Source organism: Streptomyces sp. NPDC096048, assembly GCF_044763415.1.
Taxonomy (GTDB): Bacteria; Actinomycetota; Actinomycetes; order Streptomycetales; family Streptomycetaceae; genus Streptomyces.
This window is the reverse complement of sequence record NZ_JBIWGG010000008.1, coordinates 56,258-112,420: the sequence shown is the minus strand read 5'-3', so window position 1 is coordinate 112,420 and position 56,163 is coordinate 56,258. Positions and strand designations below refer to the sequence as shown.

Sequence of the window (56,163 nt, the reverse complement as noted above, 5' to 3'; positions counted from 1 at the left end):
CTCGGTGTCCGGCGGCAGCGGGCGCGGATCCCCGGTCACCCGCAACTCCACGTGCAGTACCGCCGATTCGTCCACCTGCCGGACCAGGCCGGGCAGCGCGGCCACACCCGGCTGCGGCAGGCGTTGCGGTGCGACCGCCGACTGCTCCTGCTTGAGTACACCGAGAATGCGCCGGAGCTGGGTCATCGCGTCCCGGCCGGCGGTCGCGATCGCCTCGAACGCGGCCTCCGCGCGCGCCGGATCACTGCGCACGACGACCGGTCCCGCCTCGGCCTGCACCACCATCAGGCTGACCGCGTGCGCCAGGATGTCGTGCATGTCGCGGGCGATGCGGGAGCGTTCCTGCGCCATGGCCCGCGCGGTGTCGGCGGCCCGCTCACGCTCCAGCCGCCGGGCCCGGTCCTCCAGTTCGGCGGTGTAGGCGCGCTGGGTCCGGGCGAGCGCGCCGAGGGCGTACGCGCACACGATGCTCAGCAGCTGGAAGGCGTACTCGAAGGGCTCGGCGTCCTCCCGGTGCCGGATGGTGACGGCGACCCCGATCAGCCAACCCGCCAGCATCAGGCGCCGCTGCCAGGGCCGGGCCAGCGCGGCCATGGTGTAGAGGACGACGAACCCGCCGTACATCAGGTCGGGCGGCGGCGCGTGGTGCAGCGCCTGCGTGGGGGTGGCCACCGACACGGCACAGGCGGTCGCGAAGGGCGCCGCGCGCCGCCACACCAGCGGCAGCGCCGTGGCGGCCCCCAGCAGCCAGCCCCGCCAGGTCAGCGGATCGTCGCCCTCGTCCGGGAACAACCACTGCAGGGAGACGGCGAACAGCACCAGCGCGGCGACGGCCGCGTCGACGGCGTACGGATTCGTCGTACGCAGCCGTGCGACGACGGAGGCGAGCGGGGACCGGGCGGACATGGGCGGCTCCTCGGGGCAAGGGCCGTCCCAGTATCACGAGGCCCCCGGCGTCGCGTCCTCACCGGTGAGAGGGAGATCCGGTGCCCCGGCGGCAGGACCCCGCCCCTCACCGGCCGGACGGACGCCCGGCGCCGGCCCGCGCCGCTTCCTCCGGCCGCCACCCCAGCGCCCGCGAGATCCCGCGCGCCGCCAGCCGCACCGCGGGGACCAGCGTCGGCACCTGTGCCCCGGCGTGCGGTACGACGACCGAGACGGCCGCGGCCACCGTGCCGTCCGGGCCGTACACCGGAGCGGCCACCGACAGGGCGTCGTCGGTGACCTGACGGTCGCTCACCGCCGCGCCGGTGCGCCGCACCTCGGCCAGCACCCGGCGCAGCCGCTCCGGATCGGTGATCGTGCGGGGGGTGAAGGAGGCGAGCGGACCCACGCGGTACGCCTCCTGGAACTCCAACTCGCCATGGGCGAGCAGGGCGAGCCCCACCCCGGTGGCGTGCAGCGGCCAGCGGGCGCCGACGCGGATGTGCACGCCGACCGAGGAACGCCCCGCCAGCCACTCGATGTAGACGACCTCGCCACCGTCCCGCACCGCCAACTGCACGTTCTCGTGCGTCGCCTCGTACAGGTCCTCCAGGTACGGCAGCGCGACCTGCCGCAGCGGCAGACCGCGCGGGGCGAGCGCGGCGACCTCCCACAACCGCAGCCCGATGTGGTAGGTCCCCGACTCGTCCCGCTCCAGCGCGCCCCACTCGGTCAGGGACCGCACCAGCCGGTGCGCGGTGGTCAGGCTCAGCCCGGCCCGGCGGCTGATGTCCGTCAGGCACAGCGCCGGGTGCTCGTGGTCGAACGCGGCGAGTACCGACAGCAGGCGGTCGGGGGCGGTGGGGGCGGTCACCGGGCCGAGGGTAGGGTGCCCGCCCCGGCCCTGGACAGGGGGAGGGCGGGAGCACGCGAGTGGGTACCCGGCCGTGCCATGATCGGCGCCAGGCGGAGAGCGCGGCTCGGTGACGGAAGGGTGCGGGCGTGAGGCTGACGATTCTGGGCGGCGGCGGATTCCGGGTGCCGCTCGTGTACGGGGCGCTCCTCGGGGACCGCTCCGAGGGACGCGTGACGGATGTCGTGCTGCACGACCTGGACGCGGCCCGGCTGTCGGCGGTGACCCGGGTGCTGGCCGAGCAGGCCGCCGGGGTGCCGGACGCGCCGGAGGTGACCGCGACGACGGATTTGGACGAGGCGCTGCGCGGCGCCGACTTCGTCTTCTCCGCGATCCGCGTCGGCGGTCTGCAGGGGCGGGCCGACGACGAACGGGTGGCGCTGGCCGAGGGCGTCCTCGGGCAGGAGACGGTCGGCGCGGGCGGCATCGCGTACGGACTGCGCACCGTCCCGGTCGCCGTCGACATCGCGCGCCGCGTGGCCCGGCTGGCGCCGGACGCCTGGGTCATCAACTTCACCAACCCGGCCGGCCTGGTCACCGAGGCCATGTCGCGGCACCTCGGCGACCGCGTCATCGGCATCTGCGACTCGCCGGTCGGCCTCGGCCGCCGCGTCGCCCGCGTGCTGGGCGCCGATCCGGACCGGGCGTGGATCGACTACGTCGGCCTCAACCACCTCGGCTGGGTGCGCGGCCTGCGCGTCGCGGGCCGGGACGAACTCCCGCGGCTGCTCGCCGAACCGGCGCTGCTCGGCTCCTTCGAGGAGGGGCGGCTGTTCGGCCCCGAGTGGCTGCGCTCGCTGGGCGCGATCCCCAACGAGTACCTGCACTACTACTACTTCAACCGGGAGACCGTCCGCGCCTACCAGGAGGCCGACCGCACCCGCGGCGCGTTCCTGCGCGACCAGCAGGCCCGCTTCTACGACGAGATGCGCCGCACCGACGCACCCGCCCTCGCGGCCTGGGACCGCACCCGCGCCGAGCGCGAGGCCACCTACATGGCCGAGAACCGCGAAGCGGCGGGCGCGGGCGAGCGCGAGGCCGACGACCTGTCCGGCGGCTACGAGAAGGTGGCGCTGGCGCTGATGCGGGCCGTCGCCCGCGACGAGCGCGCCACCCTGATCCTCAACGTCCGCAACCGCGGCACGCTGTCGGTCCTCGACGCCGACGCCGTCATCGAGGTCCCGTGCCTGGTCGACGCGAACGGCGCCCACCCGGTGGCCGTGGACCCGCTGCCGGGCCACGCCACCGGCCTGGTCTGCGCGGTCAAGGCGGTCGAGCGCGAGATCCTGGCGGCGGCCGGGTCGGGCTCCCGCACGGCAGCGGTACGCGCCTTCGCCCTGCACCCGCTCGTCGACTCGGTCAACGTCGCCCACCGCCTCGTCGACGGCTACACGGCCGCCCATCCGGGTCTGGCGTACCTGAGGTAGGTCGGCCGGCCTCTCGGCCGCGCACTACGCGGGCGCGCCGGCGGCCGGGTCCGGCGCGGGGGCGGTGACCGGGCCGGCGGCCGGGGCGGCGACCGCCGGATACTTCACCGGAGCCGGAGCCGGAGCCGGAGCCGGAGCCGGAGCCGGAACGGCGGGGAGGTCCGTGCGCTGATGCGGCAGGGAGACGGGCCGCAGCGGGCGGGGCCCGGACACCACCGTGTAGTCCTGGCCCAGGAACGGCGGCGTCAGCTCGCCCGGGTCGTCACCGAGGGCCAGCCGGACCGCCGCCCAGGGCACGTTGATCCCGCACAGCGCCAGCTGGTGCAGGCCCCCGGCCGGCCGGGTGTTGACGTCCATCAGGACGGGCCGGTCGCCGTACATCCGGAACTGCACGTTGGACAGGTGGTGCAGCCCGAACGCCTCGGCGATCCGCCGGGCCGGCGCCAGCCACCGCTCGTGGAGCGTGAAGCCCCGGCGGCGGCCGTCCTTGGTACGGCCCACGGCCAGCCGCACCCGGTTGTCGGGCCCGGTGAGGCAGTCCACCGAGACCTCCGGCTGCTCCAGCCGCGGCATCACCAGCCAGTCGACCGGCTCCTCGGCCGCCCGCAGCGCCTCGACGACCAGGTGCAGCGGCACGGACGGACTCGGGAAGCCGTTCAGGTGTGCGAGGGAGAAGGGATCCCGGGTGACCGTCCGGAAGCCCACGCCGCCCGCGCCGGACGCCGGTTTGAAGCACGCCCGGTGCCCGTGCGCCTCCAGCTCCTCGACGGCCGAGACGAGTTCGTCGGCGGTGCGGACCCGCCACCACGGCGGCACCGGAACGCCGATCGCCCTGACCGCCTCGTAGGCGATCACCTTGTCGTGGAAGACGGCCACCGCCTCCGGCGGCGGCGCCAGCAGCGCCGTACCGGCCGCCTCGAACTCGGCACGGTGGGCCACGATCGCGGACTGGTACAGCCGGGGCACGAACACGTCGATGCCGCGCCGTACGCACTGGTCCAGGGCGTACTCGACGTAACCGGCCGGGGACAGGTCCTCCGGCTCCAGGTCGGCGGTGTCCGCGGCGGCCAGCACGGGGGAGTCCGGATCGCCGTGCGTGGCATGGATCTCGACGGCCCGGTCGGCGGGATTTCTCCGCAGCTGATCCATGAAGAAGACGTTCTCCGCGTACGTGCGGTTGAGCCAGACGCGTACGGGAGAAACCATGCAGGCCGCCTTTCACGGTTCGCGGGCAGGGCGAAGCTGGGCCGTGCCCGGCCGGGGGGTTCGGAGGGACACCAAGCCGCCCTGCGCGGAGGGAATCGTGGCGGTGGTGTTGGGCCGATCATAGGGGGTTCCCCGCCTCCCGGCGCAAAGCGCGTCACACGGATGCGCGGGCGGTGCCGAGGGGTGCGCGGGACGTCCCAGGTCCGGCGTGTGCGAGCCGCCCTTGTGACCGGGGGCCGCGATGTGATCTCGTGGCGTCGAACGCGCGTCCGGAAGGGGTGGGGGATGACGGCGACGGACGGAGGTCCGGGGCAGCTTTGGGCCATCAGCGACCTGCACATCGGTTATGCGGAGAATCGCGCCCTGGTCGAGAAGATGCGCCCCGAGTCCGACGACGACTGGATCCTGGTGGCCGGCGACGTGGCGGAGACCGTCGCCGACATCCGCTGGGCCCTGGGCACCCTCGCGGACCGCTTCCGCCGGGTCGTCTGGGCCCCCGGCAACCACGAACTGTGGACGCATCCCAAGGACACCGTCACCCTTCGCGGCGTCGCCCGCTACGAGTACCTCGTCGAGGTGTGCCGCGAACTGGGCGTGACGACACCCGAGGACCCGTACCCCGTGTGGGAGGGAACCGGCGGCCCGGCCGTCGTCGCGCCGCTGTTCCTGCTCTACGACTACTCGTTCCTGCCCGCCGGATCAGCGACCAAGGACGAGGGACTGGCGTACGCCCACGGCACCGGCGTCGTGTGCAGCGACGAGTTCCTGCTGCACCCCGATCCCTACCCGAGCCGTGACGCCTGGTGCCGGGCGCGGGTCGCCGAGACCGAGCGCAGGCTCGCCGCGCTCCCCGCCGGGCTGCCGACGATCCTCGTCAACCACTATCCGCTGGACCGGCACCCCACCGACGTCCTGTGGCACCCCGAGTTCGCCATGTGGTGCGGCACCAGCCTGACCGCCGACTGGCATCGCAGGTTCCGGGTCGACACCATGGTCTACGGGCATCTGCACATCCCGCGGACCACCTGGCACGAGGGCGTCCGGTTCGAGGAGGTGTCGGTGGGCTACCCCCGGGAATGGCGCAAGCGGACCGGGCCACCGGGAGCGCTGCGCCGCATCCTGCCGTCGCCGACACGAGAAGAGGTGGCCCGGTGATCGAGGAGCTGCTGCCCGACACGGTCGTCGCCGTGGAGGCCCACGGCCAGGACGACGTGGGGCACCATCCCCTCTACCCGGAGGAGGAGGCGCTCGTGGCCCGGGCGGTCGCCAAGCGCCGCCGGGAGTTCACCCTCGTGCGGTCCTGCGCCCGCCGGGCCATGGAGAAGCTCGGTGTGCCCGCGCAGCCCGTGCTGAGCGGCGAACGCGGTGCGCCGCGCTGGCCCGCCGGGCTGGTCGGCAGCATGACCCACTGCGACGGCTACTGCGCCGCCGCCCTGGTCCGCGCCACCGACCTCGCCTCCCTCGGCATCGACGCCGAACCCGACGGGCCGCTCCCGGACGGCGTCCTGCCCACCGTGTCCCTGCCCGTGGAGGCGGAGCGGCTGCGTCGGCTGGCCGAGGAGCGTCCGGGCGTCCACTGGGACCGGCTGCTGTTCAGTGCGAAGGAGTCCGTCTACAAGGCGTGGTTCCCCCTCACCGGGCAGTGGCTGGACTTCATGGAGGCCGACATCGAGATCTCGGTGAGCCCCGGCGACCCGCGCCGCGGTACCCTGCGCGCCGCGCTGCTGGTGCCGGGACCGACGGTGGGCGGCCGGCGGCTGACCCACTTCGACGGCCGCTGGACCGCCGGGCACGGACTGGTCGCCACGGCGGTCACGGTCCCGCACACCTGAGCCCTCCGGCACGCCGCCCAGGCTGCCGGCGGTCCGCCCCGCCCGGCGGCAGCGTGGGTACGGCACGGTGCGTGGCCGGCACCGGTGAACGAGCGGGGCACGGCGGGCCGCACGACGAGGAAGGGCGTGCCCGTCCGCGCGCGGCTCGTGCGTCGCCGGTACGGCCCCCGCGTGCGGCGGCCCCGGTTCGGCCCGGCGTCAGGGCCGCGGGCACCAGCTCCGCAGCAGCCGGAAGAACTCCTCCTCGTTACCGGCCAGACCCGCGGCCTCCAGCGCCTGTTCCGCCTCGGCCAGCACGGAGGGCGGGACGACGGGCGGACGAGGGGCGTCGGCCGGTCCCGCCGCGGTGTCGAAACCGGCGCGCACCGTGTGCAGGAGCCGCAGGTAGGCCTGAACGGCGGTGCGCTCGTGGTCGGTCAGTACGGCGGTGGTGGTGGTCATCGGTCGGCTCTCCCCACAACGACGTCAGCGGTCACGCGCCCCCGCACAGCGGCGGCGCACTCCCAGCTTGCCGCCCACCACTGACAATCCCGCAGAGCCGCGCCCCGTACGCCGCTCGCCATGGGCCGATCGAGCCATCAGCCCAGAGCCTTCAGCCCAAGTCATCAGTCCAAGTCATCAGCCCAGAGCTTTCAGCCCAAGTCATCAGCCCGGATAGCCCAGCGACGCGCCGATCCGTCCGGCCAGATGGTCCCGCTGCACCGGCCCGCGCAGTGCCGAACCGTCCAGCCAGGTACGGCACTTGCTGGCCAGCAGCAGCCCGAAGGCCTCCGCCTCCTTCTCCTCGGCGAGATCGAAGCGGGAACGCGCGGCGACCGTGCGCACGGTGGCGCGCAGTACCTCCTCGTCCCGGTCCGCGCCGTCGGCGTCCAGCAGCCGCGCCGCGACCGTGGCCCCCTCGACGTGGTGCCCGCAGTGCCCGGCCTTCATGTGCCACAGTTCGTGGCCCAGGATGACCAACTGGTGGTCGGGCGCGGTGCGTTCCTCGACGACGACCAGGTCCTGTTCGGCCATGTCGAGCCACAGGCCGCTGGCCGTCCCGGGTGGGAAGGCGGCCATGCGGAACAGCACCGGACGGCCCCGCCGTCTGCTCATCGCCTCGCACAGCGCCGCGTACAGCTCGGCGGGCCGCGCCGGGGCGGGGAGCGCCAGCTCCTCGACCAACTCGCCGCACAGGCGGCGCATCTCCCTACCGATGCCCACGTCTCTCCCCAGGCTCACGACTCGGGCCGCTTGACACTCTCCAGGAGCATGTCCAGCCATTCGGCGACCTTGTCGCGGTGCTGGTCGGTGGGCAGTTGAGCGGCCCGCCAGGCGATGCCGCGGACGCCGTGGTCCTGGAGCAGCCGCTCCAGCGGGTCGCCGGCGGCGGCCGCCGCCTTCCGCTCCCGGTCGGCGAGCTGCTGCAGCAGTTCCTGCTCGGTGTGCTGGAGGGCGCCGGCGAGCGCCTCGGGGTCCTCGGCGGTGAGGAATCCGGCGTGCACCCGGAAGAAGCGCTGGATGGCGTCGCAGTGCTCCATGGTGGGCCGCCGGTCGCCGTTGATGAGGGCGCCCGCCTGCTGCCGTGACATGCCGGCGCCGTCGGCGATCTCCTGCTGGGTGTACTTGCGTCCGTTCGGCTTCAGCCGGGTGCGGCGCAGCAGGTCGAGCCGCTGCACGAAGCGGGCCTGCACATCGGGCTCACCCGCGGGCCGGCCGCTCAGCAGGGCGCCCGCCACGGACTCGGGGACGCCGGAGGCGGCGGACAGGCGGCCGACGTCGAAGACCTCGGCGGCGGGCACGCCGAGCCGGTCCGCGAGTGCGGTGACGCGGGCGACGACGGCGGCCAGCACGGCCGTCGGCATGGCACCCGGACCCTCGAAGCCACCCGTCACCGACAGCTCTCCTACGTCTCTCACAGGCCTCACAGGCTTCTCACAAGCGGTTGCCGTGAACTTCCCGGAGAGTAACCTGCCGCTCGAACCCACATCCAGGTCTCGCCACAACTGTGGCCTATTTCAGCCGTCAACAGGCACGAAATGCCACGATAGTTGACACGCCTCGCGTCGGGGCACCAGGATCGGGACGCCGCGAGAAGGCCGCATAGGCAAGAGGGGTGACCTCCCGATGGCATTTCAGGCAGGAGGGCAGCGGCCGGCGCCGCGGCCCGTCCCCACGACCCCCGACGCCCAGGCGTATCTCCAGGACTACACCGCGCTCCTGGAGGCCGTGTCCTTCCCCTCCCTCGTCATCGACCACCGCTGGGACGTCGTGCTGTCCAACGGCGCCTTCCGGACACTCTTCCGGGGGGCCGGACCGCATCCGACGGCCATGCCGGGCGACAACTTCCTCAGATTCGTCCTGTTCCACCCCGACGCCGCCTCGGTCCTCGGGGAGCACGAGTCGAGCTGGTGCCTGCCCATGCTGGCGCACCTGGCCGGCGCCCTGGAGCGGTACGGTCACGACAACGGCCTGCAGGCCGTCCGCCGCGACATCGCCCAGGACCCGATCATGGAGGCCGCCTACCGCCAGGGCCTGCCGCACTGGATCCGGGCCGTCGGCGCGGAAGCCGTCGAACTCGGCGGTGCCGTACGGCCGCTGCACCACCCCGACCCGCGCTGGGGTGCCACCGAGTGCCGGGTGGTGGTCGAAACGCCGAGGGCCCTGGAGGAGTTGGGCTACACCCGGTTGACACTGGTCCTGCGTGAACCCCGCCGCAGCACGCACCGCCCGACCCGCCCCCGCCGCACCGCCGCCCACCTGAGGGTGGTCCCCGCCCCCGAGTGATCCACCGCGCGAGCGGACTCCGACCCGTTCCCAGCGAGTGTGTTGTGTGACATAGTACTGACGTGAGCGAGCCGCTGACCTGCGATGTCGTAGTGGTCGGGGCCGGAATGGTGGGCGCGGCCTGTGCGCTGTACGCCGCCCGCGCCGGGCTCGACGTGACCGTGGTGGACCGTGGCCCGGTGGCCGGCGGCACCACCGGAGCGGGGGAGGGGAACCTCCTCGTCTCCGACAAGGAACCCGGACCCGAACTGGAACTCGCCCTGCTGTCCGCCCGCTTGTGGACCGCGCTGGCCGGCGAACTGGGCCGCGCCGTCGAGTACGAGGCCAAGGGTGGTGTCGTCGTCGCCGAGACCCCCGAGGCCCTGGTCGGCCTGGACGCCTTCGCCGCCGGCCAGCGGACGGCCGGGGTGGAGGCGGTGGGCGTCCCGGCGGACCGGCTGCACGATCTCGAACCCCGTCTCGCCCCCGGCCTGGCGGGCGCCGTGCACTATCCGCAGGACGCCCAGGTCATGCCCGCCCTGGCCGCCGCCCACCTGCTGCGGGCGTCGCGGGCCCGGCTGCACACCGGCCGGACGGTGACCGGCGTCCTGCGCGGCCCCGACGGCGCCGTGCGCGGCGTACGCACGGACCGCGGTGACCTGCACGCCCCGGCCGTCGTCAACGCGGCCGGACCGTGGGGCGGCGAACTGGCCGCCCTGGCCGGCGTCCGGCTGCCGGTCCTGCCCCGGCGCGGCTACGTCCTCGTCACCGAGCCGCTGCCGCCCCGCGTACGCCACAAGGTGTACGCCGCGGACTACGTCGCCGACGTCGCCAGCGACTCGGCCGCCCTGCAGACCTCCCCGGTCGTGGAGGGCACCGCCGCGGGGCCGGTCCTCATCGGCGCCAGCCGCGAACGGGTCGGCTTCGACCGGTCGGTGTCCCTTCCCGCGCTGCGGGCGCTGGCGGCGGGCGCGACCCGGCTGTTCCCCTTCCTCACGCGGGTACGGGCCCTGCGGGCGTACGCCGGATTCCGGCCGTACCTGCCCGACCACCTGCCGGCGATCGGTCCCGACCCGAGGGCGCCCGGTCTCTTCCACGCCTGCGGGCACGAGGGCGCGGGCATCGGCCTGTCCACCGGCACCGGACACCTGCTCGCCCAACTGCTGAGCGGCCGGCGGCCCGCCCTCGATCTCACCGCGTTCCGTCCCGACCGCTTTCCCGAGGAGGACCGGTGAACCCGCTGCGGCTGGTCCGGGCCCGGCCGGCGCCCGCCTTCGCGGTCACCGTCGACGGCCGGACGATCGAGGCGGTGCCCGGCCGGACGGTCGCCGCCGCGCTGTGGGCGGCCGGCGTCACCTCCTGGCGCACCACCCGCGGGACGGGCCGGCCGCGCGGGGTGTTCTGCGGGATCGGCGTGTGCTTCGACTGCCTCGTCACCGTCAACGACCGCCCCAACCAGCGCGCCTGCCTGGTCCCGGTACACCCGGGCGACGTGATCCGCACCCAGGAGGGGACCGGCCATGAGGACTGACCTCGCGGTGATCGGGGCCGGACCGGCCGGGCTCGCGGCGGCGCTGGCGGCGGCCGCGGGCGGGGTGCGGGTCACGGTCGTGGACGCGGCGGACCGGCCGGGCGGGCAGTTCTTCCGGCAGCCCGCCGCCGAGCTGGGCGCCCGGCGGCCACGTGCGCTGCACCACCGGTGGCGTACCTGGGAGCGGCTGCGGGACGGGCTGTCCGCCAGTGACGTACGCGTCCTGACGGGCCATCACGTGTGGTTCGTCGAGGAGCGGTCCGGCGCCTTCACCGTGCACGCGCTGCACGGGCCCGAACAGGACGAGCCGGTCGCCGTGCACGCCGACGCGGTGCTGCTCGCCACCGGCGGTTACGAGCACGTCCTGCCCTTCCCCGGCTGGACCCTGCCCGGCGTACTCACCGCCGGGGGAGCCCAGGCCATGCTCAAGGGCGGGCTGGTGGTGCCCGGACGGACCGTCGTCGTCGCCGGCACCGGGCCGCTGCTGCTGCCCGTGGCGACCGGGCTCGCGGCGGCCGGGGCGCGGGTGGCGGCGCTCGTCGAGTCGGCCGACCCGAGGCAGGTCGCCCGCCACGCCCACGCCCTGGCCGGCAAGCTCCCCGAGGGTGCCGGGTACGCCGCCCGGCTCCTGCGCCACCGCGTCCGCCCCCTCACCCGGCACACCGTCGTCCGCGCCCACGGAGGCGACCGGCTCACCGGCGTCACCGTCGCCGCCCTCGACGCCGACGGACGCGTCCGGCGCGGCACCGGGCGGTACCTCTCCTGCGACACCCTGGCCGTCGGCCACGGCATGCTCCCGCACACCGACCTCGCCGACGGCCTCGGCTGCCGCCTGGACGGACCGGCCGTGGCCGTCGACGCCGAGCAGCGCACGAGCGTCCCCGGCGTCTGGGCGGCCGGGGAGTCCACCGGCATCGGCGGCGCCGCCCTCGCGCTCGCCGAGGGGCACATCGCCGGTCGCTCGGTCGCCGCACGGCTGCGGGGCGCCGGGGCCGGACCGGTCGGACGGGCGCCGGCCGCGCGGACCCGCGAGACGCTGCGGACCTCCGCCGAGGCCCTCGCCGCCGCCTTCGCCCCGCCCGCCCACTGGACCGACCAGGTCACCGACGACACCCTCGTCTGCCGCTGCGAGGAGGTCCCCGCCGGTGCCGTCCGGGAGGCCGTCGACGCACTCGGCGCGGGCGACGCGCGCACCGTGAAACTGCTGACCCGGGCCGGGATGGGCTGGTGCCAGGGGCGGATGTGCGCCACCGCCGTCGCGGGCCTCACCGGATGCGAAGCCACCCCTCCCCGACGGCCGTTCGCCCACCCGGTACCTCTCGGCGTCCTCGCCCAGCCAGAGCCGGACCCGCGGGCCCAGCCGAGTCTGCCGGACCAGCCGGACCAGCCGGCCCAGCCGCCCCTGCGGGACCAGCCCGACCCGCCCGTCCCGCCAGGCCGGCCCGACCAGCCGCAACAGCCGTAGCAGCCGCAACAGCCGCGACAGCCCGAGAGAGGACCCTCATGACCGACCACCGCCCCTGGCGCGGCGTCCTCGTCGCCACCGCACTCCCGCTGAACGACGATCTCTCCGTCGACCACGACGCCTACGCGGACCACTGCGCCTGGCTGGTGGCGAACGGCTGCGACGGTGTCGTACCCAACGGCTCCCTCGGCGAGTACCAGGTACTCACCCCGGAGGAACGCGCCCGGGTCGTCGAGACCGCCGTCTCCGCCGTCGGCGGGGCACGGGTCATGCCCGGCGTCGCGGCCTACGGGTCCGCCGAGGCCCGACGCTGGGCCGAGCAGGCACGGGAGGCCGGCTGCGGCGCGGTGATGCTGCTGCCGCCCAACGCCTACCGCGCCGACGAACGTTCCGTCCTCGCCCACTACGCCGAGGTCGCGCGGGCGGGCCTGCCGGTCGTCGCGTACAACAACCCCATCGACACCAAGGTCGACCTGGTGCCCGAGCTGCTCGCCCGGCTGCACGGCGAGGGGCACATCCAGGGCGTGAAGGAGTTCTCCGGCGACGTCCGCCGCGCCTACCGCATCGCGGAACTCGCCCCGGACCTGGACCTGCTGGCCGGCGCCGACGACGTCCTGCTGGAGCTGGCACTCGCGGGGGCGAAGGGCTGGATCGCCGGATACCCCAACGCGCTGCCCGCCGCCTGCGTCGAGCTGTACCGCGCCGCCGTCGCCGGTGACCTGTCCACGGCCGACCGGCTGTACCGGCAGCTGCACCCGCTGTTGCGCTGGGACTCGAAGGTCGAGTTCGTGCAGGCCATCAAGTTCTCCATGGACCTCGCCGGGCGGCACGGCGGGCCCTGCCGCCCACCGCGTGTGCCGCTGCTGCCGGAACAGGAGGCCGCCGTCCGCGCCGCCACCGAGAAGGCCCTCGCGGCCGGACTGGCGTAGGGGGCACGGCCGTGCGCAGCAGACTCGTCCTGCACGCCGTCGACTCCCACACCGAGGGCATGCCCACCCGCGTGGTCACCGGAGGCATCGGCGCCATCCCCGGCGCGACCATGAACGAGCGGCGGCTGTACTTCCGCGAACACCGCGACGACGTCAAGCGGTTGCTGATGAACGAGCCGCGCGGCCACGCCGCCATGAGCGGCGCTATCCTCCAGCCGCCCACCCGCCCCGACTGCGACTGGGGCGTCGTCTACATCGAGGTCTCCGGCTACCTCCCCATGTGCGGACACGGCACGATCGGCGTGGCGACCGTCCTCGTCGAGACCGGCATGGTCGAGGTGGTCGAACCCGTCACCACCATCCGCCTCGACACCCCCGCCGGAGTCGTCGTCGCCGAGGTGGCGGTGGAGGGCGGCGCGGCCAGGGCGGTGACCCTGCGCAACGTGCCCTCCTTCGCCGTCGGCCTCGACCGCGAGGTGACCCTGCCCGACGGCCGGACGGTGACGTACGACCTCGCCTACGGCGGCAACTTCTACGCGATTCTGCCGCTGGAGCGGCTCGGACTCCCCTTCGACCGGTCCCGCAAGGACGACATCCTCGCCGCCGGCCTCTCCCTGATGGCGGCCATCAACAAGGACGAGGAGCCGGTCCACCCCCAGGACGCGTCCATCCGCGGCTGCCACCATGTCCAGGTGACCGCACCCGACGCCACCGCCCGCCACTCCCGGCACGCCATGGTGATCCACCCCGGCTGGTTCGACCGCTCGCCCTGCGGCACCGGCACCAGCGCCCGCATGGCCCAGCTGCACGCCCGGGGCGAACTCCCCCCGCACACCGAGTTCGTCAACGAGTCCTTCATCGGCACCCGGTTCACCGGCCGGCTGCTCGGCACGACCGAGGTCGGGGGCTTGCCCGCGGTGCTGCCCAGTTTCACCGGCCGCGCCTGGATCACCGGCACCGCGCAGTACCTTCTCGATCCCGAGGACCCCTTCCCCGCGGGGTTCGTGCTGTGAGTGCGGTGAACGCGAAGGCCACCGGCCCCGTCCTGCCCGTCCTCGGCAGCAGGAAGCCCAGCCACCGCGAGCGGGTCGCCGAGGCGCTGCGCGCCGCCCTGATCGCGGGCGAACTGCGCCCCGGCGAGGTCTACTCGGCCCCCGGTCTCGCCGCCCGCTTCGGCGTCTCCGCCACCCCCGTGCGCGAGGCGATGCTCGACCTCGCCAAGGAGGGGCTGGTCGACACCGTCCCCAACAAGGGGTTCCGGGTCACCGCCGTCTCCGACAGGCAACTCGACGAGTACACCCACATCCGGTCGCTCATCGAGATCCCGACCACCGCCGGGCTCGCCACCACCGCCGACGCCGTCGCGCTGGAGGCCCTGCGCCCGGTGGCCGAGGAGATCGTCACCTCGGCCGCGGCCGGTGACCTCATCGCCTACGTCGAGGCCGACCTGCGCTTCCACCTGGGGCTGCTGGCGCTGGCCGGCAACGCCCACCTGGTGGAGGTCGTACGCGACCTGCGCCGGCGCTCCCGGCTGTACGGCCTGACGGCGCTGGTGGAACAGGGGCGGCTGCGGGCGTCGGCCGAGGAGCACCTGGAGATCCTCGACGCGCTGCTCGCCCGCGACGAGGAGGCGGTGCGCGGGGTGATGACGCGGCACCTGGGACACGTCCGCGGGATGTGGGCGGCCCGGGTCAGTGAGACGGCGGCGCGTCCGTCCTGACCGGCCGTCCCGCCCCGCGCTTCGCCGCCTGGATCCGCTCGTACACATGGCTCCGCAGCTCGGCGAAGCGCGGGGCACCCGCGTGTGCACCTGGTCCCGCTCGCCCGGCAGGTCGATCTTGAGCCGCTCCCGCACGACCGTGGGGGAGGCGGACAGCACGACCACGCGTTCGCCCAGGCAGACGGCCTCGTCGATGTCGCGGGTGACGAACAGGACGGTGATCCCGCGCTCCCGCCACAGCCGCCGTACCGGGTCCTCCAGATCGGCGCGGGTCTGCGCGTCCACGGCCGCGAACGGCTCGACCATCAGCAGCACTTCGGGCTCGTACGCCGGCGCCTGCGCGATGGCGACCCGCTGCTGCATGCCTCCGGAAACCTGCCAGGGGTACGCCCCGGCGGCGTCCGCGAGCCCGACCGAGCCGAGGGCGTCCGCGACCGGCTCCCGGCGCCGCGCCTTGCTCAGGTCCTTCTGTCTCAGAGGCGGTTCGACGTTCCCGCCGACCCGCATCCAGGGGAAGAGGCCGCGCCCGTACTCCTGGAAGACGAACGCCATCCCGGGCGGCGGACCGGCCACCTTCCGCCCGGCCAGGAACACCTCGCCGGCCGTCGGTTCGAGCAGCCCGCCCACGCACTCAAGCAGCGTCGTGTTGCCGCAGCCCGACGGGCCGACCAGGCGGACGCCTCGGCTACGTCCACACCGACGGCCGGCTCTTCCGGCCGGCGTGAACATCGCGGTGCACGCCGGCCGCGACTCCGTGGAGTCCGTACGCCGGGACCTGTTGCCGCACCTGCTGGCGACCGTCGCCCGGATCGACGCCGACCTCCGGATCACCGGTCAGGCGCTCACAGGTCCAGCACGAGCCGCCGGCCACGACAGCGGGACACGCAGATGAGCATCGTCTCCCCGGTGGCCCGCTCCTCGTCGGTGAGTACCGAGTCCCGGTGGTCCGGCTCGCCCTCGACGACATCGGTCTCGCAGGTGCCGCAGGTGCCCTCCGTGCAGGAGAAGAGCACCTCGACGCCGGCGGCACGGATGGCGTCCAGTACGGAGACGCCCGCGGGGACGGCGACCGTGCGCCCGCTGCGCGCGAGCACGACCTCGAACTCCGTCTCCGGGCCGGTCGTCGCCGCCTCCTTCGGGCGGAACCGCTCCAGGCGCAGCACCCCGGCCGGGCAGCGCGCCTCGACCGCGTCCAGCAGCGGCGCGGGTCCGCAGCAGTAGACGAGGGTGCCCTCGGGCACGTCGTCGAGCACGGAGGCGAGGTCCAGCAGTCCCGACTCCTCCTCGGGGGCGATCGTGACCCGGTCGCCGTACCGCCCCAACTCCCGGGTGAACGCCATGGTCCCCCGGGTCCGTCCGCCGTAGAGCAGGGTCCACTCGGCGCCCGCCACCTCGGCGGCGGCCACCATCGGCAGGATCGGGGTGATGCCGATGCCGCCCGCGACGAAGCGGTACCGGGAGGCCGGCTCCAGCGGGAAGTGGTTGCGGGGCCCGCGTACCCGGACCTTGTCGCCGGACCTCAACTCGCCGTGCACGTGGGCGGACCCTCCCCGGCCCCCGGCCTCGCGGAGGACGGCGATCCGCCACACCTGCCGGTCGGCCGGGTCGCCGCACAGCGAGTACTGCCGTTCCAGGCCCGGGCCGAGGACGACGTCGATGTGGGCGCCGGGCTCCCAGACGGGCAGCGGTTCGCCCAGCGGATGGCGCAGGGTGAGGGCGAGCACGCCGTCGGCCGCGGTCTCCCGGCGGTCGACGACGAGTTCGGCTTCGTACGGGGTCATGAGCCGCTTCCCCTCGGGTGGTGTCCTTGTGGGTGGGCGAGCATCCAGTCCCACATCGTCACCGGGTCCTCGGCGGTGTGCTCGGCGCCGCAGTGGCAGGTGCCGTGCAGGACGTCGGTGCCCGGCAGCCAGTCGACGCGGTAGACCTCGCCGGTGCGCCCGCTCATCGGGCCGCCCGATCGACGGGCTTGTCGCCCTCCTCGACCAGCCGGGCGAGGATGCGGCGGGCGGCCAGGCCGCCGGTGTCGATGTTGATGCTCAGCTCCTGGTAGCCGGTGCGCTCGGTGCCGAGCGTGCGCTGGAGCAGGTTGAGCGCGTCGACGTCCTGCATGACGACCGTGCGGTTGTTCTTCCGCAGGAACTCGGTGACCTCGGCGTCGTCCGTCGCCCAGTCCCGCGAGACCGCCCAGAAGTCGTACACCCTGCCGTCGCCGGACGGCGTGATGGCATAGGTGATCTCGGTGTGGAAGCCGTTCGGATCGCTGCCGTCCGCCTCGGGCACCACACCGGTCGGGGCGACCCGGCTGTGCAGCAGGTACAGACAGGGCGCGTGGTACTCGATGTCCTGCCACCGGTCGATGCGCCCCCTGACGCCGGTGGACCGGGCGTAGAACGGCGGGCACTCGGCGTCGTCCATGTGCCGGCTCACCCGGACGATCCCGGCGCCCTCGTCGACCTCCGTGGTGATCGGCGTCTCGGCGACCTCGGGTGTGCCGATGTAGCCGCCGTGCAGGTATGTCTCGTGGGAGAGGTCGAGGAGGTTGTCGACCAGCAGCCCGTAGTCGGCGTCGATCGGCTCCATGCCCCGGACCGTGACCCAGCCGGGGGAGTCCAGGTGGCGGGCGCGCGGAACACCCTCGGGGTCGGCCAGGGCCGGGTCCCCGATCCACACCCACACCAGGGAGTCCTGCTCGACCACCGGGTAGGAGGCGACGCGGGCGGTGCGAGGGACGCGTTTCTGGCCCGGCACGTACACGCAGGTGCCGGTCGTGTCGTAGGTGAACCCGTGGTACCCGCACACGATCCGGTCGCCGTCCAGCCGCGTCGGTGCCTCGGACAGGGGGTAGCGGCGGTGCACGCAGCGGTCGTGCAGGACGACCGGCGTCCCGTCCTCCTCGGTGCGGTAGAGGACGAGCGGCTCACCGAGCAGCGTGCGTCCCAGCAACTCGCGGCCGACCTCGTGGCTGTAGGCGGCGACGTACCACTGGTTCCTGGCGAAGGCGGTCATGTGCGGCATCGTTGCGGCTCCCGTCCGTCGTGGGTGCTGGCATCGTCCGGGAGGGCGTCGCGGGGTGGCAACGCTTCTTCCGCCCCACGGAAGGGCGGAGCCGGGGGCGCTGTCGGTGGGTGCCCCTAGTCTTTCGCCAACGTCACAGCGGGGCGCGCCGATCGGGGCCGCCGGACACGCCGTGCCGGATCCCGGATGTGGAAGAGGCGAGGAAGCAATGGGCTGGGTGGCAGCGGGCGACACCTATGAAGTCGCTCTGGTGGACGGCCGGGTGGTGGCGAGGTCCGCGTCGGGACCGTCCCCCGCCGGACAGGAGGAGAAGCGAGAGCGAGCCCTGCCGGCGGAGATACGGGACCGCCCCGAAGTCGTCGAACTCCAGCGCTTCGCCGAGTGGCTGGACCGGCACGCGGCGGAGTGCGCGGCACAGGTCGACAACTGGATGGTGTCCTCGCTGCCGGTGCCGACCGGCCTGCTGGCACGGGTCTGGCCCGACGCGGCGTGGCAGGCGGCGCTCCGTGACATCGTTATCGTCGGTGACGGTCCCGACGAGGTCGGCTTCCTGCGGGACGCGGACCACTCGGGCGAGCTGCGGGTGGTGAACCTGGCCGGCGACACCGTCCGCGTGGCAGCCCGGGCGGTGACGATGCCCCACCCGGTCCTCCTCCCCGAACTGGAGCAACTCCGTGCCTTCGCGGCCGAGTCGGGTGTGGTTCAGGGGGTCGAGCAGATCCACCGGGCCACCTGGCGCAAACCCGCCGGGACACACGACGGGGCCCACGCGGTCACCGAGTTCGCCCACGCCGAGTACCGCTCCTGGTTCCACCTCTCCTCCCGAGCCACGTCCCTCGGCTACCGGATCTCCGGCAGCAGCGTCGTCGACCGGATCCGGGACGCCGGACGGATCATCACCGCCACGGTCGGCATGAGCGATCCCTACACCGAGGAGAAGGCCTGGACCGGCAACCTGACCTGGAGCGACGAGGACGGGCACCGCCGCCTCCCGCTGACCGAGGTCGGTCCCGTGGCCTGGTCCGAGGGCATGCGCATGGCCGCGGCCCTGCACGCCGGCCGCACCGCGACCACGGACGGCGCCGAGTGAACGCCGGCGGTACGCACACCCACGAGAGGCACGCGAGCATGAGCGACGGGACGACACGGGACGGGGCGACGGCAGAGGTGGAGGAGCTGCTGCGCGCCGGTGCGGTACTGCCGCCGGGCACCACCGGGGGAGGCGACCGGGCCGTGCCGGTGTTCGCCCGGGCCTACCGGCATCCGGGGCTGGACGGCCGGACCGTGGTGCGCCTGATCGCCGAGGACGGCACCGGGGACCCGGACACGGGCTTCCTCGGACTCGAACCGGCCGGCGAGCCGGTGGAGGTCGGGGTCGGGCAGCACCGGGCCATGGGCTTCCCCGAATGGGTGCTCGTCCGTCATCCCTCGGACGGCCACCTGGCCATGTCCCTGGTCGAGGAGATGAACAAGGTCGCGCGGACGGTCAGATCCCGGGCGAAGAAGGCCCGCGCCACCTACGAGTCGATCGGCGCACGGCTCGCGGGCTCCGTACCGCACTTCCTGCCGACCTTCTACGAGCAGGCCGGGCGGGTGTTCCTGGGCGCCGAGCAGACCGCGTACGCGTCCCAGATGTTCGTCAACGCGCGCAAGGCCGAGACGGCACACGCGCTGCCGTTCGACGAGGCACGCATGGACGCGGTGTTCCTCGAGTTCGCCCTGGCCGGTGCCGTGCCGACGAAGATCCTCTCCGGTTACGCCAAGGGGCTGTCGTCCCGCGTACCGGCCGCGACGGCCTTCCGGCACCTGCGCGGGCTCTTCGTCCGGCTCGCCGCGCACGGCGTGCCGCCGTCGAGTCCGGGCGCGGCCGACCTGCGCAGACTGGCCAAGGCGGTCGCGGGCAGGAACGCGCTCGCCGAGGAGATGGCCTACCTGCGCGAGATGCTGCCGCTGCCCGGCACGGTCAAGGCACCGCCCGGCTGGTGGAAGGCCCACCGGGCCGCCCTGCTGGAACTGGCCCGGCGGGAGCCCGCCGTCCGCGGCACGCTGCTGGGGCTGCTGCCCGCGGGGTGGGAGCGGGACGAGCTGCCCCAGTGGCTGGCCCTGCTGGAGGACTCCGGGGCCACCGCCGGGCTGTGCGACACCACGCTGCCGGCCGAAGTCCGTTCCCCCGACGGCGCGGTCGGCTGGACGCGCAGGGTCGTCGCGCTGTGCGGTGCCGACGGCCATCACGCCGCGCCGGCGGAGCTGTATCCGCTCGTCGACCGCATGGCCGACGCGCTGCGCGCCGAACTCCGGGCCCGGACAGACACCCTCCAGCCCCCGGTCGGCGACGTGGACCTGCTCGACCAGCTGCTGTCCCTGGACATACCGGTGGCGGAACCCGGAGACGGCCAGCGGCTCGCGCTGAGTACGTGGGCGGCCCGCGAACACCGGCGGGACCTGCTGGCGCTGGCGGCCGACGCCCGTTTCCTTCCGGCGTTCCGGCGCGGCTGTCCCGACGGGCGCTGGGGCAACAGTGAGGAGACCGCCGTCAACCTGGCCAGGTCCCCCGGCGGGCGACCGATGCTCGCCCCATGGGTGGCGGAGGCCGCCCGGAAGTACCTCACCAGCGAACTGGCCGAATTCTCGAGCTACTCCGGCCCCTTGCGCACGCTGTCCTGGCTGCCGGGAGAGGTGCTGGCCCTCGCCGCCGACGAGGTACGGGAAGCGCTGGCCACCGGCGTCGCACCCGCGCTGGCCCGCACCCTGCGCACCGGCGTCCTCGACGAGCTGGGCTGGCCCGCCTGGGAGGAAGCCCTGCGATCCGCCGCCTCGCGGAACGAGAACCGGGGCATCAGGGTGATCGACGGCTGGCCGTACCTCATCGTCATGTCCGGCGAAGAGGTCCGCGTGATCGGGGCGGAGGGCACGGTTCTCGTCTGCGAGCCGCGCCTCCCGGACGGCTCGGACCGGCTCTGGTCGTTCACCTGTCAGTACGTCGACGGCGGGCTGTTCGTCTGGTGGCGTTCGTACTCCGCCTCCGTCTGGCAGGGGTACTGGCACGGCACCACCGACTCGCCGCACATGACGGTGGAGGGGAACCAGCACTCCTGGTGGCCCTGCGAGACGGACGGGAGCGGAGGAGTCAACGGGGGCATGGCGCCCGCGTCCCCGCCCCTGCCCGGGGGCGGCCGGGTCACCGGTCGCGGGGTGCTGCGCAGAGGGGACGCCTACGTACCGGGGACGCGGCCGGTGATGAGTGACGGTGCGTCGTACTGGGTGCGGGCCGACGAGCACGGCGGGGACGGGGAGGGCGGGAAATACGCCTGGCGCGCCTACGACCCGGTGGGCGACACGCTGGGCGAACCCGGAGCACCGGAGTGGATCGACGAGGCGCTGCGCACCGCTCCGGAGGGAAGCATCCTCGGGAGCGCCTGGCTGCTGCCCGCCCCCTCCGCCGTACCGGGCCCGATGTGCGCTCCGGTGGGCGGGGTGCTCGGCTGGCGTGTGGTGACCCTGCCCGACGGTTCGCGGCGGGGCGAGGACCTGGCCGGACGCTCGGTCGTCGTGCCGCCCGAGGTGAACGCGGACCCGGTGCACGCGCTGGTGTTCCCCGGTGCCGACCGGCCGGTCACCGTGATCGAGAAGTCGCGCACGGTCCGGTTGCTCGACACCGACGGCGCGCTGGTCGCCGAGACCGGGTACGGCTACAAGGCGGGACCTTTCAACGCGGGTACGGCCCTGCTTCCGCACCTGCGCTACTGGCACCTCCTCCAGCCGCGCGACCCTGAGGGGTCCCTCGCGCTCCGCCGGGTCGGCGAGGGCACCGCGGCGGCGCTGCTGACCGGGGCCGTCGCGGCGCTGGACGCCGAGAAGGACGACGAGCAGGGCAAGGAACGGGCGGATCCGGACGACCGGGACGTGGTGGGCGGCCTGGTCCGCACGCTCCTGCCGGAGGTCGGCCACGAGGCGCTGCGCGCGGGCATCGCCGGGGTGGTGCGGTTCGCCGCCGAGCAACAGCGCACCCTGGACGCGGCGCGCGCCCGGCTCGACCTGGCGGTCGAGGGTGCCGCTCCGCGGGAGCCACGCCCCGCGCTCGGCGACCAACTGCTCGCCTCGGCGCTGAACGGTGTCGGCCTGACCCAACGCGACAAACGCGGGTACTACGACTTCCAGCACCACCTCTTCGAGCTGCCGGGACTTCTGGCCCGGTCGCTGAAGGGCCTGGCCGAGCCGCCCGCCGCGGGCAGCGTGCACCACTCCCAGGACCGGCAGGGGCCGTTGGAGCACCTGAACGGGCTCGCCCTGCCCGAACTGCCGGCCGTCCTGGCACTGCGGGCCGCCTCGGAGGCCACTGTGGAGGAGCACCGGCAGGCGCTGGACACCTTCCTGCGGGAACTGGACGCGCGGGATCTGACGGAGCTGAACCCCCGCCACTGGCGCCGGGTCCGGCTGTGTCTGGACCCGAGCCTGTTCGAGGGGCCCGACGCCGTGAAGGGTTACACGAACGGGACCGTGCTCGACCTGGGAGCGGGCGCGTTCCTCGTCTTCCCCGAAGCCTGGTACCGGTTCGTCCACGAGTACGAACCCCACGAGATCAGGGGCAGGCACTACGGCGCGGCCTACCACGACCCGTCCGGCCGGTTCGAGACGCCCGCTCCCTACACGCCGGTGTCCGACGGACCGTTCGTCCCGGAGCCGACCCGGGCGCCCGGCTGGGTCGCCGCCTTCCGGGCCGAGCTCGCCCGGCGCGGCCCGGCACCCTGGCGCCCCGAGGCCGCCGAGGAGTTCGCCCGGCTCACGGGCCTCACCCCGACCACGGCCCGGCTGGTGCTCGCCGGGATGCCGCAGATCGACGACAAGCGCGAGGCCGTCCCCTCCGCGACCCTGAAGGCGATCGGTGTGAAGTCGGCCGACGCCCGAGTGGCCAAGGACGAGTTGAGATCCCTCGACATCGGTGCCCTGCGGGCCGTCGTGGCGGCGCTGCTGCCCACCGAGCCGTCCCGGCTGTGGACCGACGGCCCCGACGTGGTCGCGGCGGCCGAGGTCTGGAACGAGCGGCTGGGCCGGCGTGCTCCCGTCCCCGAGGACGTGCTCCACGACGCCGTCCGCACCGTGGAGCCCAGGGGATGGGCACCCGCCGAGGCGCTGCGCGGCTTCCTCGACGTGCGCGCCGAACCCCGGTTGAGCGAGGACCTGACCTGGGCGGCAGGCCGCTACCGTCCCGAATCAGCCGAGGGCACACCCGGCTTCGACGGGCGCGTCCTGACGGGCGCGGTGCCCCTGGCCGCCTGGCTCGCCCACCGCCTCCCGGCCGGCGATCCGATCCGCGCCGTCCTGCCCGGCGTGCTGACCGCGATCCGCGACCGGCTGGCCCATCCGGGACTGCTCCTCGAACTCGGCGGCGGAATCGACCTGGAGGCGTACCGCCTGGCCGTCGGTGACCCCACGGAGACCGGCGTCGACTTCGAGCGCTACGGCGCGGTCGTGCTCGGCGGCGCGAGCTCCATGCCCTACGCCGCCCTGCGCACCGCGCTGCTCGATCCGGCCGGGAACGACCCCCACCTGGCCGCGCTGTACCCCGGCCGACGGCCGACCGCCGTGGAGACCGCCCTGCGCCTGGTCCACGACGGGCCGTTCACCGAACTGCTCGCCGACCCCGGCGACCCGGTGGCGGGCGAGCGCGACGAGGACGGCCTGTGGTGGCCGCAGGACCCCGCCCGGTCCGTGCCCGGCCTGGTAGGCGAGGTGGCCGAGCGGTACGGCATCGGCGAGGACGCCGCCGCCCTCTACCTGATGCTGCTCGCCATGCCGGACCCCACCGACCGCAACACCGCGCGCTGGACCGGCTGGGGCAAGCAGCGCGGTGGAACGGCGCGGCTCCGCGCCGCCCGCGCCGAACTCGCCGCCACCGACCTCGTGGTCGAAGGCAGCCGCTCCAAGGCCGGACGTTCGCTGTTCCTGCCCGGCGGCTGGACCCGGCTCGCCAATCCGCACCTGCCGCTGGAGCGGTGGAAGCTGCCGATGTACGACCTGCTCGACGGCGAGAACGCCGTACTGGGCGTCGTCGTGCCCACCCGGCCCGTCGCCGGTCTGTACCGCGAGGCCTGGCGGCGGGTCCAGGACGGGGACGGGCCGCGACTGGAGGCACTGGAGGTCCCGCGACCGCGCAAGCGCCGCCGCTGAGTACGGCTCCGGAGGGGGCGGTCGCCGCGTGCGGCCGCCCCCTCGCCGGTACGCAAGCGGCACTCGCCCGCCGTACCCGGCGCGGACGGACCCGGCCCGCGCGGGGCGTCAGCGCTCCAGCTCCTTGTGTGCCGTCTCCGGCAGCCGCAGGTACACCAGCGAGGACAGCAGGCACAGGACGGCGACGTACCAGGGGAAGAGCCCGGAGTGGCCGAGGTCCTTGAACAGCGTGCCGACGTACGGCGCCGTGCCGCCGAACAGGGCGACCGTCAGCGAGTAGGGGAAGCCGATGCCCGCCGCCCGCACCCGGGGCGGGAAGATCTCGGCGTTGACGGCGGCGCTGATCGAGGTGAAGCCGGTCAGCAGGACCATGCCCGCGCACTGCACGAGCAGCAGGACGGTGAACGAGTCGCGCAGGGCGTGCAGCAGGGGCACGCTCAGCAGGGCGAACCCCACGCCGAAGAGGAGCAGCGGCGGACGGCGGCCGAAACGGTCGGAGAGCAGCCCGCCCAGCGGCTGGAGGAGCGCGAAGAAGGCGAGCGAGATGGTGCCCGCGAGCAGTGCGTCCGCCTTGTCCAGCCCGGTGTTGAGCTCGGCGTACGTCGGCAGGTACGAAGTCCAGGTGTAGTAGGCGATGGTGCCGCCCGCCGTGATGCCGCAGATCAGCAGGGACTCGCGCGGAGGGCGGCGCAGCGCCTCGAACAGGCCGGGGCGCGGGGCCTGCTGCTGCTCGGCGCTACGGGTCTCCTGGGCGCCCTGCCGGATCCAGAAGCCGACCAGGCTGAGGACGGCCCCGAGGACGAACGGCACCCGCCACCCCCAGCCGTTCATCTGCCCCTTGCCCAGTGTGTTCACCAGCAGCGTCGCGATCCCGGACGCGACGAGCTGCCCGGCCGTCGTCGAGACGTACTGGAAACTGGAGAACAGGCCGCGTCGGCCGGGCCCCGCCGACTCCACCAGGAAGGTCGTCGAGGCCGCGAACTCGCCGCCCACCGAGAGACCCTGGAGCAGCCGGGCCACGACCAGGACCACCGGAGCCAGCACACCGGCCGCCGCGTACGTCGGGGTCAGGCCGACCAGCAGGCTGCTGCCGCCCATCAGCAGGATGGTGACCGTCAGCGCGGCACGCCGCCCGCGCCGGTCGGCGATCGCGCCCATCAGCAGTCCGCCGACCGGCCGCATGAAGAAGCCCACCGCGAACACCGCGAACGTCGACAGCAGCGGCACCAGCGAGTTGTCCGCGCTCTCGGGGAAGACCCGGTCGGCGATGTAGGTGGCCAGGAAGGTGTAGGCGTACCAGTCGTACCACTCCACGGCGTTGCCCACCGAGGCGGCGAGGAGCTGGCGTACGGGCCGTCGGGTCGGGGGCGCTTCCGTGTGCGTGCCTGTCATGATCGCGACCATCCCCGGGTGGCGGGCCCGGCACACCTCACGTACCGACGACTTTCACACCAGCGCCACCGGACCCTTCCCTGACGTTTGCTGCTCCTGGAACACTCCTTTCGCGCGCATTCCGTCATCATCCGGCACCGTCCGGCCGGGTGAGTCCCCCCAAGGCGAGAGGCTCCTCCACCCCATGGCCGAAGTGAACCGACGTCGATTCCTCCAACTCGCGGGCGCCACCACAGCGTTCAGCGCCCTATCGGCGAGCATCGAGCGGGCCGCCGCGCTCCCGGCGAACCACCGCTCGGGGACGATCGAGGACGTCGAGCACATCGTCGTCCTGATGCAGGAGAACCGTTCGTTCGACCACTACTTCGGCAGGCTGCGCGGCGTGCGGGGCTTCGGCGACCCGCACCCGGTGTCCCTGGACGGCGGCAGGTCGGTCTGGCACCAGACCAAGAGCGACGGCACCGAGGTGCTGCCCTTCCACCCCGAGGCCGACGACCTCGGCATGCAGTTCCTGGAGGGGCTTCCGCACGGCTGGTCCGACGGCCAGGACGCCTACCACAACGGCAAGTACGACCGGTGGCTGCCCGCGAAGGGCACCACCACCATGGCGTACCTGACCCGTGAGGACATCCCCTTCCACTACGCGCTCGCCGACACCTTCACCGTCTGCGACGCCTACCACTGCTCCTTCATCGGCTCCACCGACCCCAACCGCTACTACATGTGGTCGGGTCACACGGGCAACGACGGCCAGGGCGGCGGCCCGGTCCTCGGCAACGACGAACTGGGCTACGACTGGACGACCTACCCCGAGCGTCTTGAGGAGGCCGGCGTCTCCTGGAAGATCTACCAGGACATCGGCGACGGCCTGGACGCGGCCGGCCACTGGGGCTGGATCGACGACGCCTACCGCGGCAACTACGGGGACAACTCCCTGCTGTACTTCAACAAGTACCGGAACGCGAAGCCCGGCGACCCCTGGTACGACAAGGCCCGCACCGGCACCGACGTGAAGAACGGCGACGGCTACTTCGACCGGCTCCGCGCCGACGTCAAGGCGGGCCGGCTGCCGAAGATCTCCTGGATAGCCGCCCCGGAGGCCTTCTCCGAGCATTCCAACTGGCCGTCCAACTACGGCGCCTGGTACATCTCCCAGGTTCTGGACGCGCTCACCTCCAACCCGGCGGTGTGGGCGAAGACCGCCCTGTTCATCACGTACGACGAGAACGACGGCTTCTTCGACCACCTGGTTCCGCCGCTGCCGCCGAAGTCCGCCGCGCAGGGCCGGTCCACCGTGGACGTCTCCCTGGACGTCTTCGAGGGCAGCGCCAAGCACCGGGAGGGCTTCTACGGGCTCGGCCCGCGCGTGCCCATGCTGGTCGTCTCGCCCTGGAGCAAGGGCGGTTACGTCTGCTCCGAGACCTTCGACCACACCTCCGTCATCCGGTTCATGGAGCGCCGCTTCGGCGTGCGCGAGCCGGGCATCTCGCCGTGGCGGCGCGCGATCTGCGGCGACCTGACCTCCGCCTTCGACTTCTCCCGCGAGGACAGCCGCCCGGCCGACCTGCCGGACACCGACGCCTACGAGCCGCCGGACCGCGAACGCCACCCGGACTACCGCCCGACGCCGCCCGCCGACCCGGACATGCCCCGGCAGGAACGCGGTCTGCGCCCCGCCCGCCCACTGCGCTATGCCCCGCACGTGGACGGCGCCGTGGACACGGCGGCCGGGAAGTTCACGCTGGCCTTCGCCTCCGGCGCCAAGGCCGGTGCCGCCTTCCTCGTCACCTCGGGCAACCGCACCGACGGCCCCTGGACCTACACCACCGAGGCCGGCAAGACCCTCGCGGACACCTGGAACTCGGCGTACTCGGACGGCGCCTACGACCTGACCGTGCACGGCCCCAACGGCTTCCTGCGCGCCTTCCGGGGCCCCAACAGGACCGCCGGGCCCGAGATCACCGCCCGGCACAGCGGCGACGACGTCCGGCTGACCCTCACCAACACCGGGTCCGGCACGGTCCGTCTCCGGGTCGAGAACGCCTACGGCGGCCGCGACAGGACCGTCACCGTGCGTCCCGGCGCCACCGTGCACCACACCGTCGACCTCACGCGCAGCCGGCGCTGGTACGACGTGACGGTCACCTCCGAGGCCGACCCCGCGTTCCTGCGGCGCTTCGCCGGACACGTGGAGAACGGGCGGCCGGGGGTGAGCGACCCGGCGATGGTCACGGACTGACGGCACGGCCGGACCGGCCCTACAGCCGCGTGAGGTGCCCCGGCCCCACCTGCCGGGGCACCAGCACGGGCCCGACCTGCCTCGGGCCCACCGCTTCCGGGGCCGCCTGCCTGGGGGCCGGGGCTTCCGGGGCCGCCTGCCTCGGGCCCACCGCCTCGGGGGCCACGGCTTCCGGGCCGGCCGGTCCCGGGCCTACCGCTTCCGCGCCCACGGCTTCCGCGCCCACGGCCCCCGCGCCCACGGCCCCCGCGCCCACCGGAGCCGCCGGTGCCGGTACGGCAGCCGGCGTCCCGGCCTGGTCCGAACGCCCGGGTGTCGCCCGGCTCAGCTGGACCACGCCCCAGGCGGCCAGCGCCGCACCGGTCAGCGCGAGCGGCATGCCGCCCGCGCCGCCCCGCAGCCGCTCACCGAGCAGGGACAGCCCGATCACCGCGGCGGCCACCGGGTTGGCCAGCGTCACCACGGCCAGCGGGGCGCCCAGACCTCCCCGGTACGCCGTCTGCGCCAGCAGCAGCCCGCCCGCCGCGAAGGCCGCCACCAGCACCGCCACCCCGATCACCTGGACGCTGAGCAGCGAGCCCGAGTGGTCCGTGACGGCGACCGTGACGGTCTGGGTGAGCGCCGAGGCGACCCCGGAGGCGACGCCGGACGCCGTCGCGTGCCGCAGCCCCGGCCGGGTGCCGGGCCGGGACAGCACACCGATCAGCGCCGCCGTCGCGCCGGAGACCGTCAGCGCCTCGGGCACGCTCAGCACGTCGTCGGGCGCGGGGCCGGACGCGGTGAGCAGCAGTGCGCCGAGCCCGAGCAGCGTCAGTCCGATGCCCCGCCACTCGACCGCACTCACCCGCCGGCCCGCCAGCCGTGCGCCCAGGGGCACCGCCGCGACCAGGGTGAGCGCACCGAGCGGCTGGACCACGGTGAGGGGGCCGTACTTGAGGGCCACGACGTGCAGCAGCGCGGCCGAGGCGTTGAGCGCGACCGACCACCACCAGGCCCCGCGGGCCAGCATCCGCAGCGTGCCCGTCCCGGCGCTGCGGGAGGCCAGCCGTTCCTGGGCGACGGCCGCGGCGGCGTAGGCACAGGCGGAGACCAGGGACAGCAGGACGGCGATCAGGGCGGCGCTCATCGGCCCGCCCCCACCAGCTCGCGCTGCTCGGCCGGCCGGTGCCGGGGCTCCGGCCGGCGGAGTCTCACGGTGCACCGCGGCCGGTGCGGCGGGCGGACCACCGCGAGGGCGAGGCCGAGCATGGCCGTCGCCACGATCACGTCGAGCCAGTAGTGGTTCGCGGTGCCCACGATCACCAGCAGCGTGAGCAGCGGATGCAGCAGCCACAGCCACCGGAGGCGGGACCGCGTCGCGACGATCAGCCCGACCGCCACCATCAGGGCCCAGCCGAAGTGCAGCGAGGGCATCGCCGCGAACTGGTTCGACAACTGGTCGGTGCTCGGCGGGCCGTACACCGAGGGACCGAAGACCCGGGCCGTGTCGATCAGCCCGGTGGTGCCCAGCATGCGCGGCGGGGCGAGCGGAAAGAGGAGGTGCAGCACCAGCGCGGCGCCGGTCACCCCGGCCAGCACCCGGCGGGCCCGGACGTAGTGCCCCGGCCGCCGCAGATAGAGCCAGATCAGGAAGGCCGCGGTGGCCGGGAAGTGGACGGTCGCGTAGTAGGTGTTCGCCGCGTGTATCAGGGTGTCGCCGTGCAGGAGCAGGGACTGCACCGTGCCCTCGTCGGGCAGCCGCAGCGCGCGCTCCCAGTCCCAGACGTGGTGGGCGTTGCGGAAGGCCTCGGCGGTGTGGCCCGTCGCGAGCTGCCGGCCGAACTTGTACGCGAGGAACAGCCCTGCCACGAGCAGGAGCTCACGGACGAGCGGCGGGCGTGCGGCCGAGCGCTTGACCGGGCGCGCGGCCGAGGGCTCGTCCGGGCGTGCGGGCTCGTCCGGCCCCGCTTCTGCAGGCTCGCTGCGGGCATTCATCCCCCGGCCCCTTCACTGACGGTGGTGCGTGTGGCGCACAGGTGTGTGGCGCACAGGTCCGGGGCCGTGTGACGGTTCTCATCGATACGACCCCGTTCCGATACGCCAGTGTACCGATACGGTGGAGTACCGGTACACTGACGTATCGATAGACATACGACACACTGGAGTACGGGCCGCTCAGCGCCGCCGTACCGCCGCTGGACCGAGTGAGGAGCACAGCCGATGACGTCGCAGGCCGCGGACCGACCGGAACCGGCCGGCGCCTCGCGCCGCTCCAAGATCACGCCCGAGCGTGAGCAGGAGTTCTTCGACGCCGTGCTCGAACAGATCCGGGCCTGCGGCTACGACGCCGTCACCATGGAAGGCATCGCCGCCAGCACCCGGTGCAGCAAGTCCACGCTCTACCGGCAGTGGAAGACCAAGCCCCAGTTCGTGGCCGCCGCACTGCGCTCCAACCGCCGGGTGCGCTTCACCGACATCGACACCGGGTCGCTCGCCGAGGACCTGCGCCAGGCGGCGCGGGCCGCGGGCGAGGGAGCGGGCAGGGACACGGGACTGCTCCAGGCGCTCGGCCACGCGGTCATGGAGGACCCGGAACTCAAGGGCGCGCTGCGCGAGGCGCTCGTCGAGCCGGAGATCGCCGCGCTGAGGGACATCCTCGCGCGCGGCGTCGCACGGGGAGAGGTCCCCGCGGGCCACCCGGCGCTGGAGTACGTGCCCGCCCAGCTGTTCGGCATGCTGCGCATGCGGCCCGTCGTCGAGGGCGAGCAGGCCGACGCGGAGTACCTGGTCGGGTTCGTGGAGGCCGTCGTGCTGCCGGCGCTCGGCCTGCCCTGAGACTCAGGTCGCCGTCCATGGGATGACTGGACGGCGACCTGCCCGCGCCGCACCGTGGGGACGGGGGCGGCGCGCACCCCCGGCCGGGTGGGACGCCTTCTGAGCGGAAGGGCGCCCCACCCGGCCGACTGCTGTCCGGGGCCCGTCAGACGTCCTGTCCGGTGCCGCCCCCGCCGCTGGAGTCGACCTCGATGCCCTTGGTTATCTCGTCGATCACCGCCTGCTTCTCCCCGACGTCGACGCCGAAGCGGACGACGACGATGCGCTCGGGATCGGCGGGGGAGGGGAAGGCGAGCGACTCGACGTAGCCGTCGGCGCCCTTGCTGGTGACCGCCTTCCAGCGGACCAGATAGCCCTTCTGCCCGGCGACCGTGACCGCCTTGGACGCCAGTTCCTCGTGCGAGGTGATCGAGCCGTAGGACTCGCCGCCGTAGGACTCCTCGGCGTTCGCCTCGATGTCGGCCTTGGCGACCTCCTCCGCGGTGCCCCCCTTGGTGCCCAGCACCATCGCGGGAGCCGAGTAGGCGCCACCCTTGGTGCAGGTCTTGGAGGTGTCGCCGGGGCACTTGTAGCTGTCGTCCGACGTCACCGTCGCGCCGACCTGCAACTGCTGCCCGGACCAGCCGTCCGGAATGGGCAGGCTGATCCCGCTGACCGGGTCCGTCACCGAACCGCTGTCTATCGTGGGCGGTTCGGACCCGTCCGGGGAGTCGGGCGAGGGCGACTCCCCGCCCTCGCCGCCGCCCGAGTCGCCGAAGGGGTCGTCCCGGCCGCCGGGGCCGCGCCGGTCCTGCTGCGAGGAGCCCGCGCTGCTGCCGCCCGAACCGTCGTCGGCCAGCACGTACACGCCCACCCCGATGCCGGCCAGCACGGCCACGGCGACCGCGACGGCTATGCCGGTACGCAGCCTGCGCCGCCGCGCGGACGGCGCCTGCACGGGAAGTCCCGGATAGCCCGGGTGTACGGGATACGGCCCGGTCGCGGGGTCGTGCGCCGGCGGCTGCGCAGGAGGCCCCCACGCGGCGGCCGAACCCGTGGGGCGGACCTGGTCCGTCCACGCCTTGCCGTCCCACCAGCGCTCGGTGGCGGGACCGTCATTCTTCTGTCCGGGGTCCGGGTACCACCCGGGAGGAGTCTCCTGCGTCATGTGCCCACCGTAAGAGGCGTCGGTGAAAGCGGGATGAGAGGCCCGGCTCGCGGACACCGGCACCGCCCCGCCGCCGCTCACGACGGGTTGACGGTCGCCGTACGGTGCCTTGGCTGATGACGGGGCGGGTGCGTCGTCCGCGCTTTACCGCATGTCACCCATCACGGCAACTGCTGCCCCGACACCCCGGCACTTGCGCGATCGGACGGTTAGGCTCAGGGTCTGTACGTCATTCGGGCGACTCGGGGAGGTAGCGGGATGACGGAGGTAGGGCGAACGGCCGCCGCCTCGGCCGCCCTTTGGGAGCGCGACGAGGAAGTCGCCACCATCACGCGGGCGGTCGACACCCTGTGCGCGGACCGCTCGTCCCCCGGCACCCTGCTGGAGGCCAGGGGCGAGGCCGGACTGGGCAAGACCGCACTGCTCGCCGAGACCCGCCGCCTCGCCGAGGCCCGGGGCTGCACCGTCTGGTCCGCGCGCGGCGGCGAGACACTCAGGTCCGTCCCCTTCAACGTCGTACGCCAACTGCTCCAGCCCGCACTCGTGTCCATGCTCCCGGAGGAGGCGCGCGAGTACCTCGGCGACTGGTACGACATCGCGGGCCCCGCCCTCGGCATAGCGGACCCGGGCGAGCGGCAGGCCGACCCGCAGGGCGTGTGCGACGGCCTGGTCGCCGCCGTACGCCGGCTGGCCCGCCGGGAGTGGCCGCTGGTGCTGCTGATCGACGACGCCCACTGGGCCGACCAGGAGACCCTGCGCTGGCTGGCCGCGCTCGCCGAACGGCTCGACGAGACCTCCGTGCTGATCGTGATCGCCCGCCGCCCCGGTGACGTCAGCGGCGACAGCGCCCGCCACCTGGACGCGGCCTCCGCCGTGGGCCGGCCCCTCGCCCCGCTGAACGCCCTCACCCCCGAAGCGACGGCCGGCCTCACCCGCGACACGCTGGGCGGCCACGCCGATGCCGCGTTCTGCCGAGAGGTGTGGGCCGTGACCGGCGGCAACCCGTACGAGACCGTCGAACTCCTCGCCAAGGTCCAGGACAGCGAACTGGAACCGGTCGAGTCGCAGGCCGCCGAACTGCGTGACCTGAACCGCTCGGCCCGCGGCGGCGGCCTCGTCGCCCGCCTGGAGCAACTCGGCGTCGACTCCACCCGATTCGCCTGGGCCGCCGCCATTCTCGGCGGCGACATCACCGTCGACATGGTGGCCCGGCTCGCCACCCTCGACCGCGGCGACGCCGCCCGCTGCGCCGAGTTGCTGTGCAGCGCCCGCATCCTCTCCGCGCCCGACCCCGCCGGGCAGCCCACCGCCGACGACCTGGAGTTCGTCCACCCGCTGATCGCCACCGCCGTCTACAACTCCATCCCCGACGCGCTGCGCACGGCGATGCACGGCATAGCGGCCCAGCTGGTCGCCGACTCCGGACTCGGTGCCGCGGCCGCCTCCCGCCATCTGCTCCAGGTGTATCCCGACGACGACCAGGAAGTCGTCGAGCAGCTGCGCGAAGCGGCCCGCGAGCACCTCGCCGTCGGTGCCCCCGACGCGGCCCGCCGCTGCCTCGAACGCGCGCTCCAGGAACCGCCGTTGCCCGACACCCATGCGCGCGTGCTCTACGAACTGGGCTGTGCCACGCTGCTCACCGCGCCCGCCACGACCATCGGCCACCTGCGCACCGCCCTCGCCATGCCCGGCCTGGGCGACGAGCAGCGCGTCAACGCCGTCTTCAGGCTCTCCGAGGCCCTGCTCCACAACGACCAGCTGGAGGAGGCCGTCCGCACCGTCCGGGCGGAGGCCGCCCGGAATCCGGACCCGTCCGTGCGGCTCCGGCTGCAGGCCGTCCAGTACATGTGGGAGGGCATCCACCCCGGCGAGACGTCCTCGCCCGGCCGGTCCGAGCGCCTCGCCGAACTCGCCGGCACCTGCACCGGCCGCGACAACGCGGAACGCGCCCTGCTCATCCTGCGCGGCTTCGACGCCATGACGCGTGGCGAGAACGCCGAAGAGGTCGTCGAGCTCTGCGACCGGGCCCTCGTCAACGGCCGCCTCGCCTCCGGGCTCGGGTGGACCGACACCGAGTGGGGCCTCGAACTGCCTATGATGCTGGCCAACTCCTACGCCTACACCGACCGGCTCGACCGCGCCGAGGCACTGTTCACCGAGGCCCTGAGCACCTATGAGACCGCCGGCTGGAGTGGTGGTCACCTCGCTCTCGCACACGCCTACGTCGGTCTGGGCCACCGCAGGCGGGGCCGGCTGAGGGAGGCCGAGAAGTCCCTGCGCGAATCGCTGCGCCTCGCCGAGCGGGTCGGCCGCGGCCTGCCGCTGTACTGGTCCGCGACCTGCAACCTGATCGACACGCTGCTCGCCCGCGGCCACGTCGAGGAGGCCCGGTCGGTCGCCGACCGCTACGGCTTCGACCCGCCGTACCCGTCCACGATCGTGCTGCCCGACCCGCGCCCCGTACGGGCCCGGCTGCTGATCGCGACCGGCCGCACCAAGGAGGGCGTCAACGAGCTGGAGACAGCCGAGAAGGCGGCGGCCGCACGCGGCAGGCACAACCCGGTGGTGCATCCCTGGGCGACCGAGCTGGCGCGGGCCCTCGCCACGGAGGACCCGGGCCGCGCCGCCCGCCTCGTCACCGACGCCCGCCGGCACGCCGAGCGCTTCGGCACGGACACCGCGATAGGAGAGGCCCTGCGGTGCGCCGCCGCGCTGGAGACCGGGCAGCGCGCGGTCCGGCTCGCCGCGCAGGCCGTCGCCTATCTGGAGGCCTCACCCTGCCAGTACGAGCACGCCGCCGCCCGCGTGGAGTACGGCATCGCGGCCCGCTCGGAGGCCGAACTGAACCGTGGCCTCGCGCTGGCGGACTCGTGCGGTGCGGACGGACTGGTGGCGCGGGCCCGCGACGCACTGGCCGCGGGACAGGTGGGCTGAGGTCAGCGGGCGGTGCCGTCCTCCTCCACGCCGCCGTCCTCCTCGGCCAGCACCCGCTGGGCCGCCGCGAACGCCGAGTTCGCCGCCGGCACCCCGCAGTACACCGCCGTCTGCAGCAGCACCGCGCCGATCTCGTCCGGCGTCAGCCCGTTGCGCCGCGCCGCTCGTACATGCATGGCCAGCTCCTCGTAGTGGCCGTGCGCGACCAGCGCCGTCATCGTGACCATGCTGCGCTCGCGGCGCGAGAGGGTCTCGTCCGTCCAGATCTCGCCCCAGGCGTAGCGCGAGATGAAGTCCTGGAAGCGGGCGGTGAACGGGGTCTGCCGCTCCTGCGCCCGGTCCACGTGCGCGTCCCCGAGCACCTCGCGCCGCACGGCCATGCCCCGCGCGGCGCCGCCGTCGAAGTGTGCCCGCAGCGCGGTCAGCACCGCCCCGGGCCGCTGCGCCGGCGCCAGATGCGAGGCCCCCGGCAGCTCGGTCAGCGTCGCGCCCGGCACCGCGTCGGCGATCTCCCGCAGATGCGCGGGCGGGGTCGCCGGGTCCTCGCGGCCCGCGATCAGCAGCGTCGGCGCGGTGATCTCGCCGAGCCGGTCCCGCAGGTCGAACGCGGCCAGCGCGTCGCAGCAGGCCGCGTACGCGGCCGGATCGGCGTCCCGGTGGTCCTGGACCAGCCTCGGCACGGTGAACCCGGGCGTGAACCACCGGCCGTCCGCCCCGTCCGCGAGCTTCGCCAGCCCTTCCGCACGCACCGCCGCCGCCCGCTCCTCCCACGCCTTCGCACCGTTGAAGTGCGCCGACGAGCAGACGACGGCCAGCGACGACACCCGCTCCGGATGGTGCACGGCCAGATGCAGACCCACCGCGCCGCCCAGCGACACCCCGGCGTAGGCGAACCGTTCCGCCCCGAGCGAGTCGGCGAGCGCGAGCACCAGGCCGGCGAGGTCACCGACGGTGGCGCCCGGCCCGATCAGCTGCGCCGCCGAACCTCCGTGCCCCGGCAGGTCCCAGCGGACCACCCGGTGCCCGATGGACAGCTCGGGCGCCACCTTGTCCCACAGCGCGTACGAGGTGCCCAGCGAGGGACCCAGCAGCAGCGGGGGAGCGGAGGCGGGGCCTTCGGTCAGGTGGTTGAGCATGGTCAACGTCGCTCCAGAGCACGGTCGGTCAGGATTCCGGCGGAGCCGGTGCAACGGGCGGGGTCGGACAGGGCGCCGAGGGCGAGCCCGGACAACTCGGGTACCTCGGCGAGCAGTTCCGCCAGATCGCGGCCCTCGGCGTACGTCCGCTGGGCAAGTTCGGTGAGCAGTTCCTTGGCCCGGGCCCGCCCGAGCACCGGCGCCAGTTCGGCGGAGAGCCGCTCGGACACGATCAGCCCGTGCGTGAGGCCGAGGTGCGCACGCATCACGTCCGGACGCACGCGCAGCCCCTCGGTCAGTTCGGCGGCGTCGCGGGCGGCGCCGCCGGTCAGCCGCAGCAGGTCCCGCAGCGGTTCCCACTCGGCGTGCCAGGCCCCGGCCGGCCGCTCGTCCTCCGCGACCAGCGAGCCGTACAGCGTGGCCGCGAGCTGCGGCGCGCGCCGGGCGGCCGACGCGATGAGGGTGGACCGTACGGGATTGGCCTTGTGCGGCATCGCCGACGAGCCGCCACCGCTGCCCTCGGCGACCTCGCCCAGCTCGGTGCGGGACAGCGTCAGCACGTCCGCGGCGATCTTCCCGAGCGCCCCGGCCGCGAAGGCGAGGCATCCGGCCAGGTCGGCGACCGGGGTGCGCAGCGTGTGCCAGGGCAACGCGGGCGCCCGCAGGCCGAGTTCACGGGCGTAGACCGCCGGCAGTTCGGCGGGGTCGGTCGCGCCGTACGCCTCGAAGGCGGCCAAGGTGCCCGCCGCGCCGCCGAGTTGCGCGGGCAGCGTGTCGCGTACGGTGACGATCCGGTCCCGCGCGTCGAGGACCAGCGTGCGCCAGCCGGCCGCCTTCAGCCCGAAGGTCGTCGGCACGGCGTGCTGGGTGAGCGTCCGGCCCGGCATCGCCGTGTCCCGGTGCTCGGCGGCCAGCCGGGCCAGCGCCCCTTCGGTGCGGGCGAGGTCGGGGAGCAGCAGGTCCAGGGTGCGGGCGGCGACCAGCATCGTCGCCGTGTCCAGGATGTCCTGGCTGGTCGCGCCCCGGTGGACGTACGGCCCGTACTCCTCGCCGACCGCCTTCGTCAGGTCGGCCACCAGCGGGATGACCGGGTTCCCGCCACCGCGGGCGCGCTCGGCCAGGGAGCGCACGTCGAAACGGGCGGGGTCGGCCGCGTCGGTCACCGCGCTCGCCGCCTCGGCGGGGGCGAGCCCCAGCCCGGCCTGGGCCCGGGTCAGGGCCGCCTCCGCGTCGAGCAGCGCCCGCAGCCAGGCGCGGTCGTCGGTCGCGTCGGCGGCCGGTGAGCCCGCCCACCCGGGGGCGAGCAGGCCCGTTTCGGCAGCTGATGTCACTGGAACTCCAGGAAGACCGTCTCGCCTTCGCCCTGAAGACGGATGTCGAAACGGTACGTCCCGTTGCCCTCGTCCGCGGCGATCAGCGTGTCGCGGCGCTCCGCGTCCACCCGGGACAGCAGCGGGTCCGCGGCGAGCAGCGCCCCGTCGTCCGGCAGGTAGATCCGGGTGAACAGGTGCACGAGCAGCCCGCGCGCGAACACGCACACGCTGACGTGCGGCGCACCGCCTCCGCGCGCCCCGGGCCGCAGCGTCCGCGCGTACCAGTGGCCGTTCGCGTCGGTCTGGAGGCGGCCGAAGCCGGTGAACTCCACGCCGTTGCGCCCGAGGAAGCCGCCGGACGCCGGGTCGCGCCGCATCGAGCCGTCGGTGGTCGGCAGCTTGCCGTCCGGGTCCGGCCCCCAGACCTCCAGGAGCGCGTCCGGCAGCGGGTTGCCCTCGCCGTCGTACACGTACCCGTGCACGGTGATCGTGTCCGGGTGCCCGGCGGGCGCGATGTCCTCGCCGCCGCGGAAGGGCAGCGCGTACCCGTAGAACGGGCCGACCGTGTGCGAAGGCGTGGGCAGCACGGTCTCCGGGCTGCTGGTGTCGATCTTCGTCATGGCGGTCAGCGCCCTTCTTCGATCCAGGTGGCGTTCGGGCCGTCGAGCACGATGTCCCAGTGGTAGCCGAGGGAGAACTCGGGCACGGAGAGGCTGTGGTCGTACGTCGCGATCAGCCGCTGCCGGGCGGCGTCGTCCGTCACGGACTGCAGGATCGGGTCGTACGGGAAGAGCGGGTCGTTCGGGAAGTACATCTGCGTCACGAGCCGCTGCGTGAAGGCCGAGCCGAACACCGAGAAGTGGATGTGGGCCGGGCGCCAGGCGTTGACGTGGTTGCGCCACGGGTAGGGGCCCGGCTGGACGGTGGTGAAGCGGTAGAAGCCGTCGTCGTCGGAGAGGGTGCGGCCCACGCCGGTGAAGTTCGGGTCCAGCGGCGCGTCGTGCTGCTCTCGCTGGTGGGCGTACCGTCCGGCCGAGTTCGCCTGCCAGACCTCCACGAGCTGGCCCCGTACGGGCTTCCCGTTCCGGTCGAGGAGGCGGCCGGAGACGGTGATCCGCTCGCCGACCGGCTCCCCGGTGTGCTGCCGGGTCAGGTCGTTGTCGACGACCGTGATGTCCCGCTCCCCGAAGGCGGGGGAGGACAGCTCCACCAGCTCCGGGTCCTTGGTGACGTCGATGGCGATCGGCGGCTGCTTCGGGTGCCGCAGCACCGAGGAGCGGTACGGCGCGTAGTCGCGGCGCGGGTGGTGCTCGACGGGCCCGCCGTCGGCGACCCGCTTCTCGTACGCGGCGTGCTCGGCCGCGATCTCCGCGTCGATGTCGTGCTGAGTGAGAGTCATGGGGTTCCCGTGGGTGACGTGACTAGCGGTCGAGGACCAGGGCGAGACCCTGGCCGACGCCGATGCAGAGGGTGGCGACGCCGGTCCCGCCGCCCTTGCGGGCGAGCTGGTGGGCGACGGTGCCGGCGAGGCGGGCACCGGAGGCGCCCAGGGGATGGCCCAGCGCGATGGCTCCGCCCTGGGGGTTGAGGATCGCGGGGTCGAAGTCGGGCCACTCGGCGACACAGCCCAGCACCTGGGCGGCGAACGCCTCGTTGAGTTCGAGGACGTCCAGGTCGGCGAAGGACCGGCCGGCCTTGGCGAGGGCGCGATGCACGGCTTCGACGGGGGCGAGGCCGAAGTAGTGCGGGTCGGTCGCCGAGACGCCGGTGGCGGAGATCCGGGCGAGCGGTTCGCGGCCGGTGGCCTTCAGGCCCTCCTCGTCCACGAGGAGCAGGGCCGCGGCGCCGTCGTTGAGCGGCGAGGCGTTCCCGGCGGTGACCGTGCCGCCGGTGGTGCGGAAGGACGGCTTGAGTTTCGCCATCGCGTCCGGGGACGCGGTCGGGCGTACGCACTCGTCGGCGGCGAAGTCGACCGGGTCGCCCTTGCGCCGCGGCACCGGGACGGGCGCGAGTTCGCCGTCGAACAGGCCGTCGGTCTGGGCGCGGGCGGCCTTGCGGTGGGAGGCGAGGGCGTACTCGTCCTGCCGCTCGCGGGTGATCTTGTGCTTGTCGGCGATGAGTTCGGCCGACTCGCCGAGGGGGACGGTCCACTGCGGGTCCATCCTCGGGTTGACCATGCGCCAGCCCAGGGTGGTCGAGTACAGCTCGGTGTGCCCGGCCGGGAAGGGCCGGTCCGACTTGGGCAGCACGTACGGCGCCCGGGTCATCGACTCCACTCCGCCCGCGAGGGTGATCGACGCGTCGCCGACGGCGATGGCCCGCGCGGCCTGGATCACCGCTTCGAGGCCGGAGGCGCACAGCCTGTTCACGGTCACGCCGGGGACGCCGGTGGGCAGGCCGGCCAGGAGGGCGGCCATGCGGGCGACGTTGCGGTTCTCCTCGCCGGCGCCGTTGGCGTTGCCGAAGTACACGTCCTCGACCCGGGCCGGATCCAGGCCGGGCGTGCGGGCGAGGAGTTCGCGGATCGCGTGGGCGGCCAGGTCGTCGGGGCGGACGCCCGCGAGGGAGCCGTTGTACTTGCCGAACGGGGTGCGGACCGCGTCGACGATGTAGACGTCCTTCACTTGAGTCCCTCCGCGACGACGAGCTCGGCATCGGTCCTGGCGGTGATCTCGTCGACGCTCACTCCGGGCGCGGTTTCCACCAGGACCAGACCGTCGTCGGTGACGTCGAGGACGCCGAGGTCGGTGATGACCCGGTTCACGCACCCCTTGCCCGTGAGCGGCAGCGCGCACTCCTGGAGGATCTTGGGTGAGCCGTCCTTGGCGGTGTGGGTCATCACCACGATGACGGTGCGGGCACCGTGGACGAGGTCCATCGCCCCGCCGATCCCGGTGATCATCTTGCCCGGGATCGCCCAGTTGGCCAGGTCACCGGTGGCGGAGACCTGCATGGCCCCCAGCACGGCGACGTCGATGTGCCCGCCCCGGATCATGCCGAAGGACAGCGCCGAGTCGAAGAAGGAGGCGCCCGGCAGGACCGTCACGGTCTCCTTGCCGGCGTTGATCAGATCGGGGTCCACCTCTGCCTCGGTCGGATACCGGCCGGTGCCCAGGATGCCGTTCTCGGACTCCAGCGTCACCTCCACGCCCTCCGGGAGGTAGTTCGGGATCAGCGTCGGCAGGCCGATGCCGAGGTTGACGTACTGGCCGTCCCGCAGTTCCCGGGCCGCCCGTGCGGCCATCTCTTCACGTGTCCAGGCCATCAGGAACTCACCGTCCGCCGCTCGATCCTCTTGTCCGCCGCCTGCTCCGCCGTCAGCGCGACGACGCGCTGCACGAAGATCCCCGGCAGGTGCACCGCGTCCGGATCGATCTCGCCGGGCTCGACCAGCCGCTCGACCTCGGCGACGGTCACCCGTCCGGCCATCGCCGCGAGGGGATTGAAGTTCCGCGACGACTTCGCGAACACCAGGTTCCCGTGCCGGTCCCCCTTCGCCGCCCGCACGAGCGCGAAGTCGGTACGGATACCGCGCTCCAGCACGTACGGCGCGCCGTCGAACTCGCGGACCTCCTTCGGCGGCGAGGTCAGCGCGACCCCGCCGGAACCGTCGTAGCGCCACGGCAGCCCTCCGTCGGCGACCTGCGTGCCCACCCCGGCCGGGGTGTAGAAGGCGGGAATCCCGGCCCCGCCGGCCCGCAGCCGCTCGGCCAGCGTGCCCTGCGGGATCATCTCCACCTCCAGCTCCCCGCCCAGGTACTGCCGGGCGAACTCCTTGTTCGCCCCGATGTAGGACCCGGTCACCCGGGCGATCCGTCCCGCGGCCAGCAGGACCGCCAGCCCGGAGTCCATCGCCCCGCAGTTGTTGGAGACCACCGACAGCCCGCCGGTCCCGCGCTCGTACAGCGCCTGGATCAGCACGTTCGGCACACCGCTGAGGCCGAAGCCGCCCACGGCGAGCGAGGCGCCGTCCGGTATGTCGGCCACCGCCTCGGCGGCCGTGGCCACCACCTTGTCCATCCGAGAAGCCCCATCTCTGCTAATTAATCAGCGCACTGAGTATTTCAGCGAGGTTTCCCACACGCTGCCACCGGACGGCCGAAGCGTCAAGACCCGCAAAAGCAGGAGGCAGATCGCCTGGCATGGCTACGGACAGCCACAGTGTGTCCGATGTATCGTCAGTGCACCAACGAAGTGACCCACGGGAGCGCACATGGCCGCGGTCGACCTGACCACCCACCCCGGACACCTGGCCCGGCGGCTGCAGCAGGCGCACTACCTGCTGTGGAACACGATGGTCTCGGAGGAGACCACCTCACCGCAGTTCGCGGTCCTCAACGCGCTGGTCGCCGAGCCGGGCCTGGACCAGCGCACGGTCGGGGAGCGGGTGGGGCTGGACCGGTCCACCATCGCCGAGGTGATCAGCCGGCTCGGCCGTCGCGGGCTGCTGGACAAGGTCCGCGACCCGCAGGACGGCCGTCGTTTCCTCCTGCGCGCGACCGACGAGGGCCTGCGCGTCCACCGCAGGCTGACCGTGCGGACGGCCCGGATGAACCAGGTCTTCCTGGCCCCGCTCTCCGCCGACGAGCAGGCCGTCTTCTTCGATCTGATCCGCCGGGTCGCGGACGCCGCCGAAGGGCTCCGCAACCCGGCCGAGCCCGCGGCGGCCCCGAGCTGATCAGGGCGCCTTCGCCGGGTCGGCCTCGGTGGTGTTCGTCGCGTCGGCGAACACCACCCACACCTGGCCCTCGGCGAAGTTCAGCGCCGTGCCGTCCTCGGTGGTGAACGACGTGCCGTCCGCCGCCGTGCCGCGCTTCCAGTCCGCGTCGTACGAGCGCCCGTCGCGCAGCACCTCGGCCTCGCCCGAGCCCACCGACTCCACGTACGGCGAGTTGCTGCCGCGGAAGTCGCGGAAGTCCGACTCGCGCACGTTCACGTGCTGCACGACGACCGTCGCCGGTGCCAGGCGTCCGCCGTCGGCCGTCCGGGCGGGGGCGCCGTCCATGGAGACCAGCCAACGGCCGGCGCTCTCGGACCAGGTGAAGCCGAAGGACGCCGACGGGTAGCGCACCGTGCGCGAGGACACCGACCGGCCGCCCTCGGGCGCCTCGCCGTAGTGGAAGCCCGTGGCCAGGGCGTCGGCGCCCGCGGGTTCCGGCAGCAGCCGGCCGGACCGCAGGTAGAGGTTGTGCGGGGCGGGCCGCCCGTCGTCACGGACGTAGGCGTCGGACCCCTCGCCCGGCGGCTCCGCACGCAGGGGCGCCTTGTCGATGAGCGGCAGCAGCTTGCTGTGCGCGCCGGAGAAGGCCAGCGTCGGCCGGTCGAACTGGCGCAGCAGCTCCAGGTCGGACTCGCGGGCGCTGCGCACCGGACCCACCTTCTCGGGCAACTCGGTCGCGTAGACGGCCATCAGGCGGCTCAGCCCGGCCTCCACCGGTTCCGCGTAGACGACGTCCGCGGCGCCCAGGCCCGTCTGCGGCCGGGCCGCTCGCACGTTGTCGACCTTCACGGCGAGCACCGAGCCGGAGTCGCCCGTACTGTGCGACCGCTCCGGCCGCGGCGCCCGCCCGTCCGCCTCCCCGCGGGATCCCGTGCCGGACCCCGCGGTGCAGCCCGCGGCCAGCGAGACCGCCACCGCCGCGGTCAGCAGTGCGGCGCCGCGCCGCCTGTGCGTCCCTCGTCGCATTCCGATCACCTGTCCGCCCGTTCCGTGTCAATGATTGTGCGCTTCTTGAAGCATTTATTGCCATACCTGACCGAATCTGGTTCGGCACACGGAAAGCGGCGCAGAATCCGCTGTTCGGCCGAAACCGGGCGGCGGTTCGGTGGACGGAGCCCCGGGTACCCGGCCGCCACGCAAGACCGACGGGTACGGGCGACGGAGGGAGCGCGAGGCGATGAAGGCAGTGACGTGGCAGGGCAAGCGGGACGTGCGGGTGGACGAGGTGCCCGACCCGAGGATCCAGGAACCGACGGACGCGGTCATCCGCGTCACGTCCTCCGGGCTGTGCGGTTCCGACCTGCACCTCTACGAGGTGCTCACGCCGTTCATGACGCCGGGCGACATCCTCGGCCACGAACCCATGGGCATCGTGGAGGAGGTCGGCCCCGAGGTGACCGGTCTCAAGCCCGGCGACCGGGTCGTGGTGCCGTTCCAGATCGCGTGCGGGCACTGCTTCATGTGCGGCACCGGACTGCCGACCCAGTGCGAGACCACCCAGGTCACCGGCGAGGGCATGGGCGCCCCGCTGTTCGGTTACACCCGCCTGTACGGCGCCGTCCCCGGCGGACAGGCCGAGTACCTGCGCGTGCCGCAGGCCCAGTACGGCCCGATCAAGGTGCCCGAGGGGCCGGCCGACGACCGCTTCGTCTACCTCTCCGACGTCCTGCCCACCGCCTGGCAGGCGGTCGCCTACGCCGGCGTCCCCCAGGGCGGCAGCGTCGCCGTGCTCGGTCTCGGCCCGATCGGCGACATGGCCTGCCGCGTCGCGCAGGTCAAGGGTGCCGGCCGGGTGTTCGGCGTGGACCTCGTGCCGGAGCGGCTGCGGCGGGCCCGCGAGCGGGGCGTGGAGACGTACGACCTGCGCTCCTTCGACAGCGAGAAGGAACTCGTCGCCGCCATCCAGGACGAGACCGGCGGCCGGGGCCCGGACGCCGTGATCGACGCGGTCGGTACCGAGGCACATGGCGGCGCCGCCGCCAAGCTGGTGCAACAGGCCGCCGCGGTGATGCCCCGGGCCATCGGCGGAAAGCTGGCGGAGCGCTTCAGCGTCGACCGGCTCGCCGCCCTCTACACCGCCATCGACCTGGTGCGCCGCGGCGGCACGATCTCGCTGTCCGGCGTCTACGGCGGCATGGCCGACCCGATGCCGATGCTCACCCTGTTCGACAAGCAGATCCAGCTGCGGATGGGACAGGCGAACGTACGCCGCTGGAGCGACGAGATCATCCCCTACCTGACCGACGAGGACCCGCTCGGCGTCGACGACTTCGCCACCCACCGGGTGCCGCTCACCGACGCGCCGCACGCGTACGAGATGTTCCAGAAGAAGCAGGAGGGCGCGGTCAAGGTCCTGATGAAGCCGTAAGACCCCGGGGCGACCTCAGGGGCCCCCGAGGATCTCCGCCAGGTCGTACCGGACCGGCTCCTCCAGCTGGGCGTACGTGCAGCTCTCGGGTGTCCGGTCCGGGCGCCAGCGGCGGAAGCGGGCCGTGTGCCTGAAGCGCGCCCCGTTCTCCATGTGGTCGTACGCCACCTCCACGACCCGCTCCGGCCTGAGCGGCACCCAGGACAGGTCCTTCTTGCCCGACCAGCGGCTGGGGGCTCCGGGCAGCCGGGCCGACTCGTGCGCCGACTCCTCGGCCCAGGCGGCCCACGGATGGCCCCGGGCGTCGTCCATGCGCAACGGCTCCAGCTCCTCCACCAGCTCGGCGCGCCGCTTCATCGTGAAGGCCGCGCTCACCCCCACGTGCTGGAGGACGCCCCGGTCGTCGAAGAGGCCGAGCAGGAGCGAGCCGACCACGGGGCCGCTCTTGTGGAGGCGGTAGCCGGCGACGACCACGTCCGCCGTGCGCTCGTGCTTGATCTTGTACATGGCCCGCTCGTCCTGGCGGTACCGCAGGTCGAGCGGCTTGGCGACGACACCGTCCAGTCCCGCACCCTCGTACTGCTCGAACCACCGCCGGGCCACCTCGATGTCGTCCGTGGCCGGTGCCACGTGCACGGGCGGCGTCACCCCGGACAGCGTCCGGACCAGCAGTGCCCGCCGGTCGGCCAGGGACGCGTCGAGCAGGGACTCGTCGTCCAGCGCCAGCAGGTCGAAGGCCACCAGTGAGGCCGGCGTCCTCTCGGCCAGCATCCGCACCCGGGAGTCCGCCGGGTGGATCCGCTCGGTGAGCGCGTCGAAGTCGAGGTGTCCCTCCCGGGCGATCACGATCTCCCCGTCCACCACGCACCGCTCGGGCAACCGTTCGCGCACCGCCTCCGCCAGCTCCGGGAAGTACCTGGTCAGCGGCTTGCCGGTACGGCTGCCGAGTTCGACCTCGGCGCCGTCGCGGAACACGATCGACCGGAACCCGTCCCACTTGGCCTCGTAGTGCATGCCCGGCGGGATCGTCGCCACGGACTTGGCGAGCATCGGCTTCACGGGCGGCATCACGGGCAGATCCATGGTCCGACTGTATGAGCGGCCCGGATTCCTCGCCTGTTAGCCTTGATGCGTGATCAGGTTCTACTACTTCTACATCTGATACCGCCCCGGGAGACCGGGCGCCGATGCCGCCGCGTGCAAGCGGCGTGATTCCGGCCGCCCCGCTCCGTATCGGCCACCTGTTCACGTCTTCCGATAGGGCGGATCACCCATGCACCGGCGTACTTCTGACGCCCCCACCTGCCCCACCGTCCCTGCCACGTCCGCGCCCGGCTCGGGCTCGGGCTCGTTCCAGGTCGTCCTGGACGACGTCGTCCGCGCGCCCGGAGGCCGGCCGCTGCTGGACGGCGTGCACCAGTCGGTGTCCCTCGGCGAACGCATCGGCGTCATCGGCGAGAACGGCACCGGGAAGTCGACCCTGCTGCGACTGCTGGCCGGCCTCGACCGGCCCGACGCGGGCCGGATCCGCGTCCACTCCCCGGGCGGCGCCGGATACCTGCCGCAGACCCCCGACCTCCCCCCGGACGGTACCGTCCAGGACGCCGTCGACCACGCCCTCGCCGACCTGCGCGCCCTGGAACGAGAACTGCGCCGGGCCGAGCAGGCGCTGACGGACGCCGGCCCCGACGAGCTCGACGGGCCGCTCACCACGTACGGGGAGCTGCTGGAGGCGTTCGAGGCCCGGGACGGCTACGCGGCCGACGCCCGGGTCGAGGCGGCCATGCACGGACTGGGCCTGCGGCGCATCACGCCCGACCGGCGGCTCGGCAGCCTCTCCGGCGGCGAGCAGGCCCGCCTGGGCCTGGCCTGCCTGCTGGCGGCGGCACCGCAACTGCTGCTGCTCGATGAGCCGACCAACCACCTCGACGTCCCGGCCGTGGAGTGGCTGGAGGAGCATCTGCGCGCCCACCGGGGCAGCGTGCTGGCGGTCTCCCACGACCGCCTCTTCCTGGAACGCGTCGCCACCGCCCTGTGGGAGGTGGACGGCGAGCGCCGCACCGTGCACCGGCACGGCGGCGGCTACGCGGGGTACCTCCGGGCCAAGGCGGGCGCCCGGCGTCGCTGGGAACAGGAGTACGCCGACTGGCGGCGGGAGCTGGCGGAGCAGCACGCCTTGGCCCGCCGCGCCGCCGACACCATGGCCGCCGGACCCCGGCGCGCCTCCAACGCCGACCGCGAGGGCCAGCGCCACCAGCGCAGCGTGGAGAAGCAGATCTCCGCACGCGTCCGGCAGGCGAGGGAGCGGGTACGGCGCCTGGAGGAGAACCCGGTGCCGCGGCCCCCGGAACCCCTGCGCTTCGGTGCCCGGGTCGCGGGTGGCGAGACCGGCCGCCAGGCGCCGGTCGCCGAGCTCCACCGTGTCGTCGTCGGCGACCGGCTCGACCTGCCCGGCTTCACCGTCGAACCCGGCGAGCGCGTCCTGGTCACCGGGGCGAACGGCGCCGGCAAGAGCACGCTGCTGCGGGTCCTCGCCGGCGACCTGCACCCCGACCGGGGCACGTGCACGCGGCCGGACCGCATCGGCTGGCTGCCCCAGGAGACCGTGATCACCGGCCCGCGGCGGACCCTGCTGCACGCGTACGCGGCCGGGCTGCCCGGTCCCCCCGAGGAGCACCGTGGCGCACTGCTCGGCCTCGGCCTGTTCCGCGTCCCCGACCTGACGACGCCGGTCGGTGACCTGTCCCCCGGGCAGCTGCGCCGGCTGGCGCTGGCCCGGCTGCTGCGCGACCCGGTGGACCTGCTGCTCCTCGACGAGCCCACCAACCACCTCTCACCGGCGCTCGTGGAGGACTTCGAGGAAGCCCTGCACCACTACCGGGGCGCGCTGGTGATGGTCTCCCACGACCGCATGGTCGCCCGGCGCTTCACCGGCCGCCTGGTCCGGATGAGCGACGGGAGCCTGACCGGACAGGAGCGGCGGCTCGGCACGGCGGCATGAGACCGGCCGAGTGCCGGTGCCGCGCCGGACGCGGTGCCGCCCGGGAACGTGCGTTCGAGAGCGCGGACCCGGGCGGGCCGTCGCTGATGTGCGAGGTACCCGCGGGGCGCCTACCGTGGCTCGCATGGCGGAAGCGGTGGAACTGGAAGCGGGCGGACGGACCGTGCGGCTGTCCAGCCCGGGCAAGGTCTTCTTCCCGGAGCACGGTTACACCAAGCTCGACGTGGCCCGGTACTACCAGGCGGTCGCCCCCGGCATCCTGCGTGCCCTGCGCGACCGGCCGACCACCCTTCAGCGCTACCCGGACGGCGTCACCGGCGAGTGGTTCTACCAGAAGCGCGCGCCCAAGGGCATGCCCGACTGGATTCCCACCGCCCACATCACCTTCCCCAGCGGACGCAGCGCCGACGAGATGTGCCCCACCGAGGAGGCCGCGGTGCTCTGGGCCGCCCAGTACGGCACCCTCACCTTCCACCCCTGGCCGGTGCGCCGCGACGACGTCGACCACCCCGACGAACTGCGCATCGACCTCGACCCGCAGCCCGGCACCGACTACGACGACGCCGCCCGCGCCGCCCACGAACTGCGTGCGGTACTGGAGGAGTTCGGCGGCCTGCGCGGCTGGCCCAAGACCTCCGGCGGACGCGGTATCCACGTCTTCGTGCCGATCGAGCCGCGCTGGACCTTCACCCAGGTCAGGCGTGCCGCCATCGCCGTCGGCCGCGAGATGGAACGCCGGATGCCCGAGCAGGTGACCATCAAGTGGTGGAAGGAGGAGCGCGGCGAGCGCATCTTCATCGACTACAACCAGACCGCCCGCGACCGCACCATCGCCTCCGCCTACTCCGTACGCCCGCGCCCGCACGCCCCCGTCTCCGCACCGCTGAGCTGGGACGAGGTGGGCGTCGCGCACCCGCGGGACTTCGACATCACGACCATGCCCGCGCGCTTCGCCGAACTCGGCGACGTGCACGCGGGCATGGACGATCAGGCGTACTCCCTCGACGCCCTGCTGGAACTGGCGACGAAGGACGAGCACGACCACGGGCTCGGTGATCTGCCGTACCCGCCCGAGTATCCGAAGATGCCGGGGGAACCCAGCCGGGTACAGCCGAGCCGCGCGAAGAAGCCGCGCCCTCAGGAGAGCTGAACTACAACTCCTTGATCCGGACGTCCCGGTACGAGACCACGTCCGTCGTGCCGTGCACCTGGAGTCCGATGTAGCCGGAGGCGAACCGCCGCCCGTCGGTGCCCGGGTCGTCCGAGCGCACGGGGTAGAAGTCCTGGCCGCCGAAGTTGTCGAACTCGTTGATCAGCACGCCGTTGCGGTAGACGGAGTAGTGCTGGTCGACCACGCGGATCTCGTAGTCGTTCCAGGTGCCCTTCTCCGTCACACCGGCCCCGGCGAGGCCCACCCGGTCGAAGCCGTAGACGGAGCCGGTCTTGTACATGTCGCCGGTGGGGCTGTCGAACTCCTGGATCTCGTGCCCGTACTTGATGGCGACCCACTCCGGACGCGACTCCTCCGGGTGGTCGTGGACCTGCGGGAAGCGCACGAACACGCCGGAGTTGGCGTTTCCGGAGCCCGGGGCGTCGTCACGCCACTGGAGCTTCAGCGAGAAGTCGCCGTACTTGCGCTCCGGGAACCACAGCATGCCGAGGCCCGGCTTCGTGGTGCCGGAGGTGATGGTCCCGTCCGGGTTCAGCCCGAACGAACCGCCGCCCACCTGCTCCCACTTCGCGAAGGACTCCTGGGACCCGTCGAGGATCGTGCGGTAGCCCTCGGTCTGGCCGGGCGTGCCGATCTTCGACTGGCGGGCGGCCTTGTTGATCGCCCGGTACTCCCGACGGTCGACGACCCCCTCGTCCAGGAGGGCGTCCATGACCTCCCGCACGTGCTTCAGGAACAGCGCCTGGGACGTCCACTCCTTCTCGTCCTCGATCATCTCGTTGATCCGGCACCGGTTGTTCGTGACCCGGTTCGGCACACCCGTGTCGACCGTGCCGACGATGACCGTCTCCCGTTCGTCGTACTCCGGGCAGGGCGGCGGCGGCACCTGGCCCGACACCACCGTGAAGCTGACGCTCAGCGGCTCGGAGGTGTTGCCCGCCTTGTCGCTCGCCCGGTAGGCCACGGTGTGCCGCCCGACGCGGTCGACGACCACCGGCTCGGTGTACGCGAGGTACGGCCCGGCGTCGAGCGAGTACTCCACGCCGGCCACGCCGGAGCCGCCCTCGTCGGTGGCGCTGACGGTCACCTTCGCGCTGCCGACGTACGCGCCGTCGGAGTCCTTGGTGCCCTCCACGGTCGCGCCGGTCACCGGCGGGGCGGTGTCCTCGGGGGGAGCGGCGACGACGGTGAAGGCGACGCTCTTCTCCGCCGCGACGTTGCCCGCCTTGTCGGTGGCCCGGTAGCGCACGGTGTGCTCGCCGACCTGGTGCACCATCACGGGCGCGGTGTAGGCCTGCCAGGCGCCGTCACCGACCGCGTACTCGATGGTGTTGACGCCGGAACCGGTGTCGGAGGCGGTGACGGTCACCGTCGCCATGTCGATGTACGCGCCGTCGGGGTTCTTCTCACCGCTGACCGTCGCCGAGGTCTCCGGCGCGGTCGTGTCGTCGGTGTCCGGGGCGACCACGGTGAACGCGACGCTCTTCTCGGCGGCGGCGTTGCCCGCCTTGTCGAAGGCCCGGTAGCGCACCGTGTGGTCACCGACCTGGTCGACGACGACCGGCGTGGTGTACGGCTGCCAGGCGCCGTCGGCGCCGATCGCGTACTCGATCCGGTCGACGCCGGAGCCGCCCTCGTCGGTGGCGCCGAGCGTCACGGTCGCGGAGCCGACGTAGGCGCCGTCGGCGTTCTGCGTGCCGCCCACCTCGGCCGAGGTCGCGGGCGCCGTGGTGTCGTCACCGCCGCCGCCCTCGGTCACCACGAGCACGCCCTTCATCTCCCCGTGGCCGGGGATCGTGCAGTGGTACATGTAGCGGCCGGGCGTGAGGGTGACCTCGGCGGTGTGCTTCCCGCCCTGGTCGTCGCCCGGGTTGGCCAGGATGTTCAGCTGGACGTCCTGGTTGTACTCGGGGTCGCTGGTCATGAACGTCAGCGTGTGCGGCATGCCGGTGGTGTTGCCGGTCGCCTCACTGTTCTCGAAGACGATCGTGGCCGGACCGGCCACCGCCGTCTCGGGTGCGGACGTGTACTTGGTGATGTCGTTGCCGGCCGTCCAGGTGAGGACCTGGTCGGCGGCGGCCTCGGTCTTTGCCGCGGGCTGCCCGGACGCGGACGTCGCCTGCAGACCGAGCATCATCAGCAGGCCGGCCAACAAGGCGGCCCACATTCTTCGTTGGCGTATCACTCAGACCCCCTCGCCAGCTGTCCGGCGGCAGGCGTCGGCCCGCCGCCCTCGTAGGTGACCCGCCACAGGGCCGACTTGGAGTCCGAGGTGAAGAAGCCGCGGCCGTAGTCGAGGACGTACAGCGCGCCGTCCGGGCCGAACTTCCAGCCCATCAGGTTCTTGATGCCGTCGTTGCCGACCGGCACGATCTTCTTCAGCGACTCCGAGTGCACCGGCAGACCACCGTCCCCTTGCGTCTTCGGGTCCATCAGCACCGCGTTGCGCGGCTGGTCGGCGTCGTAGAAGTCACCGACGAACCACTTGCCGTCCCAGTACGCGGGCCACTTGGTCTCGCTGGTGCTGTCGGCGTCGTAGCGGTAGACCGGGCCGTTCATCGCGGCCTGACCGCCGCCCTTGAGCCAGGGCAGCTTGTAGGTGGCCTCGTCCTGCTGGTACGACGGGATGCCGTTCTCGTCGCGCGGGAAGTCGGGGCCGCCACCCTGCGGCGAGTACCAGATGTTGTTGCCGGTCACCGGCGGCAGGTTGACCAGGCCGTCGTTGTTCGGCGACTCGTTCTTCGGGGCGTCGCAGTCGTACCAGCCCAGCGGCTTCGACGGGTCCGGCAGGTTCCGGTCCCGGTACGGCTGCTTGTTGCCCATGCAGTACGGCCACCCGCGGTTGCCCGCCTCGGTGATCGCGGCGAACGTGTCGTACTTCGCCGGACCCCACGTCGGCGACGGAGAGCCGGCGTCCGGGCCGACCCAGCCCGCGTAGAGGGTGTCGGTCTTCTTGTCGACGGAGATCCGTGCAGGGTTGCGTACCCCCATCACGTAGATCTCGCCGCGCGTCTTGCCGCCGCCCTCGGCGGTCTCCTCGCCGGTGAAGAGATTGCCCTCGGGGAGCGTGTACGTCCCGTCCGGCTCCGGGTGGATGCGCAGGATCTTGCCGTTGAGGTTGTTGGTGTTGCCGGCGGTGCGGCGCGCGTCGGCGAAGGACACGCCCTTGAAGTTGGGCTCCGGGTTGTTGCCCGAGTAACCGCCGCTGAACCCGCTGGAGTTGTTGTCACCGGTCGCGATGTACAGGTTGCCCTTGGAGTCCCAGGCCATCCCGCCGCCCGCGTGGCAGCAGCTGTGGATCTGCACCGGCCACTTGAGCAGCACCTTCTCGCTGCCCAGGTCCAGCTTGTTGGTCGCCTGGTCGAGCGTGAAGCGGGAGACCCGCCGCTCGGCCATGTGCGTGTCGCGGTTGATCCGCGAGTGCGGCGTGTAGTGCAGGTACACCCAGCCGTTGGCCGAGAACTCCGGGTCCAGCTCGATGCCGAGCAGGCCCTCCTCGACCTTGGTCAGCTCGTCGCCGCCGCCCTTGTTGCCGAAGACGGTCAGTTCACCGGCGAGCGTGACCTTGTCGGTCTTCGGGTCCCAGACGTGGATCTCGCCCTTGCCCTTGCCGATGTTCGGGTCGTTCCAGTCGGTGACCACGGGCTGGGAGGAGTCCGCGCCGCCGCGGCCGATGTAGAAGACGCGGCCGTCGGGTGCGGTGACCAGGCCGTGCGGCTCGCCGATCTGGTCGTTCCGGCCGGGTTGGTTGGGCTCGGTGAGCCGCTCGGCCTTGTAGTTGCCGTCGATGGTCGCCTTGCAGTCGGCCTGTGCCAGGCGCGTCGTCCACATGAGGGCGCCGCGCAGATGGGCGCGGAAGTCGGTCTCGTCGTACGACGACACCGTGCCGCCCATGCCGGTGTAGAAGGACCGGCCGCCGTCGTAGTCCCGGCACCAGCTGACCGGGTGGTCCCAGCCGTTGGCGCTCGCACCGGGCTGGTACGTCGATTCGCGCACCCGGGCCACGGTGTGCACGTCGCCGGACGGGTTCTCCACCCAGTTCATCCACTGGTCGGGCCGCTTCCACTGCACCGGCAGGTCCTTGGCGGCCGGATGGCGCCGGTCACCGACCTCGACGGTGGCCCGCTGGACCTTGGTCGGGCTGGACGCGGCGGGGCGGGCGCCGACCAGACCGGTGAACCAGTCCGAGTACGGCTCCGCGCGGGCCGCGTCGTGGATGCCGACGAACCCGCCGCCGGCCTCCATGTACGCCTCCAGACCCGCCTCCTGCGCCGGGTCGAGGACGTCGCCGCCGCCGGTGAGGAACACGACCGCGTTGAAGCGGCCGAGCCTCTTCTCGTTGGTGAACACCGAGGCGTTGTCCGTGGCCTCGACCTGGAAGCGCTCCTTGGCCGGGCCGGTCAGCCCGATCCGCTCGATGGCCGCGATCCCGGCGTTCACGACGGGGGACTCGTCCCCGGCCGCGGCGGAACCGTAGAAGATCAGCACACGTACGTTGGCGCCGCCGGGCGGCGACTTGATCGACATCGTTGTCAGGGACGGGTCCGGCGCCGGTCGCGCACTGGCGGTGGGCCCCGCCAACAGTCCCGCGGCGACGAAACCGGCGGTCGCGAACGCCGCCCAGCCTCTGCTTCTCGCGCTCAACCCTCTTAAGGGCATGGGCACCTCCTCGGTCACGGCAGCAGCGCCAAGGAAGTTAGACCTCTTTGCATGGTTCGCCAATAGGTATGACCGGGATCGAACGAACTTTGTCCTGAGTGTGGATAAACGCGGCCGCAGCCGGTACCGTCCCACAGGTTCATCACGGCCAATCACGGCTACGTCTCCGCAAATTCCTTAACAGCGTGGGGAGTTCGGCATGGACAGGCGAGGCTTCAACCGACGGGTACTGCTGGGCGGCGCGGCCGTCGCGACATCGTTGTCCATCGCTCCGGAGACCGCGGGCGCGGCCGGCGCGGCAGGTGCGGCCCAGGGTGTCACCGCGAAGACGGCACCGGCCGGGGGCGAGGTGAGACACATCAAGATGTACGCCGAGAAGCTGCCCGACGGTCAGATGGGCTACGGCCTCGAGAAGGGCAAGGCGTCCATCCCCGGCCCGCTGATCGAGCTCAACGAGGGCGACACCCTGCACATCGAGTTCACCAACACGATGGACGTGCGGGCCAGTCTGCACGTCCACGGCCTGGACTACGAGATCTCCAGCGACGGCACGGCGATGAACAAGAGCGACGTCGAGCCCGGCGGCACCCGCACCTACACCTGGCGCACCCACAAGCCCGGCCGCCGCGGCGACGGCACCTGGCGGGCGGGCAGCGCGGGCTACTGGCACTACCACGACCACGTCGTCGGTACGGAACACGGCACCGGCGGCATCCGCAAGGGCCTGTACGGCCCCGTGATCGTGCGCCGCAAGGGCGACGTGCTGCCCGACGCCACGCACACGATCGTCTTCAACGACATGCTCATCAACAACCGCAAGCCCCACACCGGGCCCGACTTCGAGGCCACCGTGGGCGATCGCGTCGAGATCGTCATGATCACCCACGGCGAGTACTACCACACCTTCCACATGCACGGTCACCGCTGGGCGGACAACCGCACCGGCATGCTCACCGGGCCCGACGACCCGAGCCAGGTCATCGACAACAAGATCACCGGCCCGGCGGACTCCTTCGGCTTCCAGATCATCGCGGGGGAGGGGGTGGGGGCCGGGGCATGGATGTACCACTGCCATGTGCAGAGCCATTCCGACATGGGGATGGTCGGCCTGTTCCTGGTGAAGAAGGCGGACGGCACGATCCCCGGCTACGACCCGCACGAGCACGCGCACGGGCAGGAGACCGCAACCGGGGAGGAGGCCGCCGCGCACCAGCACTGAGGGGACGGCGAGTCGATCAGGCGTCCTGAGCCTTTCTCATGAACACACGCCGATCCTGACGCCTCACCGGCCTCACCGGCCTCCTCGCAAGCGCGTTCGGCGCGCCGAGAGCGCCCTCTCTGCCCGACGGCCTGCCGCTATCCTGAGCCGCAGCCGCCGAGGAGGAGTGCCCGTGACCGAGACCGCGCCGCGCCCCACGCTGGAGGCCGTGGCCGAGCGCGCCGGGGTCTCGCGGGCCACCGTGTCCCGGGTGGTGAACGGGGCGCACGGGGTGCGGGACGCGCTGGCCGAGCGGGTCCGGCGTGCGGTGGAGGAACTCGGTTACGTGCCCAACCAGGCCGCCCGCAGTCTGGTGACGCGGCGCCACGACGCGGTCGCCGTCGTCGCCGCCGAACCGGAGACCCGGATCTTCGCCGACCCCTACTTCGCCCAGCAACTCCGCGGCATCAGCAAGGAACTGACGGCACACGACAACCAGCTCGTGCTGCTGCTGACGGAGGGCCGCGAGGACCATGCCCGCGTCGGCCGCTACCTGGCCGGCGGCCACGTCGACGGCGCGCTCGTCTTCTCCCTGCACCTCGACGATCCGCTGCCCGGCCTCGTCCGCAGCGCCGGCGTACCGACCGTGTTCGGCGGGCGCCCCGGCTGGGACGACGGCCGGGACGACGTGGTCTACGTGGACAGCGACAACCGCGGCGGCGCCCGCGACGCCGTCCGCCACCTGGCGGGGCTCGGCCGGACCCGCATCGCGCACATCACCGGCCCGCTCGACCAGACGTCCGCGGCCGACCGGCTCGCCGGCTTCCGCGACGTCCGGGCCGACGCCGACCCTGGGCTGATCGCGAGTGGCGACTTCACCCCGGGGGGAGGCGAGCGGGCGATGCGGGAACTGCTCGACCGGTGCCCGGACCTGGACGCCGTGTTCGCGGCCAACGACCTCACCGCGGCGGGCGCCCTGCGGGTGCTGCGCGAGCGTGGGCGGCGGGTGCCGGACGACGTGGCCGTGGTCGGCTTCGACGACATGCTGCCCGTCGCGGAGCAGACCGACCCGCCGCTGACCACGGTCCGCCAGGACATCGAGGAGATGGGCCGGCTGATGGCCCGCCTGCTGCTGCGCGGCCTGGACCGTGGCGCCGGGACGGCGAACTCCGCGACGGACACGGCCACCGAGCCGGACACGCCGTCCGGCGTCGTCCTGCCGACGACCCTGGTCCGGCGCGCGACCACGTGACGCGGCGCGGGCAGACCGGGGCCGGGGGGGGGCACCCAGGGCGGTCCGCGCCCCGATCCGCCGGGCAGAGGCGACCGACGCCTCCGACCCGAGCCGCAGGACAGGCCCTACGCCTCCCGCGGCATCGGCCTGAGCACCGCGAACCGGGCGCCGTACGGGTCGGTGAGCCGGGCGACGCGTCCGGCGCCCTCGATGTCCGTCGCCGGCATCCGCACCGTGCCGCCCAGCTCCAGGGTGCGCGCGACCGCGGCGTCCGTGTCGTCGACCGCGAGGTACGGCAGCCAGTGGGCGTCCGTCTCCAGAGGGTCGTCGGCGAGTGGAACGACGCCGCCGAACATGCTCTCCGCGCCCTCGCCCGCCGGATTGAGGCAGGTGTAGGTGGAGCCGGGGAAGGAGACGGCCGAGGTCTCCAGCCCGAGCACCGCCCGGTAGTACGCGGCGGCGGCCGCGACGTCCGCCGTGTACAGCTCGACCCAGCACAGCGCACCGGTCCGGCCGGCCACGCCCATGCCGCCCAGCCGCCCCGGCTGCCAGACGCCGAACGGCGCCCCGGCCCGGTCGGCGAGGATCGCCGTGGTGCCCTGGTCCATCACGTCCATCGGCCGCACGATCACACCGCCCCGGGCCTGCTCGGAGGCTTTGGCGGCGCCTCCCGCGTCCGGGGTCTGGAAGTACACCGTCCAGGACGGCGGGCCCTGCTCCGGCGTCGTCCGCATACCGCCGGCCACGATCCGGCCGTCCAGCTCGAAGAAGCCGTAGCCGCCGGCCTCGGGCCCCGCCGACCGGAAGCGCCAGCCGAAGAGGCCGCCGTAGAAGTCAGCGGCGCCGTCGACGGCGGGCGTGCCGACGTCGATCCAGTTCGGAGCGCCGGTGACGAAACGGGTGGTGAGCATGATCGCCCTCCTCGGAAGGGACCCGTTGCCTGCACTGCCGAGTCTTCC

General features: G+C 73.3%; 46 protein-coding genes and 2 pseudogenes (1 of these 48 running past the window's edge). 22 read left to right on the top strand and 26 right to left on the bottom strand.

Annotated features, from left to right (window positions below; all coding sequences use genetic code 11):
• Positions 1-906 carry the 5' portion of a sensor histidine kinase gene (locus ACIQ6R_RS23110; RefSeq protein WP_404223102.1) on the bottom strand. Its footprint begins 291 nt before the window's first position, so the window shows 906 of its 1,197 coding nt (coding positions 1-906); it begins with the start codon at positions 904-906; its stop codon lies off the left edge, out of view.
• A 106-nt stretch (positions 907-1,012) separates the two neighbouring features.
• Positions 1,013-1,798 carry an IclR family transcriptional regulator gene (locus ACIQ6R_RS23105; RefSeq protein WP_404223101.1) on the bottom strand — a complete coding sequence of 262 codons (786 nt, stop codon included), beginning with the start codon at positions 1,796-1,798 and terminating at the stop codon, positions 1,013-1,015.
• A gap of 128 nt (positions 1,799-1,926) precedes the next feature.
• Between ACIQ6R_RS23105 and ACIQ6R_RS23100 the strand changes: the two genes are divergently transcribed.
• Positions 1,927-3,264 (top strand): 6-phospho-beta-glucosidase, encoded by a 1,338-nt coding sequence (locus ACIQ6R_RS23100; RefSeq protein WP_404223100.1) that lies wholly within the window; start codon positions 1,927-1,929, stop codon positions 3,262-3,264.
• Between the two features lie 24 nt (positions 3,265-3,288).
• Here the strand turns inward: ACIQ6R_RS23100 and ACIQ6R_RS23095 are convergent, their stop codons facing one another.
• Positions 3,289-4,470: an ATP-grasp domain-containing protein gene (locus tag ACIQ6R_RS23095; RefSeq protein ID WP_404223099.1), complete on the bottom strand. Its 1,182-nt coding sequence runs from the start codon at positions 4,468-4,470 to the stop codon at positions 3,289-3,291.
• A gap of 285 nt (positions 4,471-4,755) precedes the next feature.
• Here ACIQ6R_RS23095 and ACIQ6R_RS23090 point away from each other — a divergent pair, with 285 nt between their 5' ends.
• Entirely contained in the window at positions 4,756-5,625 is an 870-nt protein-coding gene (locus ACIQ6R_RS23090; protein ID WP_404171042.1) for a metallophosphoesterase family protein, read from the top strand.
• Positions 5,622-6,302 (top strand): 4'-phosphopantetheinyl transferase, encoded by a 681-nt coding sequence (locus tag ACIQ6R_RS23085; RefSeq protein WP_404223098.1) that lies wholly within the window; start codon positions 5,622-5,624, stop codon positions 6,300-6,302. The genes ACIQ6R_RS23090 and ACIQ6R_RS23085 overlap by 4 nt, the downstream gene beginning before the upstream one ends.
• A gap of 198 nt (positions 6,303-6,500) precedes the next feature.
• On the opposite strand, the gene ACIQ6R_RS23080 is transcribed toward ACIQ6R_RS23085, so the two are convergent.
• The 3 genes from ACIQ6R_RS23080 to ACIQ6R_RS23070 form a co-directional block, all read right to left on the bottom strand.
• Positions 6,501-6,743 (bottom strand): hypothetical protein, encoded by a 243-nt coding sequence (locus ACIQ6R_RS23080; RefSeq protein WP_310870017.1) that lies wholly within the window; start codon positions 6,741-6,743, stop codon positions 6,501-6,503.
• Between the two features lie 204 nt (positions 6,744-6,947).
• Positions 6,948-7,487, bottom strand: coding sequence for a toxin-antitoxin system, toxin component (locus ACIQ6R_RS23075; protein WP_404223426.1), 540 nt, complete (start codon positions 7,485-7,487; stop codon positions 6,948-6,950).
• A 32-nt stretch (positions 7,488-7,519) separates the two neighbouring features.
• Entirely contained in the window at positions 7,520-8,176 is a 657-nt protein-coding gene (locus ACIQ6R_RS23070) for a helix-turn-helix domain-containing protein (protein WP_404172226.1), read from the bottom strand.
• Between the two features lie 232 nt (positions 8,177-8,408).
• Here ACIQ6R_RS23070 and ACIQ6R_RS23065 point away from each other — a divergent pair, with 232 nt between their 5' ends.
• The 7 genes from ACIQ6R_RS23065 to ACIQ6R_RS23035 all read left to right on the top strand — a co-directional run bounded on the left by ACIQ6R_RS23065 (position 8,409) and on the right by ACIQ6R_RS23035 (position 14,692).
• Positions 8,409-9,068, top strand: coding sequence for a hypothetical protein (locus ACIQ6R_RS23065; protein ID WP_404223097.1), 660 nt, complete (start codon positions 8,409-8,411; stop codon positions 9,066-9,068).
• A 62-nt stretch (positions 9,069-9,130) separates the two neighbouring features.
• Positions 9,131-10,282, top strand: coding sequence for an NAD(P)/FAD-dependent oxidoreductase (locus ACIQ6R_RS23060; RefSeq protein WP_404171033.1), 1,152 nt, complete (start codon positions 9,131-9,133; stop codon positions 10,280-10,282).
• On the top strand, positions 10,279-10,578 hold the full coding sequence (locus ACIQ6R_RS23055; protein WP_404223096.1) for a (2Fe-2S)-binding protein: 300 nt from the start codon (positions 10,279-10,281) through the stop codon (positions 10,576-10,578). Before ACIQ6R_RS23060 ends, ACIQ6R_RS23055 begins: the two co-directional genes overlap by 4 nt.
• Positions 10,568-12,043, top strand: a complete 1,476-nt coding sequence (locus ACIQ6R_RS23050; protein ID WP_404223094.1) for an NAD(P)/FAD-dependent oxidoreductase — start codon at positions 10,568-10,570, stop codon at positions 12,041-12,043. Before ACIQ6R_RS23055 ends, ACIQ6R_RS23050 begins: the two co-directional genes overlap by 11 nt.
• Before the next feature lie 38 nt (positions 12,044-12,081).
• A complete protein-coding gene (locus ACIQ6R_RS23045) occupies positions 12,082-12,972 on the top strand; it encodes a dihydrodipicolinate synthase family protein (protein ID WP_404223093.1) in 891 nt (296 codons plus the stop codon).
• A gap of 11 nt (positions 12,973-12,983) precedes the next feature.
• A complete protein-coding gene (locus ACIQ6R_RS23040) occupies positions 12,984-13,985 on the top strand; it encodes a proline racemase family protein (protein ID WP_404171021.1) in 1,002 nt (333 codons plus the stop codon).
• A gap of 5 nt (positions 13,986-13,990) precedes the next feature.
• The gene (locus ACIQ6R_RS23035) at positions 13,991-14,692 is read left to right on the top strand and encodes a GntR family transcriptional regulator (RefSeq protein ID WP_404223092.1); all 702 of its coding nucleotides are present in this window, start codon (positions 13,991-13,993) and stop codon (positions 14,690-14,692) included.
• Here ACIQ6R_RS23035 and ACIQ6R_RS23030 read toward each other — a convergent pair.
• Positions 14,664-15,421, bottom strand: a pseudogene (locus ACIQ6R_RS23030) (ABC transporter ATP-binding protein). The gene ACIQ6R_RS23035 and the pseudogene ACIQ6R_RS23030 overlap by 29 nt on opposite strands.
• Here ACIQ6R_RS23030 and ACIQ6R_RS23025 point away from each other — a divergent pair.
• Positions 15,405-15,584: pseudogene (locus ACIQ6R_RS23025) on the top strand (IclR family transcriptional regulator); the annotation flags it as partial. The pseudogenes ACIQ6R_RS23030 and ACIQ6R_RS23025 overlap by 17 nt on opposite strands.
• On the opposite strand, the gene ACIQ6R_RS23020 reads toward ACIQ6R_RS23025, so the two are convergent.
• From ACIQ6R_RS23020 to ACIQ6R_RS23010, 3 genes are read right to left on the bottom strand one after another with little or no spacing between them, the layout of a single operon-like run.
• Positions 15,535-16,473 (bottom strand): PDR/VanB family oxidoreductase, encoded by a 939-nt coding sequence (locus ACIQ6R_RS23020; RefSeq protein WP_404223091.1) that lies wholly within the window; start codon positions 16,471-16,473, stop codon positions 15,535-15,537. The pseudogene ACIQ6R_RS23025 and the gene ACIQ6R_RS23020 overlap by 50 nt on opposite strands.
• Positions 16,470-16,640: a hypothetical protein gene (locus ACIQ6R_RS23015; protein ID WP_404223090.1), complete on the bottom strand. Its 171-nt coding sequence runs from the start codon at positions 16,638-16,640 to the stop codon at positions 16,470-16,472. The genes ACIQ6R_RS23020 and ACIQ6R_RS23015 overlap by 4 nt, the downstream gene beginning before the upstream one ends.
• A complete protein-coding gene (locus ACIQ6R_RS23010; RefSeq protein WP_404223089.1) occupies positions 16,637-17,710 on the bottom strand; it encodes a Rieske 2Fe-2S domain-containing protein in 1,074 nt (357 codons plus the stop codon). The genes ACIQ6R_RS23015 and ACIQ6R_RS23010 overlap by 4 nt, the downstream gene beginning before the upstream one ends.
• Before the next feature lie 208 nt (positions 17,711-17,918).
• Between ACIQ6R_RS23010 and ACIQ6R_RS23005 the strand changes: the two genes are divergently transcribed.
• Together ACIQ6R_RS23005 and ACIQ6R_RS23000 are read left to right on the top strand one after the other, a co-directional pair.
• Positions 17,919-18,800 carry a DUF4132 domain-containing protein gene (locus tag ACIQ6R_RS23005; RefSeq protein ID WP_404223088.1) on the top strand — a complete coding sequence of 294 codons (882 nt, stop codon included), beginning with the start codon at positions 17,919-17,921 and terminating at the stop codon, positions 18,798-18,800.
• A 38-nt stretch (positions 18,801-18,838) separates the two neighbouring features.
• Positions 18,839-23,878, top strand: a complete 5,040-nt coding sequence (locus ACIQ6R_RS23000) for a DNA-binding protein (RefSeq protein ID WP_404223087.1) — start codon at positions 18,839-18,841, stop codon at positions 23,876-23,878.
• Between the two features lie 108 nt (positions 23,879-23,986).
• Here the strand turns inward: ACIQ6R_RS23000 and ACIQ6R_RS22995 are convergent, their stop codons facing one another.
• A complete protein-coding gene (locus tag ACIQ6R_RS22995) occupies positions 23,987-25,282 on the bottom strand; it encodes an MFS transporter (RefSeq protein ID WP_404223086.1) in 1,296 nt (431 codons plus the stop codon).
• A gap of 172 nt (positions 25,283-25,454) precedes the next feature.
• Here ACIQ6R_RS22995 and ACIQ6R_RS22990 point away from each other — a divergent pair, with 172 nt between their 5' ends.
• Positions 25,455-27,509 carry a phosphocholine-specific phospholipase C gene (locus tag ACIQ6R_RS22990; RefSeq protein WP_404223085.1) on the top strand — a complete coding sequence of 685 codons (2,055 nt, stop codon included), beginning with the start codon at positions 25,455-25,457 and terminating at the stop codon, positions 27,507-27,509.
• A 19-nt stretch (positions 27,510-27,528) separates the two neighbouring features.
• Here the strand turns inward: ACIQ6R_RS22990 and ACIQ6R_RS22985 are convergent, their stop codons facing one another.
• On the bottom strand, positions 27,529-28,635 hold the full coding sequence (locus ACIQ6R_RS22985) for a hypothetical protein (protein WP_404223084.1): 1,107 nt from the start codon (positions 28,633-28,635) through the stop codon (positions 27,529-27,531).
• The gene (locus ACIQ6R_RS22980; protein ID WP_404223082.1) at positions 28,632-29,483 is read right to left on the bottom strand and encodes a phosphatase PAP2 family protein; all 852 of its coding nucleotides are present in this window, start codon (positions 29,481-29,483) and stop codon (positions 28,632-28,634) included. The genes ACIQ6R_RS22985 and ACIQ6R_RS22980 overlap by 4 nt, the downstream gene beginning before the upstream one ends.
• A gap of 225 nt (positions 29,484-29,708) precedes the next feature.
• Here ACIQ6R_RS22980 and ACIQ6R_RS22975 point away from each other — a divergent pair, with 225 nt between their 5' ends.
• Positions 29,709-30,323: a TetR/AcrR family transcriptional regulator gene (locus ACIQ6R_RS22975; protein WP_404170935.1), complete on the top strand. Its 615-nt coding sequence runs from the start codon at positions 29,709-29,711 to the stop codon at positions 30,321-30,323.
• Positions 30,324-30,468: 145 nt separating this feature from the next.
• Here the strand turns inward: ACIQ6R_RS22975 and ACIQ6R_RS22970 are convergent, their stop codons facing one another.
• Positions 30,469-31,470: a DUF2510 domain-containing protein gene (locus ACIQ6R_RS22970; RefSeq protein ID WP_404170932.1), complete on the bottom strand. Its 1,002-nt coding sequence runs from the start codon at positions 31,468-31,470 to the stop codon at positions 30,469-30,471.
• A 258-nt stretch (positions 31,471-31,728) separates the two neighbouring features.
• Between ACIQ6R_RS22970 and ACIQ6R_RS22965 the strand changes: the two genes are divergently transcribed.
• Positions 31,729-34,404 carry an ATP-binding protein gene (locus tag ACIQ6R_RS22965; protein WP_404223080.1) on the top strand — a complete coding sequence of 892 codons (2,676 nt, stop codon included), beginning with the start codon at positions 31,729-31,731 and terminating at the stop codon, positions 34,402-34,404.
• 2 nt (positions 34,405-34,406) lie between these two features.
• On the opposite strand, the gene pcaD is transcribed toward ACIQ6R_RS22965, so the two are convergent.
• Genes pcaD through ACIQ6R_RS22930 form a run of 7 tightly spaced genes read right to left on the bottom strand, consistent with a single transcriptional unit; the run spans position 34,407 to position 40,873 of the window.
• Positions 34,407-35,540, bottom strand: a complete 1,134-nt coding sequence (pcaD, locus tag ACIQ6R_RS22960; protein ID WP_404223424.1) for a 3-oxoadipate enol-lactonase — start codon at positions 35,538-35,540, stop codon at positions 34,407-34,409.
• Positions 35,541-35,542: 2 nt separating this feature from the next.
• The gene (gene pcaB / locus ACIQ6R_RS22955; RefSeq protein ID WP_404223079.1) at positions 35,543-36,871 is read right to left on the bottom strand and encodes a 3-carboxy-cis,cis-muconate cycloisomerase; all 1,329 of its coding nucleotides are present in this window, start codon (positions 36,869-36,871) and stop codon (positions 35,543-35,545) included.
• Positions 36,868-37,473 (bottom strand): protocatechuate 3,4-dioxygenase subunit alpha, encoded by a 606-nt coding sequence (gene pcaG / locus ACIQ6R_RS22950; RefSeq protein WP_404223078.1) that lies wholly within the window; start codon positions 37,471-37,473, stop codon positions 36,868-36,870. Before pcaG ends, pcaB begins: the two co-directional genes overlap by 4 nt.
• Before the next feature lie 5 nt (positions 37,474-37,478).
• On the bottom strand, positions 37,479-38,252 hold the full coding sequence (gene pcaH, locus ACIQ6R_RS22945) for a protocatechuate 3,4-dioxygenase subunit beta (RefSeq protein ID WP_404170917.1): 774 nt from the start codon (positions 38,250-38,252) through the stop codon (positions 37,479-37,481).
• 22 nt (positions 38,253-38,274) lie between these two features.
• A complete protein-coding gene (locus tag ACIQ6R_RS22940; RefSeq protein WP_404223076.1) occupies positions 38,275-39,477 on the bottom strand; it encodes a thiolase family protein in 1,203 nt (400 codons plus the stop codon).
• A complete protein-coding gene (locus ACIQ6R_RS22935) occupies positions 39,474-40,118 on the bottom strand; it encodes a CoA transferase subunit B (RefSeq protein ID WP_404223074.1) in 645 nt (214 codons plus the stop codon). Before ACIQ6R_RS22935 ends, ACIQ6R_RS22940 begins: the two co-directional genes overlap by 4 nt.
• Positions 40,118-40,873: a CoA transferase subunit A gene (locus ACIQ6R_RS22930; RefSeq protein ID WP_404223073.1), complete on the bottom strand. Its 756-nt coding sequence runs from the start codon at positions 40,871-40,873 to the stop codon at positions 40,118-40,120. The genes ACIQ6R_RS22935 and ACIQ6R_RS22930 overlap by 1 nt, the downstream gene beginning before the upstream one ends.
• A gap of 193 nt (positions 40,874-41,066) precedes the next feature.
• Between ACIQ6R_RS22930 and ACIQ6R_RS22925 the strand changes: the two genes are divergently transcribed.
• On the top strand, positions 41,067-41,531 hold the full coding sequence (locus ACIQ6R_RS22925; RefSeq protein ID WP_404170905.1) for a MarR family winged helix-turn-helix transcriptional regulator: 465 nt from the start codon (positions 41,067-41,069) through the stop codon (positions 41,529-41,531).
• On the opposite strand, the gene ACIQ6R_RS22920 is transcribed toward ACIQ6R_RS22925, so the two are convergent.
• Complete coding sequence (locus ACIQ6R_RS22920; RefSeq protein WP_404223072.1) at positions 41,532-42,539, bottom strand: DUF3048 domain-containing protein; 1,008 nt, start codon at positions 42,537-42,539, stop codon at positions 41,532-41,534.
• A 211-nt stretch (positions 42,540-42,750) separates the two neighbouring features.
• On the opposite strand from ACIQ6R_RS22920, the gene ACIQ6R_RS22915 reads away from it, so the two are divergent.
• A complete protein-coding gene (locus ACIQ6R_RS22915) occupies positions 42,751-43,941 on the top strand; it encodes a zinc-dependent alcohol dehydrogenase (protein WP_404170899.1) in 1,191 nt (396 codons plus the stop codon).
• Between the two features lie 15 nt (positions 43,942-43,956).
• Here ACIQ6R_RS22915 and ACIQ6R_RS22910 read toward each other — a convergent pair whose 3' ends face one another.
• Positions 43,957-45,024, bottom strand: coding sequence for an ATP-dependent DNA ligase (locus tag ACIQ6R_RS22910; protein ID WP_404223071.1), 1,068 nt, complete (start codon positions 45,022-45,024; stop codon positions 43,957-43,959).
• Between the two features lie 190 nt (positions 45,025-45,214).
• Between ACIQ6R_RS22910 and ACIQ6R_RS22905 the strand changes: the two genes are divergently transcribed.
• Positions 45,215-46,942, top strand: coding sequence for a TlrC/CarA/OleB/SrmB family ABC-F type ribosomal protection protein (locus tag ACIQ6R_RS22905; protein ID WP_404223070.1), 1,728 nt, complete (start codon positions 45,215-45,217; stop codon positions 46,940-46,942).
• A 124-nt stretch (positions 46,943-47,066) separates the two neighbouring features.
• Positions 47,067-48,092 carry a non-homologous end-joining DNA ligase gene (ligD, locus tag ACIQ6R_RS22900; RefSeq protein WP_404223069.1) on the top strand — a complete coding sequence of 342 codons (1,026 nt, stop codon included), beginning with the start codon at positions 47,067-47,069 and terminating at the stop codon, positions 48,090-48,092.
• 1 nt (position 48,093) lies between these two features.
• On the opposite strand, the gene ACIQ6R_RS22895 is transcribed toward ligD, so the two are convergent.
• Together ACIQ6R_RS22895 and ACIQ6R_RS22890 are read right to left on the bottom strand one after the other, a co-directional pair.
• Positions 48,094-50,280: an OmpL47-type beta-barrel domain-containing protein gene (locus ACIQ6R_RS22895; RefSeq protein WP_404223068.1), complete on the bottom strand. Its 2,187-nt coding sequence runs from the start codon at positions 50,278-50,280 to the stop codon at positions 48,094-48,096.
• Positions 50,281-50,294: 14 nt separating this feature from the next.
• The gene (locus ACIQ6R_RS22890; protein ID WP_404223067.1) at positions 50,295-52,772 is read right to left on the bottom strand and encodes a ThuA domain-containing protein; all 2,478 of its coding nucleotides are present in this window, start codon (positions 52,770-52,772) and stop codon (positions 50,295-50,297) included.
• 199 nt (positions 52,773-52,971) lie between these two features.
• On the opposite strand from ACIQ6R_RS22890, the gene ACIQ6R_RS22885 reads away from it, so the two are divergent.
• A complete protein-coding gene (locus tag ACIQ6R_RS22885) occupies positions 52,972-53,991 on the top strand; it encodes a multicopper oxidase domain-containing protein (RefSeq protein ID WP_404223066.1) in 1,020 nt (339 codons plus the stop codon).
• A gap of 172 nt (positions 53,992-54,163) precedes the next feature.
• Positions 54,164-55,222, top strand: coding sequence for a LacI family DNA-binding transcriptional regulator (locus ACIQ6R_RS22880; RefSeq protein ID WP_404170881.1), 1,059 nt, complete (start codon positions 54,164-54,166; stop codon positions 55,220-55,222).
• 107 nt (positions 55,223-55,329) lie between these two features.
• Here the strand turns inward: ACIQ6R_RS22880 and ACIQ6R_RS22875 are convergent, their stop codons facing one another.
• Entirely contained in the window at positions 55,330-56,115 is a 786-nt protein-coding gene (locus tag ACIQ6R_RS22875; RefSeq protein WP_404223065.1) for a VOC family protein, read from the bottom strand.
• Between the last annotated feature and the right edge of the window lie 48 nt (positions 56,116-56,163).

Excerpts from the sequence above, each read along its gene's own strand:
- ACIQ6R_RS23020 (WP_404223091.1), bottom strand. The coding sequence starts at position 16,473 with ATGACCCCGTACGAAGCCGAACTCGTCGTCGACCGCCGGGAGACCGCG.
- ACIQ6R_RS22990 (WP_404223085.1), top strand. The coding sequence starts at position 25,455 with ATGGCCGAAGTGAACCGACGTCGATTCCTCCAACTCGCGGGCGCCACC.
- ACIQ6R_RS23080 (WP_310870017.1), bottom strand. The coding sequence starts at position 6,743 with ATGACCACCACCACCGCCGTACTGACCGACCACGAGCGCACCGCCGTT.
- pcaH (WP_404170917.1), bottom strand. The coding sequence starts at position 38,252 with ATGACTCTCACTCAGCACGACATCGACGCGGAGATCGCGGCCGAGCAC.
- ACIQ6R_RS22980 (WP_404223082.1), bottom strand. The coding sequence starts at position 29,483 with ATGAATGCCCGCAGCGAGCCTGCAGAAGCGGGGCCGGACGAGCCCGCA.
- ACIQ6R_RS22970 (WP_404170932.1), bottom strand. The coding sequence starts at position 31,470 with ATGACGCAGGAGACTCCTCCCGGGTGGTACCCGGACCCCGGACAGAAG.
- ACIQ6R_RS23010 (WP_404223089.1), bottom strand. The coding sequence starts at position 17,710 with ATGCCGCACATGACCGCCTTCGCCAGGAACCAGTGGTACGTCGCCGCC.
- ACIQ6R_RS23065 (WP_404223097.1), top strand. The coding sequence starts at position 8,409 with ATGGCATTTCAGGCAGGAGGGCAGCGGCCGGCGCCGCGGCCCGTCCCC.
- ACIQ6R_RS22995 (WP_404223086.1), bottom strand. The coding sequence starts at position 25,282 with ATGGTCGCGATCATGACAGGCACGCACACGGAAGCGCCCCCGACCCGA.
- pcaD (WP_404223424.1), bottom strand. The coding sequence starts at position 35,540 with ATGCTCAACCACCTGACCGAAGGCCCCGCCTCCGCTCCCCCGCTGCTG.
- ACIQ6R_RS23090 (WP_404171042.1), top strand. The coding sequence starts at position 4,756 with ATGACGGCGACGGACGGAGGTCCGGGGCAGCTTTGGGCCATCAGCGAC.
- ACIQ6R_RS23005 (WP_404223088.1), top strand. The coding sequence starts at position 17,919 with ATGGGCTGGGTGGCAGCGGGCGACACCTATGAAGTCGCTCTGGTGGAC.
- ACIQ6R_RS23015 (WP_404223090.1), bottom strand. The coding sequence starts at position 16,640 with ATGAGCGGGCGCACCGGCGAGGTCTACCGCGTCGACTGGCTGCCGGGC.
- ACIQ6R_RS23000 (WP_404223087.1), top strand. The coding sequence starts at position 18,839 with ATGAGCGACGGGACGACACGGGACGGGGCGACGGCAGAGGTGGAGGAG.
- ACIQ6R_RS22905 (WP_404223070.1), top strand. The coding sequence starts at position 45,215 with ATGCACCGGCGTACTTCTGACGCCCCCACCTGCCCCACCGTCCCTGCC.
- ACIQ6R_RS22890 (WP_404223067.1), bottom strand. The coding sequence starts at position 52,772 with ATGCCCTTAAGAGGGTTGAGCGCGAGAAGCAGAGGCTGGGCGGCGTTC.
- ACIQ6R_RS22985 (WP_404223084.1), bottom strand. The coding sequence starts at position 28,635 with ATGAGCGCCGCCCTGATCGCCGTCCTGCTGTCCCTGGTCTCCGCCTGT.
- ACIQ6R_RS22925 (WP_404170905.1), top strand. The coding sequence starts at position 41,067 with ATGGCCGCGGTCGACCTGACCACCCACCCCGGACACCTGGCCCGGCGG.
- ACIQ6R_RS22915 (WP_404170899.1), top strand. The coding sequence starts at position 42,751 with ATGAAGGCAGTGACGTGGCAGGGCAAGCGGGACGTGCGGGTGGACGAG.
- ACIQ6R_RS22930 (WP_404223073.1), bottom strand. The coding sequence starts at position 40,873 with ATGGACAAGGTGGTGGCCACGGCCGCCGAGGCGGTGGCCGACATACCG.
- ACIQ6R_RS22965 (WP_404223080.1), top strand. The coding sequence starts at position 31,729 with ATGACGGAGGTAGGGCGAACGGCCGCCGCCTCGGCCGCCCTTTGGGAG.
- ACIQ6R_RS23050 (WP_404223094.1), top strand. The coding sequence starts at position 10,568 with ATGAGGACTGACCTCGCGGTGATCGGGGCCGGACCGGCCGGGCTCGCG.
- ACIQ6R_RS23045 (WP_404223093.1), top strand. The coding sequence starts at position 12,082 with ATGACCGACCACCGCCCCTGGCGCGGCGTCCTCGTCGCCACCGCACTC.
- ACIQ6R_RS22885 (WP_404223066.1), top strand. The coding sequence starts at position 52,972 with ATGGACAGGCGAGGCTTCAACCGACGGGTACTGCTGGGCGGCGCGGCC.
- ligD (WP_404223069.1), top strand. The coding sequence starts at position 47,067 with ATGGCGGAAGCGGTGGAACTGGAAGCGGGCGGACGGACCGTGCGGCTG.
- ACIQ6R_RS23075 (WP_404223426.1), bottom strand. The coding sequence starts at position 7,487 with ATGCGCCGCCTGTGCGGCGAGTTGGTCGAGGAGCTGGCGCTCCCCGCC.
- ACIQ6R_RS22920 (WP_404223072.1), bottom strand. The coding sequence starts at position 42,539 with ATGCGACGAGGGACGCACAGGCGGCGCGGCGCCGCACTGCTGACCGCG.
- ACIQ6R_RS22895 (WP_404223068.1), bottom strand. The coding sequence starts at position 50,280 with ATGTGGGCCGCCTTGTTGGCCGGCCTGCTGATGATGCTCGGTCTGCAG.
- ACIQ6R_RS23095 (WP_404223099.1), bottom strand. The coding sequence starts at position 4,470 with ATGGTTTCTCCCGTACGCGTCTGGCTCAACCGCACGTACGCGGAGAAC.
- ACIQ6R_RS22875 (WP_404223065.1), bottom strand. The coding sequence starts at position 56,115 with ATGCTCACCACCCGTTTCGTCACCGGCGCTCCGAACTGGATCGACGTC.
- ACIQ6R_RS22935 (WP_404223074.1), bottom strand. The coding sequence starts at position 40,118 with ATGGCCTGGACACGTGAAGAGATGGCCGCACGGGCGGCCCGGGAACTG.
- pcaG (WP_404223078.1), bottom strand. The coding sequence starts at position 37,473 with ATGACGAAGATCGACACCAGCAGCCCGGAGACCGTGCTGCCCACGCCT.
- ACIQ6R_RS22975 (WP_404170935.1), top strand. The coding sequence starts at position 29,709 with ATGACGTCGCAGGCCGCGGACCGACCGGAACCGGCCGGCGCCTCGCGC.
- ACIQ6R_RS22910 (WP_404223071.1), bottom strand. The coding sequence starts at position 45,024 with ATGGATCTGCCCGTGATGCCGCCCGTGAAGCCGATGCTCGCCAAGTCC.